This is a genomic window from Vibrio sp. RM-69-4, assembly GCF_024743775.1.
In the GTDB taxonomy this organism is placed as follows: Bacteria; Pseudomonadota; Gammaproteobacteria; order Enterobacterales; family Vibrionaceae; genus Vibrio; species Vibrio anguillarum.
The window spans coordinates 1-41,757 of sequence record NZ_JAMQXI010000037.1 but is presented as its reverse complement, the minus strand read 5'-3'; the positions used below and the strand labels follow the sequence as shown (position 1 = coordinate 41,757).

42 protein-coding genes and 2 pseudogenes are annotated in these 41,757 nt (G+C 42.5%); 21 read left to right on the top strand and 23 right to left on the bottom strand.

Features of this window, described 5'->3' with window-relative positions; genetic code table 11:
• Positions 1-292, bottom strand: a pseudogene (locus tag NB504_RS06340) (major facilitator superfamily transporter); the annotation flags it as partial.
• Positions 293-597: 305 nt separating this feature from the next.
• On the opposite strand from NB504_RS06340, the gene NB504_RS06335 reads away from it, so the two are divergent.
• Positions 598-1,470, top strand: coding sequence for a YdcF family protein (locus NB504_RS06335; RefSeq protein WP_258428505.1), 873 nt, complete (start codon positions 598-600; stop codon positions 1,468-1,470).
• 107 nt (positions 1,471-1,577) lie between these two features.
• Here the strand turns inward: NB504_RS06335 and focA are convergent, their stop codons facing one another.
• A complete protein-coding gene (gene focA, locus NB504_RS06330) occupies positions 1,578-3,029 on the bottom strand; it encodes a formate transporter FocA (protein ID WP_026028498.1) in 1,452 nt (483 codons plus the stop codon).
• Positions 3,030-3,268: 239 nt separating this feature from the next.
• On the opposite strand from focA, the gene NB504_RS06325 reads away from it, so the two are divergent.
• Positions 3,269-4,174 carry a LysR substrate-binding domain-containing protein gene (locus NB504_RS06325; RefSeq protein ID WP_013867825.1) on the top strand — a complete coding sequence of 302 codons (906 nt, stop codon included), beginning with the start codon at positions 3,269-3,271 and terminating at the stop codon, positions 4,172-4,174.
• Between the two features lie 328 nt (positions 4,175-4,502).
• On the top strand, positions 4,503-5,009 hold the full coding sequence (locus NB504_RS06320; protein ID WP_258428504.1) for a DUF1097 domain-containing protein: 507 nt from the start codon (positions 4,503-4,505) through the stop codon (positions 5,007-5,009).
• 163 nt (positions 5,010-5,172) lie between these two features.
• On the opposite strand, the gene NB504_RS06315 is transcribed toward NB504_RS06320, so the two are convergent.
• Complete coding sequence (locus NB504_RS06315) at positions 5,173-6,804, bottom strand: ATP-dependent endonuclease (protein WP_026028965.1); 1,632 nt, start codon at positions 6,802-6,804, stop codon at positions 5,173-5,175.
• A gap of 259 nt (positions 6,805-7,063) precedes the next feature.
• On the opposite strand from NB504_RS06315, the gene NB504_RS06310 reads away from it, so the two are divergent.
• The 3 genes from NB504_RS06310 to NB504_RS06300 all read left to right on the top strand — a co-directional run bounded on the left by NB504_RS06310 (position 7,064) and on the right by NB504_RS06300 (position 10,767).
• A complete protein-coding gene (locus NB504_RS06310; RefSeq protein WP_258428503.1) occupies positions 7,064-8,803 on the top strand; it encodes a bifunctional UDP-sugar hydrolase/5'-nucleotidase in 1,740 nt (579 codons plus the stop codon).
• A 498-nt stretch (positions 8,804-9,301) separates the two neighbouring features.
• Entirely contained in the window at positions 9,302-10,252 is a 951-nt protein-coding gene (locus NB504_RS06305; protein ID WP_170900230.1) for a TerC/Alx family metal homeostasis membrane protein, read from the top strand.
• 323 nt (positions 10,253-10,575) lie between these two features.
• The gene (locus tag NB504_RS06300) at positions 10,576-10,767 is read left to right on the top strand and encodes a hypothetical protein (RefSeq protein WP_258428502.1); all 192 of its coding nucleotides are present in this window, start codon (positions 10,576-10,578) and stop codon (positions 10,765-10,767) included.
• Between the two features lie 150 nt (positions 10,768-10,917).
• Here NB504_RS06300 and NB504_RS06295 read toward each other — a convergent pair whose 3' ends face one another.
• On the bottom strand, positions 10,918-11,484 hold the full coding sequence (locus NB504_RS06295; RefSeq protein WP_026027787.1) for a PhnA domain-containing protein: 567 nt from the start codon (positions 11,482-11,484) through the stop codon (positions 10,918-10,920).
• A gap of 203 nt (positions 11,485-11,687) precedes the next feature.
• On the opposite strand from NB504_RS06295, the gene NB504_RS06290 reads away from it, so the two are divergent.
• The 4 genes from NB504_RS06290 (at position 11,688) to NB504_RS06275 (ending at position 15,497) form a co-directional block, all read left to right on the top strand.
• Positions 11,688-12,770, top strand: coding sequence for a site-2 protease family protein (locus NB504_RS06290; protein ID WP_258428501.1), 1,083 nt, complete (start codon positions 11,688-11,690; stop codon positions 12,768-12,770).
• A gap of 271 nt (positions 12,771-13,041) precedes the next feature.
• Positions 13,042-13,494: a hotdog fold thioesterase gene (locus tag NB504_RS06285; protein WP_029388466.1), complete on the top strand. Its 453-nt coding sequence runs from the start codon at positions 13,042-13,044 to the stop codon at positions 13,492-13,494.
• 1 nt (position 13,495) lies between these two features.
• The gene (locus NB504_RS06280) at positions 13,496-13,729 is read left to right on the top strand and encodes a DUF3389 domain-containing protein (protein ID WP_164996829.1); all 234 of its coding nucleotides are present in this window, start codon (positions 13,496-13,498) and stop codon (positions 13,727-13,729) included.
• Between the two features lie 79 nt (positions 13,730-13,808).
• Complete coding sequence (locus NB504_RS06275) at positions 13,809-15,497, top strand: SgrR family transcriptional regulator (protein ID WP_017046920.1); 1,689 nt, start codon at positions 13,809-13,811, stop codon at positions 15,495-15,497.
• A gap of 139 nt (positions 15,498-15,636) precedes the next feature.
• Here the strand turns inward: NB504_RS06275 and NB504_RS06270 are convergent, their stop codons facing one another.
• Positions 15,637-17,241 carry an ABC-F family ATPase gene (locus NB504_RS06270; protein ID WP_017042824.1) on the bottom strand — a complete coding sequence of 535 codons (1,605 nt, stop codon included), beginning with the start codon at positions 17,239-17,241 and terminating at the stop codon, positions 15,637-15,639.
• 267 nt (positions 17,242-17,508) lie between these two features.
• Complete coding sequence (locus NB504_RS06265; RefSeq protein ID WP_064626169.1) at positions 17,509-17,904, bottom strand: PPC domain-containing DNA-binding protein; 396 nt, start codon at positions 17,902-17,904, stop codon at positions 17,509-17,511.
• 165 nt (positions 17,905-18,069) lie between these two features.
• Between NB504_RS06265 and NB504_RS06260 the strand changes: the two genes are divergently transcribed.
• Both NB504_RS06260 and NB504_RS06255 read left to right on the top strand, forming a co-directional pair.
• Entirely contained in the window at positions 18,070-18,738 is a 669-nt protein-coding gene (locus tag NB504_RS06260) for a glutathione S-transferase family protein (protein WP_013867809.1), read from the top strand.
• A gap of 122 nt (positions 18,739-18,860) precedes the next feature.
• Entirely contained in the window at positions 18,861-19,310 is a 450-nt protein-coding gene (locus tag NB504_RS06255; protein WP_258428500.1) for an RNA-binding S4 domain-containing protein, read from the top strand.
• 60 nt (positions 19,311-19,370) lie between these two features.
• Here the strand turns inward: NB504_RS06255 and NB504_RS06250 are convergent, their stop codons facing one another.
• Both NB504_RS06250 and NB504_RS06245 read right to left on the bottom strand, forming a co-directional pair.
• Positions 19,371-19,559, bottom strand: a complete 189-nt coding sequence (locus tag NB504_RS06250) for a hypothetical protein (protein WP_010318257.1) — start codon at positions 19,557-19,559, stop codon at positions 19,371-19,373.
• Between the two features lie 35 nt (positions 19,560-19,594).
• Positions 19,595-20,563: pseudogene (locus NB504_RS06245) on the bottom strand (fatty acid cis/trans isomerase); the annotation flags it as partial.
• A gap of 306 nt (positions 20,564-20,869) precedes the next feature.
• Here NB504_RS06245 and NB504_RS06240 point away from each other — a divergent pair.
• Entirely contained in the window at positions 20,870-21,178 is a 309-nt protein-coding gene (locus NB504_RS06240) for a hypothetical protein (protein WP_258428499.1), read from the top strand.
• 712 nt (positions 21,179-21,890) lie between these two features.
• Positions 21,891-22,604 (top strand): Fic family protein, encoded by a 714-nt coding sequence (locus NB504_RS06235; protein ID WP_170908065.1) that lies wholly within the window; start codon positions 21,891-21,893, stop codon positions 22,602-22,604.
• 1,568 nt (positions 22,605-24,172) lie between these two features.
• Here the strand turns inward: NB504_RS06235 and NB504_RS06220 are convergent.
• Positions 24,173-25,093 carry a LysR family transcriptional regulator gene (locus NB504_RS06220; protein ID WP_258428498.1) on the bottom strand — a complete coding sequence of 307 codons (921 nt, stop codon included), beginning with the start codon at positions 25,091-25,093 and terminating at the stop codon, positions 24,173-24,175.
• Positions 25,094-25,185: 92 nt separating this feature from the next.
• On the opposite strand from NB504_RS06220, the gene NB504_RS06215 reads away from it, so the two are divergent.
• The 4 genes from NB504_RS06215 to NB504_RS06200 are packed head-to-tail and all read left to right on the top strand — an operon-like array spanning position 25,186 to position 26,645.
• The gene (locus NB504_RS06215) at positions 25,186-25,644 is read left to right on the top strand and encodes a DMT family transporter (RefSeq protein WP_194568146.1); all 459 of its coding nucleotides are present in this window, start codon (positions 25,186-25,188) and stop codon (positions 25,642-25,644) included.
• Positions 25,644-26,069 (top strand): DMT family transporter, encoded by a 426-nt coding sequence (locus NB504_RS06210; protein WP_258428497.1) that lies wholly within the window; start codon positions 25,644-25,646, stop codon positions 26,067-26,069. The genes NB504_RS06215 and NB504_RS06210 overlap by 1 nt, the downstream gene beginning before the upstream one ends.
• Before the next feature lie 23 nt (positions 26,070-26,092).
• Complete coding sequence (locus NB504_RS06205) at positions 26,093-26,311, top strand: DUF3693 domain-containing protein (protein ID WP_258428506.1); 219 nt, start codon at positions 26,093-26,095, stop codon at positions 26,309-26,311.
• Complete coding sequence (locus NB504_RS06200) at positions 26,271-26,645, top strand: phage protein (RefSeq protein ID WP_122621493.1); 375 nt, start codon at positions 26,271-26,273, stop codon at positions 26,643-26,645. Before NB504_RS06205 ends, NB504_RS06200 begins: the two co-directional genes overlap by 41 nt.
• 734 nt (positions 26,646-27,379) lie before the next feature.
• On the opposite strand, the gene NB504_RS06195 is transcribed toward NB504_RS06200, so the two are convergent.
• The 9 genes from NB504_RS06195 to NB504_RS06155 form a co-directional block, all read right to left on the bottom strand.
• On the bottom strand, positions 27,380-28,528 hold the full coding sequence (locus tag NB504_RS06195; protein ID WP_258428496.1) for a zonular occludens toxin domain-containing protein: 1,149 nt from the start codon (positions 28,526-28,528) through the stop codon (positions 27,380-27,382).
• Positions 28,525-28,839, bottom strand: coding sequence for a DUF2523 family protein (locus tag NB504_RS06190; RefSeq protein WP_258428495.1), 315 nt, complete (start codon positions 28,837-28,839; stop codon positions 28,525-28,527). Before NB504_RS06190 ends, NB504_RS06195 begins: the two co-directional genes overlap by 4 nt.
• A 1-nt stretch (position 28,840) precedes the next feature.
• Positions 28,841-30,340, bottom strand: a complete 1,500-nt coding sequence (locus tag NB504_RS06185; RefSeq protein WP_258428494.1) for a methyl-accepting chemotaxis protein — start codon at positions 30,338-30,340, stop codon at positions 28,841-28,843.
• A gap of 139 nt (positions 30,341-30,479) precedes the next feature.
• Positions 30,480-30,614 carry a hypothetical protein gene (locus tag NB504_RS06180; RefSeq protein ID WP_258428493.1) on the bottom strand — a complete coding sequence of 45 codons (135 nt, stop codon included), beginning with the start codon at positions 30,612-30,614 and terminating at the stop codon, positions 30,480-30,482.
• Between the two features lie 11 nt (positions 30,615-30,625).
• The gene (locus NB504_RS06175; RefSeq protein ID WP_258428492.1) at positions 30,626-30,868 is read right to left on the bottom strand and encodes a single-stranded DNA-binding protein; all 243 of its coding nucleotides are present in this window, start codon (positions 30,866-30,868) and stop codon (positions 30,626-30,628) included.
• Between the two features lie 20 nt (positions 30,869-30,888).
• A complete protein-coding gene (locus tag NB504_RS06170; RefSeq protein ID WP_194566640.1) occupies positions 30,889-31,197 on the bottom strand; it encodes a hypothetical protein in 309 nt (102 codons plus the stop codon).
• Between the two features lies 1 nt (position 31,198).
• Entirely contained in the window at positions 31,199-32,437 is a 1,239-nt protein-coding gene (locus NB504_RS06165) for a replication initiation factor domain-containing protein (protein WP_258428491.1), read from the bottom strand.
• The gene (locus NB504_RS06160; RefSeq protein ID WP_019282718.1) at positions 32,430-32,648 is read right to left on the bottom strand and encodes a hypothetical protein; all 219 of its coding nucleotides are present in this window, start codon (positions 32,646-32,648) and stop codon (positions 32,430-32,432) included. The genes NB504_RS06165 and NB504_RS06160 overlap by 8 nt, the downstream gene beginning before the upstream one ends.
• A gap of 2 nt (positions 32,649-32,650) precedes the next feature.
• On the bottom strand, positions 32,651-32,899 hold the full coding sequence (locus NB504_RS06155; RefSeq protein ID WP_258428490.1) for a hypothetical protein: 249 nt from the start codon (positions 32,897-32,899) through the stop codon (positions 32,651-32,653).
• Positions 32,900-33,132: 233 nt separating this feature from the next.
• Here NB504_RS06155 and NB504_RS06150 point away from each other — a divergent pair, with 233 nt between their 5' ends.
• Complete coding sequence (locus tag NB504_RS06150) at positions 33,133-33,501, top strand: DUF3693 domain-containing protein (RefSeq protein WP_258428489.1); 369 nt, start codon at positions 33,133-33,135, stop codon at positions 33,499-33,501.
• Positions 33,502-33,638: 137 nt separating this feature from the next.
• On the opposite strand, the gene yciH is transcribed toward NB504_RS06150, so the two are convergent.
• Complete coding sequence (gene yciH / locus NB504_RS06145; RefSeq protein ID WP_094146972.1) at positions 33,639-33,950, bottom strand: stress response translation initiation inhibitor YciH; 312 nt, start codon at positions 33,948-33,950, stop codon at positions 33,639-33,641.
• Between the two features lie 7 nt (positions 33,951-33,957).
• Entirely contained in the window at positions 33,958-34,329 is a 372-nt protein-coding gene (locus tag NB504_RS06140; RefSeq protein WP_013867787.1) for a DUF3319 domain-containing protein, read from the bottom strand.
• Between the two features lie 102 nt (positions 34,330-34,431).
• On the opposite strand from NB504_RS06140, the gene NB504_RS06135 reads away from it, so the two are divergent.
• Positions 34,432-35,391 (top strand): tyrosine-type recombinase/integrase, encoded by a 960-nt coding sequence (locus tag NB504_RS06135; protein ID WP_017045560.1) that lies wholly within the window; start codon positions 34,432-34,434, stop codon positions 35,389-35,391.
• On the opposite strand, the gene NB504_RS06130 is transcribed toward NB504_RS06135, so the two are convergent.
• Positions 35,375-36,379 (bottom strand): D-alanine--D-alanine ligase, encoded by a 1,005-nt coding sequence (locus NB504_RS06130; protein WP_017045559.1) that lies wholly within the window; start codon positions 36,377-36,379, stop codon positions 35,375-35,377. The two genes, NB504_RS06135 and NB504_RS06130, sit on opposite strands and share 17 nt — an antisense overlap.
• Positions 36,380-36,550: 171 nt before the next feature.
• Complete coding sequence (locus NB504_RS06125) at positions 36,551-37,132, bottom strand: SPOR domain-containing protein (RefSeq protein WP_013867790.1); 582 nt, start codon at positions 37,130-37,132, stop codon at positions 36,551-36,553.
• A 219-nt stretch (positions 37,133-37,351) separates the two neighbouring features.
• Here NB504_RS06125 and NB504_RS06120 point away from each other — a divergent pair, with 219 nt between their 5' ends.
• On the top strand, positions 37,352-40,042 hold the full coding sequence (locus tag NB504_RS06120; RefSeq protein WP_258428488.1) for a bifunctional acetate--CoA ligase family protein/GNAT family N-acetyltransferase: 2,691 nt from the start codon (positions 37,352-37,354) through the stop codon (positions 40,040-40,042).
• 43 nt (positions 40,043-40,085) lie between these two features.
• Here NB504_RS06120 and NB504_RS06115 read toward each other — a convergent pair whose 3' ends face one another.
• Positions 40,086-40,982: a LysR family transcriptional regulator gene (locus tag NB504_RS06115; RefSeq protein WP_017047920.1), complete on the bottom strand. Its 897-nt coding sequence runs from the start codon at positions 40,980-40,982 to the stop codon at positions 40,086-40,088.
• Positions 40,983-41,757: the final 775 nt, after the last annotated feature.

Genomic DNA, 41,757 nt, shown 5'->3' with positions numbered 1-41,757 from the left:
CGACGTTGGTTGTTGAGGCACCCAGCACCAGTAGTGTGTAACCAAGAGCAAAAGCGCCGTAGGCAATGGTTAATGAACGATAAGCGCCAAGGAACTTATCGGCAATAAAACCACCAGCGATCGCAAAAAGGGGGCCAATGGATGAAAATGCTCCTACCACCATCATGGTATCGGCTTCGTTATAATCCAAATCTTCTAGAAAAAAACGGGTTAGGATAACCATTACCCCGTAAAATGATAAGCCAAACATCATTTGGCAGAACATCATTGATTTATTGAGTTTATTCCACATATTAATCTCTCCATGTAGTGGATTTTTAGAGTTTATTCCTGTGGATTTTATCATCGGTAGTTATAAATAAATTGAAACAATTATCGCAGAAACCTTACTTTATACACGAGCATTTCTAATGCGTGGCTATCGTTTGAGTAATGTTTAAAAAGCGATTGTTTATTTTATTTTTTGACTCAAGCACTATGCACATGTAGGAGTATTTACGTGTTACCAAACCATACGTTTTAATACTGCTGCTTTCTTGATGTCGATTGCTATGACACAAGTCTTATGGTGGCTGGAATGGAGAGAGAAAAATAACGATGGTAGCCGAGCATCTTTATATCGTATTAGGTAAACGACTTGTTGATCAGCAATTAACATTAGAAGGGCGTAGCCGTGTTGATGGCCTTGTTAAGGCGTTACAACGTCATGACATCGATCATAGTGTCATTGCTTTATGTGGTGGGCTCACGCTAGGGCAACAGATTTCTGAAGCGAAGGCTATGTATCATTATCTTCAATCGGAACTTACTCGGCTCAATGTGTCACTTTCGAATAACCGCATTTTGCTGGAAGAGTACTCAACCAGCACGGTAGAAAATATCGAAAACGTCGCGTTAGAGCTGCAAAAAAACGGTGGTATTGATACGCAAAAAACATTACCTGTCACTTTCATTTCTAACGACTATCACTTGCAGCGTATTTTTGAAATTCAGCAACTAATGGATGAGCAAGGGTTACTGCGAGTGCTTAAACAACGCTGTGAAATGATGGGGATCACGCTGGCTATTTCACCGGATCTGCACGATCACCTAGCGGTGAAATACCCTTATACGCATTTAGCCGTGGAACTGTTTCTATTGGCCGATCAACTAACGACTTACCGTGTCTACCTTGAAGGTGTCGTGGCGGGCTCATTTTTGCGCGATCTCACGCAAGTGAGAGCCATTCCCTACCAAATCGCATATGAGGCTATTTTAGCGATCAACCATAAAATCGCAGACAACCCAAAGTGGGTTTTTGTTCGCTGTCTTACGGATTTATTGATGCAATGTATCAATGCCACAAAGGGGGCGTTAAGTGTCAGTGAGATTCAACCTTATCTCATTTTGTTCGACAGCAACTTAACGTTATTGAATCGATATCTTGATCCTGAAAACCCATGCGTCGGACGCTGGTGGCGTCAGGGATAGTAACAAGCGAAATAGATGAATCAAAGAGACCCCGCAATGCGGGGCCTTTGCTTTTTAGTCAAGCGACTTATTTCCTGACCAAAAACCGTTTTGAACAAAACAACGTGTTAAGCCGTTTCTAACGTACGCTCTTTGACCACGCTTAGACGCTCGCCATAAATTGGACGTAGTGCTGCCAGTACATGGTTACGAGTTAGCATACCGACAAACTTGCCATCTTCAAGGACGGGGAGATTTTGTGGTTTGTTCACTTTCATGCTTTTTGCGCGCTCTTCTAAAGAGAGTGAGCTAAAACGAGTAGCAATACCCATGCTAGTGGTGGGGTATAATTGTTCTTTATCGATACATAAAAATTCGGCGATATCAATCAGACGGTCAGATGCATCGATGGCGATAACATCGCGGCTCATAAGATCCACCACTTTTTGCCCTTCGGTAGGGAGGTAGTCTTGGCACCATAAATCCACCATGACATCGTGAGCTGAGAAAAACCCGACCAAACGACCAGCCACATCAACCACAGGAGCACTATCGAGCTGGTTATCCAGCAACATATCAATCGCTACTGCGGTTGGCATTTCCACGCCTAGAGTTACAGGTTGGGTGTTCATAATGTCTTTAACTGTAATTGTTTTATTCATTTTCGTTTCCTTCACTGACGTAATTGTTGCTGTTTCCGTAATAGTGCTAATGTTTGCGGCTTTAAGTTGTGGACGGCGGAAAATAGACCAGTTGGCGAGACCAACCAACACAGCACCGCCGACAATATTGCCCAAAGTCACTGGGATAAGGTTTGCCACCACAAATTGATGAATGTTCAAATCTGCGTAATGAGTGGCACTGATACCGATCTGTTGCCAGAAGCTCTCTGGTGCAAAGTTTTGAATCACAATGCCTAAAGGGACCATAAACATGTTGGCTACGCAGTGCTCGAAGCCGCTAGAGACGAACATCGCCACAGGCAAAATTGTCATTGCGGCTTTGGTCATTGCATTGGCTGAGCTAAACGTTAACCAAATCGCAAGACAAACCAGTAAGTTACATAGCACCCCAAGAGAAAATGCTTGAACAGGTGTATGGTGCAGTTTGTGCTGCGCGATGTTCAGCGCATTCAACCCCCATTGACCATCATCCAACTGATAGAGACCAGCCCCAGTAACTAAAAGCAGTAAGAACATGGCACCAATGAAGTTACCGATATAAACCTTGCCCCAAATGGATAACATTTTGCTAAAGCTGATTTGTTTATTGGCCCAAGAAATGCTCGACAATACGGAACTGGTAAACAGTTCACCGCCACAAATCACGATTAAAATCAGCCCCATGCTAAAGGCTAAACCACCCGCTAACCGACTGAGCCCCCAACCAGCGTTAGCACTGCCTGTGGTGACAGTGATGTAGAACAAAAATGCTAAGCCGATAAAAGCACCAGCCATAATGGCAAGGCTCAGTGTCATACCGCTACTTTTCTTGGCTTTGCTTAATGCAAATTTCTCGGCTTCTGCCATCATCTCAATCGGTGAGAACAGCTGTTTATTTTCAGAGTAGGCTGCAGACATACACGCTCCCAAAGCTCAATTTCATAATTACCTCCCAAGTTCAAACAAAGCGTCATGCCTTGCTTCCCATACAGACTAACGAACGGGTCATGAAGTAGTAAAATTGATAATTTTTAGATTACTCATCAAATGAATTGATATGAATAAATGAAAGAGTAGAATGAAACCGTTTGCGCATATTAACTCCCTTGAAATTAAAGGTGTGGCGCGCAGTAGATGAAAGCTAAATAGGAAAAGCAGTGCGGTATTCACTCAAACAATTAGCAGTTTTCGATGCTGTTGCCGATAGTGGCAGCGTCAGTCAAGCTGCGGATAAATTAGCGTTAACTCAATCCGCGACCAGTATGTCGCTAGCACAATTGGAAAAAATGTTAGGTCGCCCTTTGTTCGAAAGACAAGGAAAGCAGATGGCATTAACTCATTGGGGAATGTGGCTTAGGCCGAAAGCGAAGCGTTTATTACAAGATGCTCAGCAGATCGAAATGGGCTTTTATGATCAGCACTTGCTTAGCGGTGAAATCAGTATGGGGGCCAGCCAGACCCCTGCCGAGCACCTCGTTCCAGACCTTATCAGCATTCTTGATAACGATTTCCCAGAGATGCGTATTGAGCTTGGTGTGAAAAGCACCAAAGGGGTGATCGATGGCATCCTCGACTACAAATATGACCTTGGTATCATTGAAGGTCGATGCGATGATAACCGTATTTCCCAAGAAGTGTGGTGTCGAGATCACCTAACAGTGATAGCTTCGGCTCATCATCCTTTTGCCAAATGTAAAACGGTGAGTCTTGCACAGCTTGAACAAGCCAAATGGGTGTTAAGAGAACACGGTTCTGGCACTCGAAATATTTTTGATAGCTCGATTCACCATCTTATTTCCGATTTAGATGTGTGGCGAGAGTACGAACATGTTCCTGTGCTACGCAGTATGGTTGCGAATGGTCCGTACTTAACTTGTTTACCTTACCTCGATGTAGAACGCTTTATTGAGAATGGCCAACTGGTAGCGCTCAATGTGCCTGATCTGAATATGGAAAGAACGTTGTCGTTTATTTGGCGAGCAGATATGGCTGAAAACCCGTTGGTTGAGTGCATTAAGCGTGAAGGACTGCGCATGATGAAAGGACGACCAAGCGTACTTTAAGCTTGTTAATCTTGGTTATGATTTACTTTGTTACTTCTCAATATGGGGTGTGATAAGTGAAGCTGTTGAGTGTTCGCATTTAGCATCATGCCACACACCCTCATCACCTAATCTAACGCTCATGCTCGATTAAAAAGCACTTCAAATGTGTTGATTTATCGTTTGCGTCAACATTTCAATGAAATAAGTGCAGTCATTGCATTTATTTCATGACTTAGGTCACTAGTCATCTGTGGTTGAAGCTTTTAATATCGGCACTTGATTTATTGATGTCGCTATAGCAACGGCTTGTTAAATGACAGGCAGATAGCGGCTAAATGAGGGCGCTATGAGCACACTATTTGCAATTTCACTAACGACAGGCATTCTTTCTGGTGTTTGGGGCTGGATAGCCGTTTCGTTAGGCTTACTATCATGGGCTGGCTTTTTAGGATGTACGAGTTATTTTGCCTCTCCAACCGAAGGTATTAAAGGTCTTGCAGAAAGTTTGATAACTAATATCAGTGGCGTTTTTTGGGTAATGGTCATTATTCATTCATCCAGTTTGGTGAGCTTGGATATTTTGGGTTACGTTGTCACTGCGGTAGTGGCATTTTTAATGTGCATTCAAGCGTCGAAAGCGTGGCTTGGTTATATCCCTGGAACCTTTATTGGCGCTTGTGCCACTTTTGCTGCTGGTGGTGATTGGCAACTGGTTATTCCATCACTTCTATTAGGTGGCATTTTTGGCTTTGCGATGAAAACAAGTGGTATGTGGTTGCATCAACGATCTAACCAGCCAGCGCTGAGCGACTGCGCAACTATTGAAACGCGTTCTAAGTCCTCAACTTGTTAATTTATGTTTAAGACTAATGCTGGTGAAATCTGCATTGGTAAAGGTTACCCCCAATTGATCCGTATCGATTCATCAAAATTGTTGATATACCCATTCAATATAAGATTAGTCACATATAGCGAAATGGGAATGATACGAGGCACACAATCATGTGTGCCTTTTTTTACGTGTGGCCATTGGCCATCGTAATCACGCGTTTTAGTGTCCAGCGCAACAGTACAGGAATAAAGTCCACACCTTGTTGTTCACAATGGGAAACTATGGCAAGCGCCAAATCAGGTTTCGCGTGTTTTTTCAGCACACGTGTGACCACTTTTTTCGCAGGGATTGGATGATCGTAAGGTATTTTAATCAAATCTTTGAAGAAGTGCTCAAAGCCATGAGAGTACAGAAAATGTTCGATATCTCGATCGGGAAGTTCGGTTAGGCGGTGTCGTTCTTGATCACCTGTCAGCATACCGCGTACCGTTGACGAATATTTTTTGCCAGCGGGATCGCCATCAGTCACGACATGCCAATCAATGCCAAACGCTTTCGCCACTTTAATTAAGGACTTCAGACCAGACTGAGCAAATTCGACAATTTGTACTCCTTCGGCGGCTAGATTATAGCCACACTGGCGAGCCAGCTCACTAAACAGCCACACCTCAGTTTCTCCTTCAACCAACAACCAACAGCGAGCAAAAAGCACCCCTGAACGATGAAAACGAATATGAAAACCGATACGTCGTAGTTCGTCCTTACTCAATCCACGAGAGATCATCGAATTTGCAATGGTACGGTCAGAAGTACGCACCAAACGCCGAATCGAATGAAGGGGAACAGAGCCAAGCAGATCACCACTGTTCGTTGTGAGAATTTTCTGCATGGGTAATAGTTGAAGTAAACTCCAAGCGCGCGCCAGATGAGTAGGGTGCAATCGACCTTCGGGGTCTTCGATAATCAGCAGCGGCCTAGCGCAACGTCGTAGGTCAGTTGGGCCTTTGGCTTGCAGATAAGCATTGAGTAAGCCCATCAACAGCAAACGAGTTTGCTTATTTTTAGTCTCTTCAACAAATTGGCTTATGTTTTTATCGGCGGTTGGGCTGGAATAGACTAAGCTGTCACGTTGCTGTCTTGGGTTTTTACGTGTCTGACTTTTGAATGAAAAATAGTGATCAACTAATACATTCATTGAGTTAAGGCTACTTCTCATCTCGCCTTTGTTGACATGTCCAGGAATGGCCAGTAAACGACGACAGGTATTATCAATGCGTTTTTCTGCGCGAGAATTTTTACCGTTACCATTGACGAAAGGTCGCTCGAAACGCCGTGAATCTTTCAAACGGATCACTGGGTGTAAGCTCATCAGCTCTTGCGCTAATTTTTCGGAATGATGCAGCGGTAGTGGATTGCCTTCGAGGTCTAAAAACAGGTAGCGAGTGGTAATATCATATCGCTCACGAGTGGCACTGATGCGATAGAATATCCGTTTCGTACCCGTTTCATCTTCAACCCAAATCGGCCTCAGCTTACGATAACGGCCGGATCGAGATTCATTTTTATCTGTAGAAACAAAGCTTAAGACAATTTGTAAATGCTGAGTTTGAGGATGAGCGATAGAGTAATCGACGTGGAAATCTTGCATTTCAAATTGATAAGGTACACCGTTGGCTGGTAGCACTACTGATAAGGCGTCCAACAATGAGGACTTACCCCAAGTATTTTCACCGATCAATGTGGTGAGTTCATCAAAAGCGAGCGATAAACGTTTGATTCCTCTGAATCCGGAAATTTCAATTCGCTCTAGATGCATAGGCAGACTCCTTTTATAACTCAACAAGTTAGCTTCTCGCTGAGTCTGTTTTTCTTTAAGCATAATGGAAATTATGCAGATAAGTAGGCTGCTGGCTCACATATCAAGTGTTTATGTAGGGGCAGCCGAATGAGACAAAGGCTACAAAGCGTGATGAGGTTGACTTAGCGTAATTATATTTTCAAACTCGTTTCATAAAAGTCACGATTCTGTCATGATTCTTCAGCTAGGATAGAGTGGAAAAAGAAGAGAAAGATAAATGATGCATAAAAAGAATAGACCAGCATCAATTATGCTGGCACACATTAATGACACTCACTCATATTTTGAACCGACATCGCTGCAATTGACTCTCCACATCCAACAGCAGACTTTAACACCGTATGTAAGCGCTGGCGGTTTTGCACGAATTGCAACACGAGTTCAGCAATTGAAAGAAGATGCGGTGCGTATGAAGCGAGCCTTTGTATTTTTACACGCTGGGGATTGTTTCCAAGGCACGCTCTATTTCTCGCTATTTAAAGGTAAAGCCAATGCGGACATGCTCAACGCATTGAATCTTGATGCGATGGCATTAGGCAATCACGAACTGGATATGGGTAATGAACCCATTGCCCATTTTGTTAAACGTATTCAATTTCCATTGCTAGCTGGCAATTGGGATCTTTCCAATGAAAGATCGAATAAGCCTTTTCCAATAGCCGGTAGCTCGCAAGTGATAAGTTATCAACCTCAAGGTAAATACGCTCGCTGGATAGAAAAACAGGCTGGTGATGAAACGATTGCAATTTTCGGCTTGTCACTCGATAAAATGGCTGATATTGCCAACCCAGATCTCGATACTCCATTTATTAACGCTATCCAAACGGCAAAAAATACGGTTGCTGAAATACGCGCTAAAGGGATCAACAAAATTGTTCTACTTAGCCATTTAGGTTATGAAGCGGACATTGAGCTCGCACAGCAAGTGGAAGGCATTAGTGTTGTCGTCGGCGGGCATAGCCACCGATTACAAGGTGATTTTAGTGCACTAGGGCTGATGAAAGATGATGAGTATGGTTTAAGAATTAATGACACTTATGTCGTCCAATCTGGTTATCATTCTTTGAGCTTAGGTCATTGTTATATCGACTTTTCAGCCGATGGCAAAGTGAACAAATTTCAGGGTCGTAATGAACTGTTACTTGGCCGTCGACTGTTTCTTGATGCCAGCATGAGCGAAGCGGGCACCGATAACACCCATTTAGCGGCGTGCGAATTTTTAAGCCAACACCCTAATGTGGTGGTGTGTAAGAAAGATCCGCAGGTCCAAGGAATATTGATCGATAAATACATGCCGCGAGTACGTCAGCTGCAACAAAATATTATCGCACATGCTGATTGTTTCTTAAGACACGTCAGAATTCCTGATGAAACTGGGCCGAGTGAGTTGGCTCCTTTGGTGGCTCAATCATTCGTCTATGCCATGCGGCAAAGAGGGCACCCCGTGCAGTTTGCAATACATAACGCTGGTGGAGTCAGAAACTCGCTCAACGCCGGACAAGTTTCGGTGGCAGACATTGCCGGAAATTTATTGCCTTTTGCCGTTCCTATCGGTGTCTACCGAGTGCAGGGAGAAACCTTAATTGAGATGCTTGAAGGGGCGATTAATAATGCGCTGGGCAATGGGGTCGACGGCACAGGTTCTGGCAGTTATCCTTACACCCACAATCTCTCTTTTACTTATGCCGCCGATCGGCCAGTAGGACAACGCATCACAAATGTGTTGTTATTTGATGAGCAAAAAGGTTGGCAACCAATTGATCTTAATAGTTATTATTTTGGAACCTCTTCGGCCTATACCATGAAAGGCAAAGAGGGATATGATGCGATACTGAAAATGAAGGGAGAAGGTTTTGTTTCGAATGTGTCAATGGCCGATGCGTTTATTGAACTGCTGACGGAAAAACCTGAAATACTTAACCACGCAGGAACTCAACCCCAACATCATTATCAGTAACTCGGTTTGACATAAATTTACTGGCATAAACTTTGCCTTTTAACTTTCAGTCTTAACGCATCTTCAACCCGATGAAGGTGCATGAAGATGTGAAAGGGGAAAGTATAATGTGGATTAGAGATTGGTTAGATGCTGCTGTCGTCGTTGCTTGGGTCAGTGCATGGTCTGTATTGGTGTATTTATTACCACTGGCAGGCGTATAAAAATCTAAGCTAAAAAGGAGCATAAATGGCTCCTTTTTTTGATCACGGCTATGGACCTTTGCATCCAATAGGCATAAAATCCGCGCTGATTGGGGAGTAGTCGCCTTTGTTTACTTATCGTCAGCTCGTTAAGCGCATGCTTATCCGGTAAGTATAAATAGCCTTCTGTTAAAAACGGAATGCTTATTTCGACGAGACCAACGCATTCAGCTCTGTTCATTATGAACAGCGGTTTTTGTTTGCGGAAGGTTTCGATCGGTTAATCCCATCTTATCCTTCCGCCTTTGGAGGATATATGACCCCAACAACCTATCTCAGCTTTGCAATTCTGACTCTATTTCTTGTTGTTATCGATATTTGGCAAACCCGTGGCGGTAAAGTCACGATCACTAAAGCGGCCGTTTGGAGCGTGATTTGGTTTATGCTGGCGTTTGCATTCGCCGCGAGTATCTATTTTTTTTGGGATAGTTACGCACCAACCAGTTCATACAGTGCCGAAAAGGCGACGATCTCGTTTATTACTGGTTACTTGTTAGAAAAATCGTTAAGTGTTGATAACTTATTCGTCTTTGCGATTATTTTTCATCAATACGCCGTCCCAGAGCATTTACGCCCGCGGGCTCTATTGTGGGGAGTGATCGGCGCTTTGTGTTTACGAGCGGTGATGATTGTGATTGGTGCGCAGCTGCTTGAACAATATCATTGGTTACTTTATGTGTTTGCATTATTTCTTATGTGGACCGGTATTCAACTTGCGCGTGAGAAAGGCGATGAACAGCTTAACCCAATGCCGGAGAAACTGATTCGACGTTGGTTCAATGTGACGGATCATTACGAAGGGAATGCTTTGGTTGTGAGCCGCAATAAGCAATGGTTTGTGACTCCAATGATGATTGTGATTGGCGTGATTGCTTTTATGGATGTCATGTTCGCATTAGATTCAATACCGGCTATTTTTGCCGTGACCCGCGAACCCTTTTTAGTGTTAGCAGCGAACGTGTTTGCGTTACTTGGTTTGCGGTCTTTGTACTTTGTGTTGCAAGGGATGATGGATAAGTTTATTTACCTAAAACCAGCGCTTTCCTTCATCATGATCTTCATTGGTATTAAGATGATGCTAGTCGGTTCTGCGTGGGAAATTCCGACACCAGTATCACTGGGTGTACTGTTAGTCACTATGATTATTGCGGTGTTGGCTTCTGTCTATAAGCAGAGAAGTCCATTACCTGCTACTCATAAGTCATAATATAAGTAAACGGAGGTAAGTGTTTGACAATACTTACCTCTCTCTTTTATTTATCCTTTATCTAACCGACGATAAAAACATTAATGTGAAAATTTTGTAAATAACTGGTGTTTTTGTTTTTTATTGCGATTTAAATTCACCAAATCAAACTTAATGTGAATAAGTAGTCGATTACCGTGGATAATAAAAACATGCATTGTTATGGGGTTGTTTCATTAGAATAACTAATTTGAATGTGGAAAATTTGTCATTTTTTAACCAAAAAAATATCACCTAGAATTCATTTCAACAAAGTAAGTTACCGAATTAACAGAGAGGCTATCATGGCACAAGCAATGAATATGGGTACGATTACAGCACCTACCTCTATGGATAAAAAAACCTACGCGGTTAACTTCAAAGGATTGATTGCACATTTAGTTGATATTCTGTTTGTCGACCACAGCGAACCTCGCAGCTACTACGCGCATAATTTGTCTGGTCACATGCAGAAAGATATCGGTTTATACCGTTAATTCAATGTGTAGAGATGTAAAAGCCGACGGATTAAATAGTCGGCTTTTTTGTATTTAAAATTTACTAGTTTCACTGTTCATGAAAACAACGGTTTCTGAAAAACAAAGGCGCAAACTAAGTTGCGCCTTTGTTTTATTCGTCAATGGCTATTATTTTTTGCGACAGTATTCAGCAATGATATACATAGATTGGCCATTAGCCTTACCAGAGATCAACTTAGGATCGTCGCTTAAACTGATACCGCGAACCACAGTACCCTGTTTAATGACTTGGCTTGAGCCTTTGATAGGGAGATCTTTAATGATGGTCACGTCGTCGCCTTTTTTCAGTTCTACGCCATTCACATCACGAGGCTTTTCTGCATCATCATCCATACCAATTTCAGCCCATTTTGCAGCTTCTTCTTCAAGATACATCATATCAAGTAGGTCTTGAGCCCAACCCTCAGTGGCCGCAAGGCGCTTAAGTTGACGCCACGCCAGTACTTGAACGGGTTGCTCTTGGCTCCACATGCTGTCGTTCAAACAACGCCAATGGTTCACATCTACTGTTTCTGGGTTCTCAATTTGGCCTTTGCAGACATCACACAACATAACGGCATGGTCAACAGTAACCATAGTGTGTGGCGCTACCACAAATGGAGCTAATGGAGATTCTGATGAACAAAGCTCACATTTTGATTGGCTGCGTTCAAGTAAAGTTGCTTCAGTAGACATAGTACCCACCTTGTAAAAATATGTAAGCGCGTATTATCCACGTTACGACTGGAATTAAAAGGGGAGATGGCAAAAAGCTTGGTATTCGTGAGGGAATTGAACTAAGTCATCGTCAATAGTAAGAAAATGGGCATCGTGCTTTACGCTGTTATTGCCCAAAGGCATAATGAACGCCGTTTTTATGTTTGTATGTAGGTACCACTGTGGAACTCCTTTCCGCTCCATTTTTAGGAAAATCACTTCGTCTCGAAGGTTCAATGTCAGGCTGGCAGCAACTCTATTGGGATAATCAACTGGTTGCGCAATGCGATGCGACAGGGAATATCGAGGCGACAACGACCTATCGATTTCAGTTGTTAAGTGGTGAAACGCCGATCCAATGTGAACTAAATGTCGAGCTGAGTTGGCAACCTTTTAAACTTCGTTATCAAGCATTAGTTAATGGTGACATTGTCACGCAGGGCGAGCGTTCAGAAAAAGACATTGAAAAACAAACACCTTATAGCCCGCCAAAGCCGGAGCGACGTTTTAGCCTTATTGGTCTAGTCTCACTTGGTATGAAAGCACTGAAAAGTGCCAAGCTGATTAAAGTTGTTCTGGCGTCAGCAAGTATCGCAGCCTATTCGTGGTTATTTTCCTTCCAGTTTGCTATGGCGCTTATTGCCTGTTTGGTGTTCCATGAATTTGGCCATATCAAAGCGATGAAGTATTTTGGTATGAAGACTAAAGGCATTTATCTCATTCCATTTCTTGGTGGCTTGGCATTAAGTGATGAAAAAATCAATACACGTTGGCAAGATGTAGTGATCTCAATTATGGGGCCATTTTTTGGTTTGCTGCTCTCGGTTGTGCTGGTTGTCGTGTACTGGATCACAGGAGAGATATTTTTTGCCGGCCTTGCTGTTTTTAATGCCTTTCTCAATCTCTTCAATCTATTGCCTATATTGCCGCTTGATGGTGGTCACGTGTTAAAAAGCATCAGCTTTTCTATGAACAGCACTTTGGGGATTGCGTTGTGTGCTCTTGCGGCGATCGCTGGTGTCATTTTGAGCTATTGGCTTGGATTAACCCTGTTCGGCTTTTTATTGATTATGGGCAGCATTGAAATTGTAATGGAATGGAAGAAGCGTCATCAAAGTCATTTGCTACCTCTGAATCGATATGGACAAATTGTAGCTTCACTTTGGTATGTCAGTTTAGTGGCTGCGCTTATCGCTATTATTTGGGGTTTTGCAACGACAGGGGATGAGCTGCTACAACTGCCATTACGCATTTTAGGTACTTGAGTCGGTACGTTGGCACCTGTAAGCCATGTATCAGAGCACTTTTTGTGCTCATCTTTAAGCGCTTAAATGACATCTTTGTATGAAGAGGCTTCCTAGCGCCGATAAACTGCTAATGACAACACTGCAGTTAATATTTATGAGCGATCGGATCTGTCTCGAAAATGTGTAGTTGGCAGGATCTCAATCGCTGGAACTGACTGATTACTCGCTGCAAGTTGCTACTGTTTAAGTATAGAATGAATCTCTTTTACGATGAATGAGACAAAAAAGCATGGATATTTGGAAGAAGCCAATCGATTTAATAACATTAAACGCCACCTCCAAAAACACCTTGATAGAGCATCTCAATATTATTTATACCGATTATACTGATCACTCTTTGTCTGCGACCATGCCTGTTTGTCACTTTACCCATCAGCCGCTTGGTATGCTGCATGGTGGAGCCTCAGTGGTACTTGCGGAAACCCTAGGTTCAGTTGCCGCGAATTTCAGTGTGGATCAAGAACACTATTGTGTAGGGTTAGACATTAATGCTAATCATGTTCGCGCCATGCGAGAGGGGATAGTTATAGGAACAGCGACACCTATCCATCTTGGTATTTCAACGCAAGTATGGCAAATCAATATCACTGATGAGCGCGAACGTTTGGTGTGCACCAGCCGTTTGACGGTCGCAGTACAAAAAATTCGTAACCGTTCTCAAGCTATCAAGGTTGATTTATAAAATGGTGATTGAATTTTCAGGTGGAAAAATCATCGTAACACCCCATGAATTAGTGGTACGAGTATTGGGTGATCTGGCCATCACGCTACAAGCCCAAGCCGATGCTGTTCAGCTCATTGGGAGAGGGGCGAATGTCATCTCTGTAAATTGCTCAGAAAGTAAATGGTCGATTAAGTTAGACAGCGAAGAGCAAATTCAGCAACTTTCTCAACAACTCGGCTGTAATATTCTTTAAACAGTGATTAAGACTATTGCATAACCAATATAAAATGAGGAAACTATCTCTGTTTTTTATAAACTGAGATTTCCTCTTTATGAGTAGCCCACGACTTCGCGTTCAATTTGAATCCTTATTTGAGCACTTTAACGGCCAAGATGTTGGTGTCCAGCTAGAAGAGATCACCGAGATCCTTTTCTGCACACGCCGTAATGCGCGTATTGTTCTAAATAAAATGGAGGATGAAGGCTGGATAGAATGGCGTCCTGCGGCGGGGCGTGGAAAATTATCCGATCTCATTTTTAAGCGTAGTCGCAGTGATGTCAGTGAAAACCTTGCGCGTCGATACTTAGATGAAGGTAAAATTGGCCATGCATTTTCGGTACTGGATCAAGATGCGGCGAAACTGACGCAAGTGATCCAAAGCTATCTTGGTGTTCAGCATCAAGAAGGTCTGCAAGTCATACGGTTGCCTTATTATCGCCCGCTTTCAATGCTAAACCCGCTAAAATCCATGCGTCGATCTGAGCAACATATCGTAATGCAAATTTTTAGTGGATTAACGCGGCTAGATGAATATGAACAGCTGCAGCCAGATCTCGCACATACATGGGAATCGGTGACAGCAACACATTGGCGTTTTTATCTTCGCCCAGGGGTTCGTTTCCACAATGGTGATTTGCTTACCACCGACGGTGTTATCCAAAGTTTGTGGGAATTGCGATTTCTGAATTTATTCTCTCATCTTGATAGGATCAGCTCGCCCTCCAACTGGGTTATCGATATCTTTTTACAAAAAGCGGATAGTCGCTTACCGCTTCTTTTATCTGAGTCATGTGCCAAGATTTTACTACCAGAGTCCAATCGTAGTGATAATTTTGATTTAATGCCGATTGGTACTGGCCCTTACAAAGTCATTTTAAATGATGAAAAACGCTTAGTTTTGCAAGCGTTTGATGGATATTTTGGATTTAGGCCTTTGTTAGACCGGGTCGAAGTGTGGGTGATTGACGAAGTACATTCTTCGATGGTTTTTCCTAGCTTATCGCATCCGATAAAAACAAAGCGAGGTTCATTTACAGAAGACGTGGATCTTGATCCCGGCTGTACTTACTTGTTACTCAATCGAAAAAATGGCGTCGCCGCAGATGTAAATTGGGCTCGCTACCTTACCAATAAGCTCAGTACTCTCAACCTATTTCGTCAATTACCAGAAGACAAAGTGGTCGAATTGGGGGTGTTACCTGCTTATGGTTTGAAACCGGGCTGGTATCATCAGTCATCGGGAGATGTTGCCGCTACACCGCCGGGCGAGCGTTCGATCACCATTGCATATCATGCTCAACATCCTATGTTTCCAAGCTTAGTGAAAACAATACAGCAGCTGTTAAAAGAAGATGGAATTTCGGTGGAGCTTGTTAAATATGACTTGACGGTTGAAGACACCGATGCTGTCGATGTTTGGGTCAAACCGATGGGAATTGCTAACCATAGAGAAGATGCGTTAGCAGGATGGTTACTTGATTACAGTGATATCGAGCATTTAAGCCGCGCTGAAGATTTTTCGTATTGGTGTCAGTTAGTGGATGAATGGCGCGCCGATCCAAATGCCATATTTCCGGCCAAAGAGATTGGCAAGTCTTTAATAGAAAAACAGCAAGTTATTCCGATGTTCCACTGCTGGTTAGGGATAAGCAAAGATCAATGTGGTGCATTACAAAATGCGAAATGCAATGCTCTAGGCTGGTTTGATTTTAGCAATGTTTGGGTTAAACCAGAGTTATAACAAATCACAGTGATACCCAAACGACTTGGAGTTACAAGTAGGCGGCTTGTCAGTGGCCGTAAACAGCAGAATCTAAATTATCCGTTGTTGCCGTCATTTCTGGCGGCAACAAGTATCAAGAATTATGACGTTGGTTTGATTACGCCGCAGCTAACAACTTCTGTTGATGAGCCAAGTATTCATCGTACGTTCCTTGGAAGTAGACCAACTGTTTGTTTTTCACATCAATGATCGAAGTGGCCAGCGAAGAGACAAACTCGCGATCGTGGCTAACAAAAATCAGTGTCCCCGTGTAGGACTTTAGCGCGTTATTGAGCGCTTCAATCGCTTCCATATCCATGTGGTTGGTTGGCTCGTCCATGATCAGCACGTTGATATCTTGCATCATTAGTTTGCCAAATAGCAGACGGTTCTTCTCACCACCCGAGCAGTTTCTTGCTTTCTTATTCACATCATCAGCTGTAAAGAGTAGTCGGCCAAGAATGGCACGTACCATCAAATCATCATGTTTTACGGTGCGCCACTGCGAGATCCAATCAAAGATAGTCAGATCGTTATCAAAATCGACAGTACTGTCTTGAGGGCAATAGCCAATGGAGGCGTTCTCAGACCATTTCACCACACCTTGGTTGGCCTGCAGCTCTTTGACTAAGCAGCGTAGAAAGGTCGTTTTACCGACGCCGTTTTCACCAATTACCGCCAAACGCGAGCCCGCCTCAAGCAGCAGATTACCACCGTTGAAGAGCTGTTCATCGTCAAAAGCGTGGCCGAGATTTTGTAGTTCAAGTGCAAGGCGATGCAGTTTCTTACCTTCACCAAAATCAATCGAAGGACTGATGCGGCTTGAGGATTTCACTTCATCAAGCTTGATCTTGTCCATTTTTTTTGCGCGTGAGCTAGCCTGTTTTGCTTTTGAAGCATTGGCACCAAAGCGGTTAACGAAGTCTTGCAGTTCGCTGATCTCGGCCGCTTTTTTCGCGTTGCCAGAGAGTAGCTGCTCTCGAATCAAGCTCGACGCTTCAAGAAAATACTCATAATTACCCGGATAAATACGCAGTTCACCGTAATCAATATCAGCCATATGGGTACACACTGAGTTCAAAAAGTGACGGTCATGGGAAATAATAATCATGGTGCATTTACGCTGATTAAGTTCTTCAGCCAACCAACCAATGGTGTGGATGTCTAAGTTGTTGGTTGGCTCATCAAGCAGCAAAATATCAGGGTTGGCAAACAAGGCTTGCGCCAACAAAACGCGCAGTTTCCAACCAGGAGCCACTTGTTGCATCAAGCCAAAATGAAACGATTCCTCAATACCCGCTTTTAACAAAATATCACCCGCGCGACTTTCGGCGGTGTAACCATCCATTTCAGCGTATTCGCTCTCAAGCTCGGCGACTTTCATGCCGTCGGCTTCGCTCATCTCGGCTAATGAATAAATGCGGTCACGCTCTTGCTTGATCTCCCATAGTTTACGGTCACCCATAATCACGGCATCAATTACCGTGTATTGTTCGAAAGCAAACTGATCTTGGCTCAGCACACCCAATTTTAGCCCTGGTGTAATGGAGACGTTGCCTGAGCTGGGAGTTAACGCGCCACTCAAGATCTTCATGAACGTCGATTTACCACAGCCGTTAGCGCCAATCAAACCGTAGCGATTGCCGTTACCGAATTTTGCAGAAATGTTTTCAAATAAAGGCTCAGCGCCAAATTGCATGGTGATATTTGCGGTAGAGATCAAGAGAGTTTTCCTAGGTATTCAGTTTAGCGAATCAGTGATGTGCAGACGCCAAATCAGCAGAACATAAACAATGGTTAAATAGGCGGCGAATTATACAGAGTTATTACAAAAAGAACAGATGTGAGAGATAGCTCACAGACGGAAATTGCTCAACGTCGAATTGCCTATCGTTATTGGGGAGAAATGGGTGAATAAAAAACACGCTTCACCACATTTTACAGAATGCAGACTAGTATATGCGCATTCACTTTTATCATTAAAGGGATTTTAACAAGGTGCCACCAGCTCACTGTAGCCCGTTTGATTATCAAATTCTCGCTGAAACACTAAGTCAGGGTAGGAATGTAAAATCAGCTCTGCGGTAGTATTGATAAGACAACCATCCAAAAGATGACCACCGATCACTTTGCCTGTTTTATCTGCAACCGCAATGTGCAAATGCTGATGAGATGCGGTTAGCGTGCCTATCAAAGAGACAATTTCAAATGCATCAACAAGGTGTAGATCTGAAGAGCCATCAGCGAGGCGGATGCGCATTTCAGATAGGCACCCGACACAAGAAGCGATGTTACCTGCTTGTATATTCTCTTGCTTTATCAACGCGGCAATAGATTGCTTTAAGTCGTGGCCTTTTATTAAGCGAGACACTGTCACTTTTATCATAGATAATTCGTTATAAAATTATGGTTGTGTTTAGTTTATCGTGCATGAGAGTTTACGTCTAAAGAGATTACTGCTTATATATCCTTGTTGAGACACAAAGTGGCAATTTTGCTATTTGCTTAAATCCGTTGAGCAACGTCCATCATTTCACCGAGGAGCCTAAGAATGATTGAACTGTATACCGCCGCAACGCCGAATGGTCAGAAAATCTCCATTGCATTAGAAGAAATGGGGCTGCCATACAAGGTCAACGCTTTTGATCTTTCAACCAATCAGCAAAAAGAGCCTGAGTTTACGGCCATCAATCCGAATGGACGTATTCCCGCAATTGTAGATAAAGATAACGATGATTTTCCAGTATTTGAATCTGGGGCAATTTTGCTTTACTTGGCAGAAAAAACGGGAAAATTTCTACCCGTAGATCCGAAAGCCCGCTCTCAAGTGATCCAATGGTTAATGTTTCAAATGGGTGGCGTAGGGCCGATGATGGGGCAAGCTAATGTCTTCTTTCGTTACTTTCCAGAAAAAATACAACCTGCCATTGATCGTTACCAAAAAGAAGGGCGACGTCTATTTGAAGTCATGGATAGCCAATTAGAGCATCACCGTTATCTTGCGGGTGATGAATACACCATCGCCGATATCGCAACATGGCCATGGGTGAGAATTTACGAATGGAGTGGCATTAATATTGACGGGCTTGAGCACCTACAACGTTGGTTGGCGGAAATCGCGCAACGCCCTGCAGTGATTAAGGGGCTTACCGTGCCACCACCAAGTCAAGAAAGCGATGAACAGCGAGCGGAACGCATTCAGAAAATGGTGACAAGGTAACCTGAGTGATGTGTGTATGACAAAACTGTGGGCTTATAAGTTCAGTTGAAGTATTTAACTGTGGTTCCTAATTTGTGCATTTAGCATTACACTGCGTGAAAATTCGTGATAAGAAAAACGTAATGATTAACGATAAAGACACATTAGAAAACGAAGAAATTGAAATAGAGGCGATTGGTATTGAAGTTTCGTCGCAACCTATTGAGCTTTATAAGGTGTTAAAGATTGCTAACCTGGTGGATGGTGGCGGGCAAGCAAAATTCCTGATTAGCGATGGTTATGTGGCGGTCAATGGAGAACTTGAAACCCGAAAACGACGTAAAATGTACAATGGGGATTTTCTTGAATTTAACCAAGAGTACTACGTTGTATTGTGTGACCAACCAGTGATTGAAGCGCCTGAAAATGAGGTGACGTCGGTAGTGGCAGCAATAAATGCGCCTAAACCGAAGCAAAAGGCGTCAAAAGCCAAGCCGGCTAGAAATAAGCCGACGACTACAAAGAAAGAGAATTCCGATGCACCTAAGAGCAAAGATGCTGAGAGTGGCCGTAACTCAATAGACTTTTTCTAATTTTCTGTTTTTAATGATCTGATAAATAAAAGACGGGAGCAATATGGCTCCCGTTGTTATTCAGCGCCATTCATCATCTGTTGCCGATCCACCATTTAACGCGTTAGGATCATCATCAAAAGGGTGCTGTGCCTTATACAGTAACACTTCCAACTGATGTTCTAACTGATTGACCGTCTCATAGTCACCTTCCGAACAGGCTATATAGATCTGTTGTTCTAGTGCTTCAATGCTGTCACGTATGGTCATTTTGCACCTCTCATCTCACCCATTAAAGGTGACTTTTATCTGTTTTCAAATCTATTGTAGTCAAGTAAACCAGATTCGACAGGCTGATTTTTTCGATACCATGCATGAACTTTATCGCTGAACGGCCAAAACTTCGAAGAACTGCGGCGAATGGCGAACCTATCGAGCAACTTAACGTAGTCCTGCTCATTTTGTATTTTACTCAATAAGATTACCAATTCTTCAATCTCGTGTTCATGCAGTGACAAATAAGCAGAAGGGTAACTGCCAATGACACCTCTCACTAGAGTCAAACCATCATTCGCTGGGTCACGGTTGCTTTGTTCATCAAATAGACTTGAAATATTGAGATGTGCGTTATTGTGTAACAAAGTAAAAAGTTGATCCTCTCCGTTTTCAGCCGTGATCATCAACATCATGATTTGTGGCACAGCCAGCAACCCTTCGCCTTTGATCTTATTAATGCTATTTAACATCTGTTCACTGCGCGTTGAAAAACCAGTGTCAATTATCGAATAACGATTTGATAACACAGGTTGAAGCTCAGACTTCAAAAGTGCAAACAACTCAGATTTTGGATCTTGCGTGTGGTAAACAATACTGGTCGGTTGATCAAAAGGGGCCACGTTACGTTGCAAAAAGTCACTGAGTTGAGTGCTTTGATTTTGATACCAACTTGACTGCTCTTGGTGCCTTATCTCTCTAGGCAGCAGAGAGGCAAAATTACTTTCACCTTCAAGACGCAGAAAATCCATAAACATGCGAGTAATGAGCTGGTGGCCGAAATTGCCGTAAACATCAAAACCCGCCACCAGTAAATAATGGATTCTTTCTAGTAGGGCATAGTCTAACACCCATGCTGTTTTGGGGTTTTCTCCCACCAAACCTTGCACTACCGATGCACTATCGAAATGCCTAAAAATAGTCAGTGCCGCATTCGGGTTATAGCCATCACCCATCCACAGTACATCTGTGGTTAAGTTCTCGCCATTTTTGAACCACTTGGTTTTATTAATCGGCTCAGAAAAATAGTTGTTTTAAGTTAGTCGCATTTGGCGGCCAAATTGAGTGAAACACTTGGAAGTGGTTCAGCGCAATACGTTAATCTGGCTAGATTCTTTGCCAAGTTGATGAAGGTTAAACAGTATAACCTAACAAGAAATTCAAGCCTGACTACCAACGCGTGGCTGAATCTGTTCTAAATTGGTTTTGTGGTTACGGCGCATTGCTTTCAATGGCGTTGTGCGTTGGTAGCAGCTTAATTCGGCGTTAGCTGGTAAGTGGAATACTCATCAGAAAAAGGATTGTCTATGTTTAAAGAACCGATAAAGTCATCATTTGCAACGGTACAAATAGGTGTGGCAAAGGCGGACGGTAAGCTGTCGTTGACGGATACAGAGGTTGTTTTTGTCCCATTTAATGAGCAGCTTGGCCTCGGCCCCTACCATATCAAGCGTGATGAAATAAAGTCAGTGATTCAAGATGTGGGTAAGGGGGGTGGGATCATTCCGATCACAACCGATGCAATTCGAATCACTTTATCAAATGAGTCAACGTTTGTTTTTATCACGGCTAATCCGAAACAGTGGGTCGAAATTTTCAGTGAAATTACCAGCTAACAAGGCGTTAAAGTGGGACTTGGCACGCTTGGCATTTTCAATTTGCGTTTGGTTTAGTGGTTAGGGCGTTGTGCGGTCACTTTTGTAGTGCGTGCCGGCGCCCCTTAACGCGGCGTTATGCAACTCAGGTAAATTTAGGGGTTCAATCTTTTGGGATTTCTCCGGCTATTCGTTTTGTGTTGTCGGCAAATGAGCTTTTTATCCTCAGATTCTTGGTTAATTCAAACCGTAAAACGGACAAGATTCTTGGTTTGCCTCAATCATTTTTAGCGTTGGCGCGTTGTGAATTTAGTGGGTGTAAAGTGCGGAAAGGGCAAGTTAATCGATTATTTCGTACTTGTTGAAGATTTCGCTCGTTGAGTTTGTTTCATTCAAAAGCTTGGTTTGTTGTTGAAAGGTGGACTTTGTTTTGGCGGCTCATTTATCACAGTTCTTGCTTGGGTTGATTCTTGAATCACTCAACCATTGCAATTGTGGTTTTTGGTCGCGTAAAGTCAGTTTATCTCATTGAATTTGCATAACAAACGGCTCAAGAGGGATTGCCAACGCGTGGCGGCTTTAGTGCCAAATTGAAGTTTAGTGTTTACAGTGTGTTTTTTGAGTCCGGCGGTGCGTTGTCAACCCCTTAGCCGGGCGTTAGCCGACTTCTACCACCTTACTCATCAGTAAGTGTATACTTAGCCAAGTTTTACTTACATTGAAGAAGACCACCATGACAGCATTGACAGATAACATGTGGAATATGAAACCAAATATACCGTTGGCTAAACAACTTGCCAAAAGAGATGTTCCAGCTTTGGTTTATGACGCTGTTAACCTCGAGGGTGTAGCAATGACTTTGCCTGAGGTGCAAACGATTCTTGATGGGATCACCGTAGGTGGCCATCGAATTAGTGATCAAAATATGGCAATGAACCAAGCTCGAGCATGGGAACTTATTTTTGGCTTAGTTGATCAAGGTGAGTTTCAATTTAATAAAGAAACCGCTTTGAAAATTCACAATATAGCTGGCAAAGAAGAAGCGTTAGAGTGGGGTAAGTTTCGCTCTGGTTACGTTTCCATTACGGGTTCAGAGTATGAGCCCCCCGCTCCAGATGAGTTGGACGATAAATGGCTTGAAGTTGAGAGTCAGGTTAATAGTGAATCTGATGTTTACGATCAAGCAATTACTGCATTTTTACAAATGGCACGCGCTCAATTTTTTTGGGATGTTAACAAACGTACCGGTCGGTTCATGATGAACGGTATTTTGTTGGCTAATGGTTTTCCTATCATTAATGTGCAAGCCAAGCGTCAGCAAGAGTTTAATACGCTCATGCTCGATTTTTACTCTTCTAATGACATGACACAAATGAATAAGTTTTTACGAAGCTGTTTGGATGAAAAGATTATTCGTAATTTCAAGCTAGACCTGAAAATCGGCTAACAAACGCTTCAAGAAGGACAGCCAACGCGTGGCATTTTTATCATGCGTTGGTTTTTGTGATAATGGTGTTATGCGGAAGCTCGGTAGTAGCGTTGTCTGCCCCTTAAGCGGGCGTTATGCAACTCAGGTGACATTAGGGGTTCAATCTTGTGGGATTTCTCCGGCCATTCGTTTTGTGTTGTCGGCAAATAAGCACTTTCACCCTCAAATTCGTGGTTCACTCAAGCCGTAAAACGGGCAAGGTTCTTTGTTTGCCTCAATCCGTTTTGGCGTTGGCGCGTTGTCAGTTTGGTGGGCGCAAAGTGTGGAAAGGGCAAGTTAATCGATTATTTTGTACTTGCTGAAAGTCTTGCTTGTTGAGTTTGTCTCATTCAAAAGCTTGGTTTGTTGTTGAAAGGTGGGCTTTGTTTTGGCAGCTTATTTATCACGACTCCTACTTGGGGTGATTCTTGAATCACTCAACCATTGCAATCGTGGCTTTTGATCGAGTAAAGTCAGTTTATCTTATTGAATTTGCCTAACAAACGGCTCAAGAGGGATTGCCAACGCCTGGCGACTTTAGTGCAAAATTGAAATTCAGTGCTTACGGTGTGTTTTTTGAGTCCGGCGGTGCGTTGTCAACCCCTTAGCCGGGCGTTAGGCAAAGTGAGTTTTTATCAGCTAAATCGAGTTTGAATTGAACGGTAAATTCCATGTTTTGTGGCTTAACTTAAGCAATAAACAATCATCACATATTTGCTGTTTCTTGATCGCGTTGGGTTGCTTTTCTTTGTGAGTTTAGCGGCAAAATAACCTTCAGCATCCAAACGTCCGCCGAGCATGCTACGCTCGTCACTTTTCTTCCAAATCGCTCAATTTGAGTTTTTTGGTTTCTTTGCTGAATTAGGATTTTAGTTTATAAATGAATCGGTTAGTTTGTTCTAAGTTTGTAAAAAAGCCCTGTTCTTTGGTTTTAAAAGTGTTGGTGTCAATTGGTTGGCCTAACAAACGGCTCAAGAGGGATTGCCAACGCGTGGCGGCTTTAGCGCAAAATTGAAGTTCAGTGTTTACAGCAGTTTTTTGAGTTCGGCGGTGCGTTGTCAACCCCTTAGCCGGGCGTTATGTTTAATCACGTCAAATCAGTTGGTTGTAACTTTTCTTTACTCCCTCGGCTTGTTGGTTTTGTGCTTGTCGGCAAGTTGGCTTCGTTTGGCGCTGTTTTCCGGACACTCATTCTTTGGCGCTGGAAATTCAGAGAATTGCCTCAATCAATTTTCGAGTAAGCGCGAGGTTTGTGCGGCTGGCTCAATCAGTATTTTAACCACAAGTTTTTGGGCTTGAATTGCCGAAATTAAAAGTCTGTTTTTCAAATCTATGAGTCGTTTCAGTTTTTCAGGTCTTGGCTTTTGTTTGTCAGTCAAAACCGAGTTAATCTTGGTTTTGGTAAAACGTAAGTCATTGAAGCTTAAACATAACAAACGGTTCAAGAGGGACAGCCAACGCGCGGCATTTTTATCATGCGTTGGTTTTTGTGGTTACGGTGTTATGCAGAAGCTTGGTAATGGCGTTGTCTGCCCCTTAAGCGGGCGTTATGATCTTTTACCATCATCAACCTCCCAGTAAATGGAGTGTAGTTTCTCCTCAATAAAATCGATGAATACTTTTACTTTCTCTGGCATGTGTCGCCTTTCTGGATACACAGCAAAAATGCTGTGGTCTGGTAAGTCATAGTTAGCCAATACTTGAACTAACTGACCTGCATTGAGGTATCTCTGCACAATAAATGTTGGCATTTGACAGATTCCTAGTCCTTGTAAAAGCATCTCACATATAGCATCACTATTATTTACTATGAAATTTCCAGTAGGTTCAATCTTGAGCTTTTCATCTGCTTTAAAAAATGTCCATTCAACACCAGCTTGAAACAAGCTGTAATAAATACAATTGTGATCTTTCAAGTCGTGTGGAGTATTGGGAGTACCAGTTTGTTGCAAATACTCAGGGGATGCACATACAACACTGTTGCACTTAGCGAGTTTCCGAGCAATTAGGCTTGAATCTTTTAATTCTCCGACCCGAATTCCGACATCGTAAGCACCAGCGATCATATCAACAACTTGATCATCCATACTTAAAATGACTTTTATGTCAGGGTACAGATCTAGGAACTCTTTTAGGTGAGGGGCTAGGTGTAATCTGGAAAATGCCATTGGGGCATTAATTTTTAATGTGCCTTTAGGGTTGCCTTGATTTAATGTCGCTGCGGTAATCCCTTGCTGAGCTATGTATACAGAATTACGAGCGTAATCTGAAAACTCTTCACCTGACTCCGTTAGTGTCAACTTTCGAGTACTTCGATGGAATAACCTTGTACCAAGGTTATCCTCTAAACTAGATATACGCTTGCTCACGGCTGACTTTGTCATTCCAAGGCGCTCAGCTGCTAATGAGAATGAGCCCGCTTCTACAACTGCTACAAATATTGGGATTGCGGGAAAAATATCTTTCATTGGTGAGTTTTGCTCAACTTAGTTGTGATAATTTAGCTATTATGCATCAATTTGTTGTTAATTATAATGCCCTCATCAGAAGAGGAAAATTTATGTTAAGACAAAGTGGTTTAGTTATAGTAGCTATTTTTAGTGGTCTATTACTTGCGTTAATGATCAGTGTTAACGCCGAATTAGCAGGTAATACCTCTGCATTTCAAGCATCTTGGATTGCTCATGGGGTTGGTGGCATTACAGCGTGGCTTCTTTATTCTGTATTCAAAAAAAATCACGCTCGCGCAAACCGACCGGAAATCAAGAAACAGTATTGGTTTGGAGGTATTCCAGGTGCTTTAACAGTAGTTTTTGCATCAATGACAGTACAGAGTTATATCGGGCTGACAGGAACTTTAGCGTTGGCGCTCATTGGGCAATTTTTTCTCTCATTAATTCTTGAACATTATGGTTTGTTAAACCAACCCAAAACTAAGGTCACTATAGCCAACTTGTTGCCTACATTATTTGTCGCAATCGGGTCAATTTTAATAATTTACGGTAAGGTAGAGATGTAATGGAATTTATATTACTAGGTCTTCTTAACGGATTTTGTATCACTTTAAGTCGAGTTTTGAATGGTCAGCTTAGTGTGCGTAATGGAGCTTTTCATGCTTCATTCGTGAATCATGCTGTAGGATTTGTTTCGTTGTCCTTATTGCTTATATTTGTAACTGAGCCAGTAAACGCATTACCTCAAGACCTAACTTTATATGTTGGGGGAGTTATTGGTGCGCTGTACGTAGCAGTGAATAGTTTTGTTATGGTTAGGTTTGGGTCAACAAATTCAATAGTATTAGTTGTTGCTGGGCAGATGCTGTTTGGGTTGTTCATTGAGGTCTATAGTTTAGGCTTTGAACAAGTTGGGGCGCAGTTTCTTGGAGCAGTTTTAATTGTCACTGGAGTTTTCTTCAAAGGGCGTTTAGGCTTTCAAAATAAGTAAGTGCAACTTATCAAGGGGAACACATAGCAAAAAAAGCACAACGGCTAGGATTAAGAACAATATCAATGGGTTGTGGAGCATTGGCGTTAGCGATTAGCACGCCTAAAGAAGCAGTATTACAGTGCGCATTATATGTCGTTAGGTTAAATGGAACTGGTATCACATCAAGAATAGTATCCCTCACTTTTGAGGGATATAAGAATGAAGTACGGCGAAATGACAAAAAATTATGTTTTTCGTGAATTTGAATGTCATTTAAGCAAGGAAGAGACGGCAAAACTTTGTTTTAAAAGTGTGAGCGTTGTCAAAAGTTGGGATAAGGGAAAGGAAATACCAAAAGAGTGCAAGCGACTAATGAGGATGGCAAAGGGGCGCGAATTGAGTTCATGCGAAAGCTGGCAGCAATTTAAAATGCATTACAACAGGATGGAACTACCAACCGGACACATGGTAACAGCTCAAGAAATTTTAGCAGGTATCGCGCTACTAGAAATAAAAAGCGAGCTTGAAATCAAAACAACAACGAAGCTACTGGCATTCGCTAGAAGTATCGCAAGGGTTAAAGAAAAGGGTTAGGGGGAAATACTTTCACCCCGTATTACTATACGGGGTGCGCCTTGCGGCTCCACACAAAGGGCATTGCTCGACACTCGCAAAGCCCACACGCTTTAAATCCAATGTCTACGACTATAACCAACACCTAACACGAAACCAAGCAGAAAGAGCGGCCTAGGAGGGCGAGATGTGGCGGCATGTCGAGAAGCATTGGCAGATACTAACCGCGCCGATTGAATCAAGAGAACCAACGGGCAGAGGCGGGCGGCTTGGTGCAGCGCTTGCACTACGTGCATTGCTTATATCTGCGATGCTCAGACTAGCGAACGCTTGAATAACAAAAAAGCGCCTAAAGGGCGCAATGAATATTTTTGGCGCAAATGTTAAATAATTAATATGCGCAATTTTAAGAGTTATAATTAAAACCCTTTATAATAGTAAAGGTATTTAATAAAATGGCTTAAAATAAACCACAAGAACGAATATAAAATGCAAGATGTAATTGCATGTAATTAATAATTTAATATTATAATTCAAATCACAATATTAAAATGTCAAGACTTGTAATTTAATTATTTTATTGTCATGAAATTTGAAAATCATCAATCGCTTTCTCTTAATTGTACGAATAAATGAAGTAAACCCAAATGAGAGAAAAATAAATAACACAAAGGAAAACAAAAGCGAAATGAATTACATGTTATTAAGATAGCCGTGTATCCCCGACGAAACGGGGCCCCTCACGGCTATCTTAATTAGATATTAATAGGAAGCATCGAATCCATTGGGTTGTCGTTTTGTCGCTGGTGCTCATCAGGGTCAACGCAAGTCATTATCCTAACGACATCATCCCAAGTCACTTGGTAAACGCATTCGGCCAAGACTTCAAAGTTGTAACCGATTTGCTGCAGCTGAGTTTGGTCAAAGCTAAACATCTTTTTCTTACCATCGTACACATCGATGTAAATCTTGTAGAAAGTTAAATCACGATTCATTTCCGCACCGGTGCGAGCGATGGCCGTGTAAGCAATTTGCTTTGCGTATCCAGTGACGAACATTTCAAAACCATTCAACGGGCCAAACTTACCAGACGTTTTTTGCTTTGGGTTTTTATCACTAGGGTTACCATCAGGTGCCGAAACTTCTGATTGTTGAGCTTGGGCCGTTTGTTTTTGCTCAGGTTCCGGCGGTGCATCACTACCCGACCAGGCGAAGATATTGAAGATAATACCGAGAATGATAAAAAGTGCACCACCCCAAAAAGGCCAGCGATGCCAAACGGGTTTGATGTCATTGGCCATTGCTTCAGCAACAGAACCCGAACTTTGTGTGTGACTCTGGTAGAAAGGGAAAAATTCCTTTTTATATTTGCGCTGCTCTTCATTGACGACTTCAGTTGTCGCACCAATTCTAACCTTTTTCGTATAAGTCTTATCACTACCGAAAGCCGTATTCTTAGCACAGTAATACGTCATTTCAATCATATCTTTTACGTCACGATGTACTTTCCTTAAATTCTGAGTAAGTAAAATAATATCGTAACCGTAGTGACCATGAAGAGAATAAAACTCTAATATCTTGGAATCCAACTGGCGATTGGGTAATACCATATGACACTCATCAATAACAAATAATGGACCCTTATTGTTATCGTCTCGCCAGTCATCCTGATAATCTTCAAATACTGAAAAAGGCCGCTGAGTTGAACCAAATTCATTTAACTTTCCGTCGACAACTTTAATCAATTTCAGTACGTCATTGCCAAATACTTTCTGGAAATAGCTGATATTCAAAGAGACGTTAGTCACAACCTTGCGCCCTGCTTTGATAGCCGGAATGATGTGGTAAACAACCGACTCATAAGACTTACCAGAGCGCGGACGGCCTACAATAGCGTAAATCATGAGCCTAACCTCGTAAATGGAATCAACTGTAAAATCATTCTAATCGTAATGGCTGCAATGATAATCGAGAGACACTGAGGGAGCCCAACAGCAGACATAACCCAAGCAATATTGGGTGGAATAGACGTAAGATATTGACCAATATCGACAGGTTCAAATATACCCATAACCCAAGAAAGCAATATCTTTATTGCATCAAATATCTGCTCAAAAGCCCATAACAAAAGGTCTTTGAGCATGTCAACCAAGCTCAATAATAAGCTATAGAGAAATGAAAGCAGTTTATTAAATAAATCAGTTATCCAAGACATATCAACCTCCAAATATAATTCTACGTGAATAAAACACACTGGTTAAAATAAAACAGGTTCTAATAAAGCTGAATATCCAATCCATATTTATATAATCATCGAAATACATCCAACCATAAAAAGGAACGGGTAATCCGAATTCTGGTTTTTGAGCATTGCTTAAATCAATTTGACCGAAAGCCCCCACAAAACCATCAATGAAATCAGTTTTAAGTGATTGGAGTTGAGTCGACGCTAAGCCGCTTAACCCATCTGGATATTTAGATTCATAATATCCAGAGCAAGTATCGGTTTGAATACAAGTGCCAGTAACACCCGCGTTGGACGTATCAACGTTGTTTATCATGTCGAGAGATTCACCGATTGAATCTAACTTGCCACCAAGCGCATCAACAGAATCTCCAACACGCTCTAATTCAGCATCAACGCGCTCAGTATTGCGGTTGATTGCCGTGGTCACGTCTTTGTTCAAGTTCTGAATGAGAGCTTTGTTATTCTGGTAAATATCGATACCTGATTGCTGAAGCTGCCTAACCTGCTCCGAGTTCTGGCGCATGTTTGCGTTAAGCATGGCCAATTGAGTATTAGCGGTTGCGCTGTTCTGGTTAATATCAATATTCAAATTGTTAAGGGCTGAATTAACATCTCGATTCATGTTAGCGATGGACTTAACAACATCGCCGTTAGATTCGGGCGTTAATGGAGGCTCAACGACATCAGACGGCCCATCAACATCAAGCGGTGGAGTCGGTGTTGTATCGACAGGCGGTAATGGGTTCGGGTCTTCAAGCGGTTTGGTCGGGTCGCTGGGTTCGTGGTCAGGTACAACAGGGTCAGGTTCCGGCTCAGGCTCGGGTTCTGGCTCGGGTTCTGGCTCGGGTTCTGGGTCAGGCTTGGGCTCAACTGGAGATTGACACGTACTATCAGAACACCACGCATCATCACCATCACTTAATGCACACTCGGGGCCAGTTACGGTGTATGTAGCAATGCAATCGTAATTGTTGCCAGTGGTTGAACCGCAAAAAGCAGTGCCAGATTTTAGCTCTGAACCACAACCACCGCCGCTAGTGCTACACCAGAAATTAGAGGGAGGCGTAGTGCCGTGGACACTGGAAAACCAACCTATATCGGTGTCGATACCTATGACATCATCGCAAGGCTTAGAAAGAACCTCACAAAAACCAGTGTCGGGGTTTATTTCTTGATTATCAGGACATGATTTAGTAGACAGCATTAAACTAAGAACATTATCCCAGCCCTTTTCACCGAATCCACGGACGCCGATATTGCCGCCACCGGAAGAGTAAGTTGACAAAGTGTGAATAGTGCCAGCGTATCGAGTTGTTTTACCAACGTAACAACTAGCAGCGGCAGCGTCAGCAACAGTGCCGATGACATAATCACAGCCTACACCTTTAAGATAACTGGATATTTCATAATTAGCAGAATGAGCAAGACCTGAAATTGAGAGGATAAAAAATAAAAGTATTAAACGCATAATAAGCACCAACAAAAAAGGGGCCGAAGCCCCTAACCTTGAAAGTTCCTAGCGGCCAAGAATCCCGAAAGGCCACCAAGGAGCGCGAAAATCATCAACTGGAGGTCATGCAGGACTATTAGCATGTTAGAACGTCCAGTTAAGCCGACTTAACAGCGCGTTTAGCAAGGCCGATAGCTTTGTAAGCCATAGTGATGCCAATGATGGCCACACCAGCCGCGCCCACTTTTGTTGCTACATCTGCAAAATCTACTGCTGCCCAGATTGTTTCCATAATGAATACTCCTAGAGTAAGTTGATTAATTTCGTCGCCAACTTGACGACATAGGTCAGTGCGAAGCCCGAAACAAAAACAAGCGAGTACGCGCCCGAAAATGCCGCTGAAGCTTCAAGTGCTGTTATCTCCGTGTAGCTCATCAAGTACTGATATTCGCTAGCGTTCATCATGATGTATCCGGTACAACTGGAGGCATCGACAGGAACTATCGCTAGAAAACCATCGGGATTAGCTAAGGCACACGAAGGCATACAGATTCCTTTTTTTTTAATTAAGCGTGGGGCTTAATATCAACAACAATATTACGTTGCGGATTCGATGGGTCAGCATCAAGCATTAAATCGCACACTAATGGGAATTTATCTTGGAGTTTCTGAAACTCAGCAAGCAAACTAGGGTGTGGATTCATTGCAATTTGTTGTTGCGTTAAACCAAAAGCAACACAAGAACCTTTATCAGAACTCCAGCCCTCATTTGGTTTTAAGTAATTCACTTGAGCGAAATCATAAGGCTTATTAGTTGCCTTAGCCAAACCCTTGGAATGCTCACAACCAATTACAACTACTGTTAATTTACCCATGTTATATATCTCCAATTGAATCCGACCAGAGCGGAATTTTTAAACGGTCGGGAATGTCAGTTATTAAGAATCCGTCAGTCATTAATTTAATAACGTGCTCAGAGTCTTGATGCATTAAATTTAAAAAGTTAATAAATTTGCCGTACTGTTTTTTTGCGATTTCTGTATAGCGATGTATTTGCGCGTTAGCGATTACACGAGCAATTGGAATACGTTTAGGCTCAACGTTTTCAAGAACAGAAGCTAGAGCAGGGTACGCACCCGTAAAATAAGCATCACTATCAATTAAAATATCAAGCGGAATAACGCGAGACTTATTCCCAATCTGAACCTCCAAGCGTACCCAATCAGGATACTCAATGGATTTCATTTGTTTGCCTTTCTCATAGCCGCGAAATAACTTGCCGTTTTGACGTTGGCCAACGTAAAGCGTTCGACCCTTATCAGGAACCACACCGTATTTTTTTGATTCATCACGAGTGACCAAAGAGCCAGACTCAAAATAGCTGTAGCTAGGAGGAGCGCCACGAGTGATAAACTCACCGTTTTCGTATTGTTCGCGTAGGTAGGGAACCGTGATGGCGCCATGTAAATCATCATAAGCCACGTCAACACGCGTCAGCTTTACATAAGGCATTTGCTTTAATGCTTTATGTAAAACACCCATTTTGATTGCAGAGCAACCAGAGCCGGAGAACGAGACATAGAAACCAAAGTTAGCCGCGCCCCAAGCAACTAAACCCGCTTGAGAGCCGTTACAAAGCAATAGTGCACTGTGAGAATAACCAGAGAAACCGCCGCGACGTTCAAGCGTCCAATGGTTGTCTTTATAAGTGATTTCCTCGTTAAGTAGCTCAACAAAAGATTCGACCTCAAAGTGACAAAGCACGTCCAACATATCAATGCCGATGTTAGAAATGAGCTGTTGATAGCACTCGTTAAAAGTGCAATCCGTTGCGATTTCCATATCACACTCAACCAGCTTTTTATCCAATGAGGCATAGTACAAATCACGATTAGCGAAGTTTTCCATTTCATTGCAACCAAGCACTTGAGCTAAGTTTTCAGCAAAATAACGAATCTTAGTATTCTCACGATTGGCAACAGCTACGGCAGTTTGAGACTCAAACACGTTAGGCGCTTGAGATAGCGTAAAACGCTGTTTTGCCATTTCCTTGCAACGCTCAAGAAGAAGCGGAGAGCCAGAGAAACTCAAATAGTCAATGATTGTCTTATTCATGAATCACCGCAAAAGCACCAGAGGCACGCAAAATTCTTTCATTCTCATTAGTGATTTCAATGAGTTCGCGAGATTCGTTACAAGCAAACATGTACATTTCGTGCTTGTTCTTGAAATACTCAGGGATACCATCAACAGAGCACCAATAGCCGTCTTGGTGATGCTCAAAGTACACAGGGCGCTTTTTGAGTGGTTTGATTTGGATTGGCATGATTAACGAACCTCATAAGAGATTTGCGCCAAAGGCCAGCGGCGCTGAACATCAGGCAAAATGGCTTGAGCCGAGACGAGAGGCATTTTTACAGCAAGTGATTGAATAGAAGTTACTGAATAAAATTGCTTATCATCAGGCGCTAGGCACTCATAAGACAAGAAACGAGGAATTGCGCCAGATGCAACCTGAATGGTTACAAACGGATTCATTGAGTTTGATAGTTTTGCTTTCTTGATTGAAATTGCCATGGTAATCACCTTAACTGATTAGTTGACCACCAAGGGGCTGAGTTAAGGTCAGGTATCCCAAGGCGGTCAAATGGGTGAAGCTCTCGGCGAATGTTCGGAACGCATAAGCGATGTGATTAGTCTTAGAGAGCTTCAAATTCGATTTGTCGAAAGTGTAAATTCGATTTATCGAATGCACAAGATGCGTAAAATCGAAACTAACAAGCTAGAATGAATAAAAAGGAGGTATTGTTATGTATGCGAATGAACTATTAGATAGCTATAAAAAAGCGAAAAACTACATACAAGACAAGCAGATTGCGCACGACTTAAACTTGCAGCCTAGCAAGATAAGCAAAATAAGAAGCGGTATTCGCTATATGACTGATGAGGAAGCAGTTTTTCTCGCAGAACAAGCAGGAATTGACCCCGAGCTGGCTTTACTCGGATGCCACGCAGACCGCAACGAAAACCCAAGAATAAAACAGCTATGGGAACACATAGCAAAAAAGCACAACGGGCTAGGATTAAGAACAATATCAATGGGTTGCGGAGCATTAGCGCTAATGGTTAGCACCAAAACGGAAGCTATATTGCAGTGCGCATTATCTATCTTATGTTAAATAAATGATAACAAAATGAAAGCACCATGCCTTTGTGCGCTTTCTAGGGATGTAGTCATTAAACATAATCAGTATTTACCATAAAATACCTAATAACTAGTCTGATAATCGAAGATTTCATTCTAGTTATTAATACGTTAATTTCCGGCTAGTTTAACTCTGAAACCTTTCTTTTCTAAATAAGCTTTAATTTTGTCTCGAGCATCTCCCTGGATCTCTATTTCACCATCTTTTACTGAGCCACCACACCCACAACTTTTCTTGATTTCTGCCGCGAATAGCTTTAGTGCAGTATCATCTAAATCCAAGCCGGTCACGATACTCACGCCTTTCCCTTTTCGCCCTTTTGTTTGACGATGGATTCTAACCACTCCATCTCCTTTAGGGCGTTCTATAACTTCAGGCTCAGCTTTGATACGGCCTAAATCCGTAGAATATACAAGTGTCATAAATCATTTACTTCTTTAATTGTTCTGCTTTCTGTTTTGCAAGCAAATAAGCTTCGATATGTTTTTGAATAGCCACTTTTGAACCTTTGATTAAGCGACCATTGAAAAAGCAATACCACCCATTGAGCTCACCTGTATCATTCTTCAGTGTAAAGCCGCCAAATTGCTCTTGTTTACCATTTGGAGCTTCTCTCTTCTTACCTACCGCACTGAACTCTCTAGGATCAATGATAGAGGCAGTATCACACCACCAGTCTATGCTTTTTTTAACTGCCGCAAGGTTACCAGTCAAAACATGGTTTTTGATCTTAACTTGCCATATATCTGTAGAGTTAGGCGCAGATGTAAGGGTAAATCCTCGATACGTCGCTATAGCCATATGTTATTGGTCTTTTTAATTATAGGTTAGTTAAATAATAATTGTATCTTCACCGTTATCAAGTATATTTATCGATAAACCATATTGTTATAGTGCATCAAGATGAAAAAAAACATCCCTCTCATCACAGATCCTATGATTTTAAAACAAAAGGTTACCGAATTTTCCGACACAGTTTGCTTTGAACAATTTCAACATTTGACACATTGGCAATATTCGAAGAACTCCGCTTTGGCCATGACTAAAGATTGGAATCATTTTGTTACATTTTGCAAAATAAGATGTGTTAGTCCTCTTCCAAGCTCAACAACTGCTGTTAGGCAATTTATCGAAACGGAAGCTCGAGTGAGAAAATACGCGACTATCAGGCGTTACATGGTCACCATTGGTATCATCCATCACCTACTTTCGATGAAAGACCCCACGCAAAACCGACTCACTCAACTTTCTTTGTTTCGTCTTAAAGGAGAGAAAGGTGATGATGCTAAGCAAGCGACACCGTTAACGAAAAAACATTTATTGGCACTAGATATACAACTTATTCATTCACCTCACAAAAAGGATATCCGCGATCTTGCCATCTATTATGTGATGTTTGAGTGTGCTTTGAAACGAAGTGAGCTTAAAAAACTAAGTACAGGCCAAGTCTTAACTGTGGATGGGCAAATGAAGATCATCGTGGGAAATGTCGATTATTATCTTTCTGAATCGGCCTCTCTTGCACTTAAAAAGTGGCTACAATTACTCAATAAAGAGTCGAACATTGTGTTTTGTTCAATCGATCGCCATGGCAATATTTCAAATAGATCTTTAAATGATGCGTCTATTTTCCGTATCTTACGTCATGCAGGGCAACGTTTAGGCATATTTGAATTGAGGTTTTCAGGCCAATCAACTCGTGTTGGTGCGGCTCAAGAACTGGCGAAACAAGGTTATAAAACTCAAGATATTCAGCAATTTGGACGATGGTTAAGCCCTGCAATGCCAGCTCAATACATTGGTAAGCTCGACATTGCAGAAAGTGAACAGATGAAATTTAAGGTCATTAAACCTTTTGATTGAGTGACGTCGTCACGCAATTAGCTAGAAATTCATGAAACCTATGCCCATTATGCTCTAACATTTTAGGAAACATTGAAATGGGAGTCATGCCTGGGAAGGTGTTAACTTCATTAAGATAAATGTTTCCCTCTGGGGTTAAAAAGAAATCAATACGTGCAAGGTGCCTAAGCTTCATGTGGGTAAAAACCCTAGCAGCACAATCACTTATCATTTCTAATTGATCTCTGGTTAAATTCTGAGCTTGCACTTCAGTCATCGAATGGCTAGTCGCACTGTATTTTTCTTCATAAGTATAAAATGCGTCTTCTGGTGCGATGATCTCACCCGGCTTAGAAAGATATAAAACACCATCAAGCTGATAAGCGGCAACTTCTAATTCCCTAGGTTTCACTGCTTTTTCAACCAGAACTTGTTCCGAGTAGCTAAAAGCCGCATCGATTGCGCTGTTGAGCTGTGAAACCTCGGTGACTTTGTAACAACCAACAGATGAGCCTTGTCTCGCCGCTTTAATAAACACACTTCCCCATTTTTCCAGAGCCTGCTTACACTGCTGATGCGCTTGTGCATTATTTTCTGAAAGAAAAAGATAAGGTGTATTAGGAATACCCAGCGCATCGTACCAAAGCTTAGATGTAATTTTATTAAAACTGTTAGCACTGGCTTCTGGACCACAACCTAAATATGGGATGCCAGCCAGCTCGAGCATCGATTGAATGTCGCCCGTTTCCCCTGGATAACCATGAATGCAAGGAACCACAAAATCGATATTGACGGCAACACCATTGGTATTCAACGTTGCAGCATTCGTGTCTAAGAAACTCAGATCGCCCTTTTCACTGTACCAACCATCGGGTCGCATTTCGACGCGAATAACTTGAAAACCTTCTGTTTTTTCAAGTTGTGCTTGTAAATAGTTGGCTGACACAAGTGAAACTTCATGTTCTGACGAACCGCCACCACATAATAATAGGATTGTTGTTTGAGTCATTAAAATCTGTCCATGCTGCTGACGAATAAACTATAAATCATGATAATCAATTCAGTGTGAAGTTACACGGTTTTAGCCAAGGAAAACCTTTTTACTGTTGTAACAGGCTAAGTTATAAGCAATAAAGGGGCATAAGCCCCTTTGATCATTTATTCGCGATAAAATCCAGAATCAGTTTAACTTATTGAGTGTCGGAAATTCCGAATTTTTGATGGTATCAATACTTTTGGCAAAAGGTTTCATTGCTTGAAACTCGGTTGGCAGTGTTTTAATTGCTTCAACAGCATCGGCACGAGTTGCGTAGTCACCATAAAGTACGGTGTACCACTTGGTTCCATTCACTACTTTATAATTTTCCCAAATAGGTTGGCCGTCAGAATTGGGCAGTTTACTGGCAAACTGATCAACTTTATTCTGTGATCCAACAGCAACGACCTGAATGGTGTAGCCAAAACGCGGATTCATTGCTGTCTGTTTAGCTGTCGGTGGAATGAGCGCTACTGCGGCTTTGCTTTGAGGGCTCATCTTAACGACTTTTTTCTCTGTATCGTTAGGAGACATCTTCACCACATTCGTTTCGACATTGCTCTCAGAAATTCCAGTAGCCATGCCTTCTTGAGCGACTACTGGTTGCTGAACCGGAGCAACTTTGTACTCTTCACGATGGCTTTCAGAGGTGACATCGGTAATGTATGTATCAGATGCACAGGCAGCCAGAAGCACTGATAAACCGACAATTGTGATTTTTTTCATGAATTGTTCAACGCCTTAAGTAGAAATTACTATAAATCATGCCGATAGCGACGCTCAGAATCAAGCTCGCTTTGTGATTATATACCCTTGTACTGTGATTTATGGCACAAAGTCGCAGTTGTCTCACGACGTAATGATCACAATCAAACCAATATAGTGAACAAGGATAGCATTTGTTCGCTAAGCTAACGGTAATTCGTGAGTGAAAGGTTCATCAACATGAACAATTTAAATCCATTCCTGAAACCAAAATCGATCGCGGTTGTTGGTGCATCAGTACGCTCGCTTCGTGCTGGCAATATTGTGATGAAGAACCTACTTCAAGGAGGCTTCGATGGTGCGATTATGCCTGTCACGCCTTATTATCCATCCGTCTGTGGCGTATTGGCCTACAAAAGTATCGAATCTCTGCCTATCGTCCCTGATATTGCGATTTTATGCACGCACGCAACACGCAACGTCACCTTATTTAAGCAATTGGCAGATAAAGGCATCAGCTCCGTCATCGTACTTTCATCTGATATGTATACTGAAGATGCTCAAGGAGTCGAAATCCAAGCCCAATGTTCTAGAATTGCAAAATCGGCAGGAATGCGCATTTTGGGCCCCAATAGCTTAGGGCTGATCCTACCTTGGTTAAATTTCAACGCTTCGTTTTCTCCTGTCACAGCCTTAAAAGGTAATATTGCCTTTATTTCACAATCTGCAGCGGTTTGTACCACGATTTTAGATTGGGCAAATGACAAAGAGATCGGATTTTCAGCATTTATTTCTCTTGGTAATGCCAGCGACATCGATTTCTCTGACTTGCTTGATTGCCTGAGCACGGATAGACACACCCAAGCCATTTTGCTTTATGTTGATACGATTAAGGATGCTCGCCGTTTTATGTCGGCAGCGCGTGCCGCGTCACGTAACCGGCGAATCTTAGTATTAAAAGGAGGAAGAACGCTTGCTGGACGTAAAGCGGCGCAAGCACATACTGGTGGAGACAATACACTCGACATTATTTATGACTCCGCAATTCAACGCACGGGTATGTTACGGGTGAATAATACCCATGAACTCTTTGCCGCTGTTGAAACACTCACTCACTCCGTTCCATTACGAGGTGAACGTCTTGCTATTATTACCAATGGTGGCGGGCCAGCTATTATGGCCGTCGATACCTTGTTAGATCGAGGCGGAAAGCTTGCCGATCTTGAAGAGTCTACTTATCAAAAACTAAATCAGTGCCTGCCTAAAAGTTGGTCTCACAGTAATCCGGTCGATATGGTGGGTGATGCGGATCATACTCGCTACGTTAATATACTAAATGTGCTGCTAGATAGTGATAAAACCGATGCCATTCTCATTATGCACAGCCCATCTGCGATTGCGCAGTCTGAGCAAACCGCTCAAGCGGTGGTCGACGCGATTAAAGCGCACCCTCGCCATAAACGTTTTAACATCCTAACCAATTGGTCAGGTGAACTTACCGCGCGCCCGGCTAGACAAATATTTACCCAAGCGGGCATTCCTACCTATCGAACGCCAGAAAGTGCAGTAGTGGCATTCATGCACTTAGTCGAGTACCGTCGAAATCAAAAGCAACTAATGGAAACGCCGACGACCGCAGAACCCGTTCACGTGTCAGAAATACACAGCGCGCAGCAATGGATAGCGGAGCAACTGGATATACACCCTACCCGCCACCTTGATACACACCAAATAGGCAAGCTATTTAAATGTTTTAATTTTAACGTATTACCAACTTGGATAGCTTCTGATGCCAGTGAAGCGGTACATATTGCCGAGCAAATTGGTTACCCAGTCGTGGTGAAATTGCGTTCGCCCGATATTACGCATAAATCAGATGTGCAAGGCGTGATGCTCAATCTACGCAACCGCCACGAAGTGGCAAGCGCAGCACAAGCGATATTGGATCGCACGCAGATCTCGTATCCTTCCGCTAATGTTCATGGGTTATTGGTTCAGGCAATGGCAAAGCTCGCTGGCGGTGAAGAGCTCAGGATCAAAGTGATCACTGATACAACCTTTGGCCCGGTCATTTTACTGGGACAAGGTGGTTCAGAATGGGATGAATCAATCGATGCCGCCGCCGCACTCCCCCCACTGAATATGACGCTCGCTCGTTATCTGATTGTCAGAGCAATACGCAGCGGGAAAATTCGGCTGCAAAAACTACCAGAGCCAATGAATATTGATGGGTTATCTGAGTTTTTAGTTCGTATCTCGCAGATGATTATTGAATGTCCACAAATAGATGAATTAGATATTCACCCGGTTTTAGCCAATGGCAATCAATTCACCATATTGGATGCCAACTTAGTCCTAAAAGATTACCAAGGCGACGGACAAAGTAGATTAGCTATCCGCCCCTATCCAAGTGAGTTTGAAGAAAGTGTGATCCTGAAGGACAACTCGGCCATTACCTTACGCCCAATCTTGCCCGAAGATGAGCCGCATCATGCAGAGTTTATCCGTAACGTATCAAAAGAAGATTTGTACAAACGCTTTTTTTCGGATGTCGGCGAGTTTAACCATGAAGCCTTAGCCAATTTTACTCAAATTGACTATGACCGAGAAATGGCTTTTGTCGCAGTGGATCATACCAATGATCAAGAGAGTATTATTGGCGTTTCACGAGCACTCATTAACCCTGAGAATAGCGATGCTGAGTTCGCCATCTTGATCCGTTCGGATTTAAAAGGAAAAGGTTTAGGTAAAATCTTGCTGCAAAAAATCATCGACTATTGTCGCTTGAAAGGAACCTTACAAATTTCCGGCATGACCATGCCAACCAACCGAGGCATGTTGACGCTAGCGCAAAAATTAGGTTTTGAGATTGAAGTGCATTTCGAAGATGGGACGGCAGATATGGTTTTGATCTTAAATAAACCAGAATAAAGCCGTAGCGATCAGGTTTGATCACTGCGATCCGCCCAAAATTTTAACTTAGCGTCCAGTTTTTCTTGAGGTATTGCACACACCACGACTTTGCTTCGCCCATTTTATTACGCCGCCATGCCATAATGATCTGCATCGATTTTTCTTCAGATCCGCTGATTGCTTTCAGTTTACCTGCGGCGATCAATGGTTCTGCTATCTGTTTCGGTAATGTGCCAATGCCTAACCCTTCCACTAAAGCGGCACATTTTGCGCTGAAATTAGTTACCGTCAAACGCGGTTGTTTTTGCAAAATATTCACGCTCATTGCAGGCTGGTCACGCGCGGTATCGGCAATCGCAATCACTCGATACTTTTGCCTTGCTTCTTCATCAAATGCACCGCTTCGTTTGTGCACGTAATGCGAGCTGGCCGCTACCCAAACCATTGACATAGTTCCTATGGTTTCTGCTTTTACATCTTGTGGTAACGTATCGATACGTGGGCAAATCAGCAAATCGGCTCGATCGGTTGAAAGTGACTCCCAACACCCCGCTAAAATTTCTTCTTGAAGACGGATTCGTGTTTTACTGACATTACCTAACGCTTCAACCATTGGGAAAAAATTATGAATAGGGATAATACCGTCAAATGCGACCGTCAAATCCAGTTCCCAACCATTCGCTAACAAGGTTGCGTCATTCACCAATTTTTCTGTCGCCGATAAAATGGCTCTACCCCGCTCAAGAATGAGCAAGCCGGCTTCAGTAAACGTCGCTTTATGCCCTGAACGGTCAAAAATAGTGATATCTAAATCTTGTTCCAATTTTTGGATCTGATAACTCAGCGATGATGGTGCACGGCTTAGCTCATTTGCCGCCGCAGCAAAGCTGCCTCGTCTATCAATCGCATCTAAAATATGAAGCGCTTCTAAGGTAATTGGACTTTGCAAAATGGACATCCTTTGGTGAAATTGCAGTGAGTATGCAATAACGAGTATGCCTTATTTATCATCGTTGTGGTATCTCTGACGGGATGGAAAATAGACGAGGAGAACTGGTTTGGAACCAAAAATCGTAGAAATAACAAAGCCAGTTTAATACTGGCTTTGAGACACATTCATTTAAAAAGGGGTAGAAAAGTTATCAATGAGTGAGTCTATTTCTTATTTTCTGACATCTCTTCCTTAACCATGACCGCTGCAGCCACGATAAAAACGATGATTAATCCAAGCTCCATGTAAAACCTCGATAAGTGTGTAAAATTAAAGGCTAAAATATAAACAACGCGATTCTAGCAGACTGGAAAAATATAGACAGCTTTTAACGTATTGCTAACGTTTTTAGCGACTCAGTTCAAAAAGAGCGTGAATACAGAAAAATGGTAATTTTCATCACATCCGTAACTCTAGATTGTTATATTCTCTTCCTACTTGAAGCTACAGCGGTGTTTAACAACGCACCGCCGAACTCAAAAACCCACTGTAAACACTTGCACTAAAGCCGCCACGCGTTGGCAGTCCCTCTTGAATGCTTGAATGTGTATATGTGTTTCAGATGCCACAACCCATTTTTATTTCGACCGACCTAATTGACCGTTCTGAACTAGATGTTACGTGCAATGGCCACTAGCTCGTCTCGGCAAATTTGCAACCAATATTTGAGAGTCTCTTGCAGCATTCTTACCTGATCACCGATACGGTTGACTTCTTTCCGCTCCTCGTCGGTGAGAGGTCG

Bases quoted from the DNA above. Each gene is read 5' to 3' on its own strand.
- NB504_RS06285 (WP_029388466.1), top strand. From the start codon at position 13,042: ATGGATATTTGGAAGAAGCCAATCGATTTAATAACATTAAACGCCACC.
- NB504_RS06140 (WP_013867787.1), bottom strand. From the start codon at position 34,329: ATGGCTATAGCGACGTATCGAGGATTTACCCTTACATCTGCGCCTAAC.
- NB504_RS06215 (WP_194568146.1), top strand. From the start codon at position 25,186: ATGTTAAGACAAAGTGGTTTAGTTATAGTAGCTATTTTTAGTGGTCTA.
- NB504_RS06150 (WP_258428489.1), top strand. From the start codon at position 33,133: ATGTATGCGAATGAACTATTAGATAGCTATAAAAAAGCGAAAAACTAC.
- NB504_RS06170 (WP_194566640.1), bottom strand. From the start codon at position 31,197: ATGGGTAAATTAACAGTAGTTGTAATTGGTTGTGAGCATTCCAAGGGT.
- NB504_RS06295 (WP_026027787.1), bottom strand. From the start codon at position 11,484: ATGTCTACTGAAGCAACTTTACTTGAACGCAGCCAATCAAAATGTGAG.
- yciH (WP_094146972.1), bottom strand. From the start codon at position 33,950: ATGACACTTGTATATTCTACGGATTTAGGCCGTATCAAAGCTGAGCCT.
- NB504_RS06305 (WP_170900230.1), top strand. From the start codon at position 9,302: ATGACCCCAACAACCTATCTCAGCTTTGCAATTCTGACTCTATTTCTT.
- NB504_RS06280 (WP_164996829.1), top strand. From the start codon at position 13,496: ATGGTGATTGAATTTTCAGGTGGAAAAATCATCGTAACACCCCATGAA.
- NB504_RS06210 (WP_258428497.1), top strand. From the start codon at position 25,644: ATGGAATTTATATTACTAGGTCTTCTTAACGGATTTTGTATCACTTTA.
- NB504_RS06185 (WP_258428494.1), bottom strand. From the start codon at position 30,340: ATGCGTTTAATACTTTTATTTTTTATCCTCTCAATTTCAGGTCTTGCT.
- NB504_RS06190 (WP_258428495.1), bottom strand. From the start codon at position 28,839: ATGTCTTGGATAACTGATTTATTTAATAAACTGCTTTCATTTCTCTAT.
- NB504_RS06235 (WP_170908065.1), top strand. From the start codon at position 21,891: ATGACAGCATTGACAGATAACATGTGGAATATGAAACCAAATATACCG.
- NB504_RS06180 (WP_258428493.1), bottom strand. From the start codon at position 30,614: ATGGAAACAATCTGGGCAGCAGTAGATTTTGCAGATGTAGCAACAAAA.
- NB504_RS06130 (WP_017045559.1), bottom strand. From the start codon at position 36,379: ATGACTCAAACAACAATCCTATTATTATGTGGTGGCGGTTCGTCAGAA.
- NB504_RS06315 (WP_026028965.1), bottom strand. From the start codon at position 6,804: ATGCATCTAGAGCGAATTGAAATTTCCGGATTCAGAGGAATCAAACGT.
- NB504_RS06200 (WP_122621493.1), top strand. From the start codon at position 26,271: ATGAAGTACGGCGAAATGACAAAAAATTATGTTTTTCGTGAATTTGAA.
- NB504_RS06240 (WP_258428499.1), top strand. From the start codon at position 20,870: ATGTTTAAAGAACCGATAAAGTCATCATTTGCAACGGTACAAATAGGT.
- NB504_RS06175 (WP_258428492.1), bottom strand. From the start codon at position 30,868: ATGCCTTCGTGTGCCTTAGCTAATCCCGATGGTTTTCTAGCGATAGTT.
- NB504_RS06115 (WP_017047920.1), bottom strand. From the start codon at position 40,982: ATGTCCATTTTGCAAAGTCCAATTACCTTAGAAGCGCTTCATATTTTA.
- NB504_RS06165 (WP_258428491.1), bottom strand. From the start codon at position 32,437: ATGAATAAGACAATCATTGACTATTTGAGTTTCTCTGGCTCTCCGCTT.
- NB504_RS06310 (WP_258428503.1), top strand. From the start codon at position 7,064: ATGATGCATAAAAAGAATAGACCAGCATCAATTATGCTGGCACACATT.
- focA (WP_026028498.1), bottom strand. From the start codon at position 3,029: ATGTCTGCAGCCTACTCTGAAAATAAACAGCTGTTCTCACCGATTGAG.
- NB504_RS06125 (WP_013867790.1), bottom strand. From the start codon at position 37,132: ATGAAAAAAATCACAATTGTCGGTTTATCAGTGCTTCTGGCTGCCTGT.
- NB504_RS06160 (WP_019282718.1), bottom strand. From the start codon at position 32,648: ATGCCAATCCAAATCAAACCACTCAAAAAGCGCCCTGTGTACTTTGAG.
- NB504_RS06120 (WP_258428488.1), top strand. From the start codon at position 37,352: ATGAACAATTTAAATCCATTCCTGAAACCAAAATCGATCGCGGTTGTT.
- NB504_RS06275 (WP_017046920.1), top strand. From the start codon at position 13,809: ATGAGTAGCCCACGACTTCGCGTTCAATTTGAATCCTTATTTGAGCAC.
- NB504_RS06195 (WP_258428496.1), bottom strand. From the start codon at position 28,528: ATGATTTACGCTATTGTAGGCCGTCCGCGCTCTGGTAAGTCTTATGAG.
- NB504_RS06250 (WP_010318257.1), bottom strand. From the start codon at position 19,559: ATGACCATACGTGACAGCATTGAAGCACTAGAACAACAGATCTATATA.
- NB504_RS06220 (WP_258428498.1), bottom strand. From the start codon at position 25,093: ATGAAAGATATTTTTCCCGCAATCCCAATATTTGTAGCAGTTGTAGAA.
- NB504_RS06300 (WP_258428502.1), top strand. From the start codon at position 10,576: ATGGCACAAGCAATGAATATGGGTACGATTACAGCACCTACCTCTATG.
- NB504_RS06260 (WP_013867809.1), top strand. From the start codon at position 18,070: ATGATTGAACTGTATACCGCCGCAACGCCGAATGGTCAGAAAATCTCC.
- NB504_RS06320 (WP_258428504.1), top strand. From the start codon at position 4,503: ATGAGCACACTATTTGCAATTTCACTAACGACAGGCATTCTTTCTGGT.
- NB504_RS06335 (WP_258428505.1), top strand. From the start codon at position 598: ATGGTAGCCGAGCATCTTTATATCGTATTAGGTAAACGACTTGTTGAT.
- NB504_RS06135 (WP_017045560.1), top strand. From the start codon at position 34,432: ATGAAAAAAAACATCCCTCTCATCACAGATCCTATGATTTTAAAACAA.
- NB504_RS06155 (WP_258428490.1), bottom strand. From the start codon at position 32,899: ATGGCAATTTCAATCAAGAAAGCAAAACTATCAAACTCAATGAATCCG.
- NB504_RS06255 (WP_258428500.1), top strand. From the start codon at position 18,861: ATGATTAACGATAAAGACACATTAGAAAACGAAGAAATTGAAATAGAG.
- NB504_RS06265 (WP_064626169.1), bottom strand. From the start codon at position 17,904: ATGATAAAAGTGACAGTGTCTCGCTTAATAAAAGGCCACGACTTAAAG.